This is a genomic window from Caryophanon tenue (assembly GCF_001700315.1).
GTDB classification, from domain to species: Bacteria; Bacillota; Bacilli; order Bacillales_A; family Planococcaceae; genus Caryophanon; species Caryophanon tenue.
The window spans coordinates 288358-346028 of record NZ_MASJ01000039.1 but is presented as its reverse complement, the minus strand read 5'-3'; the positions used below and the strand labels follow the sequence as shown (position 1 = coordinate 346028).

General features: G+C 40.1%; 59 protein-coding genes and 4 tRNA genes (1 of these 63 running past the window's edge). 43 read left to right on the top strand and 20 right to left on the bottom strand.

Annotation, left to right across the window (positions count from 1 at the left end; genetic code table 11):
* Nucleotides 1-17: 17 nt before the first annotated feature.
* The 4 genes from A6M13_RS14865 to A6M13_RS14850 all read left to right on the top strand — a co-directional run bounded on the left by A6M13_RS14865 (nt 18) and on the right by A6M13_RS14850 (nt 340).
* Nucleotides 18-92, top strand: a tRNA-Met gene (locus A6M13_RS14865).
* A gap of 3 nt (nt 93-95) precedes the next feature.
* Nucleotides 96-171, top strand: a tRNA-Asp gene (locus A6M13_RS14860).
* Nucleotides 172-188: 17 nt separating this feature from the next.
* Nucleotides 189-264: transfer RNA gene (locus A6M13_RS14855), tRNA-Asn, on the top strand.
* Between the two features lie 4 nt (nt 265-268).
* Nucleotides 269-340, top strand: a tRNA-Glu gene (locus A6M13_RS14850).
* A gap of 376 nt (nt 341-716) precedes the next feature.
* Here the strand turns inward: A6M13_RS14850 and A6M13_RS14845 are convergent.
* The 3 genes from A6M13_RS14845 to proB all read right to left on the bottom strand — a co-directional run bounded on the left by A6M13_RS14845 (nt 717) and on the right by proB (nt 3699).
* On the bottom strand, nt 717-1262 hold the full coding sequence (locus A6M13_RS14845; protein WP_066548249.1) for a cupin domain-containing protein: 546 nt from the start codon (nt 1260-1262) through the stop codon (nt 717-719).
* Nucleotides 1263-1358: 96 nt separating this feature from the next.
* The gene (locus tag A6M13_RS14840) at nt 1359-2609 is read right to left on the bottom strand and encodes a glutamate-5-semialdehyde dehydrogenase (protein WP_066548247.1); all 1251 of its coding nucleotides are present in this window, start codon (nt 2607-2609) and stop codon (nt 1359-1361) included.
* A 19-nt stretch (nt 2610-2628) separates the two neighbouring features.
* Nucleotides 2629-3699, bottom strand: coding sequence for a glutamate 5-kinase (gene proB / locus A6M13_RS14835; RefSeq protein ID WP_066548246.1), 1071 nt, complete (start codon nt 3697-3699; stop codon nt 2629-2631).
* A gap of 422 nt (nt 3700-4121) precedes the next feature.
* On the opposite strand from proB, the gene A6M13_RS14830 reads away from it, so the two are divergent.
* Both A6M13_RS14830 and A6M13_RS14825 read left to right on the top strand, forming a co-directional pair.
* Nucleotides 4122-4943 carry an MBL fold metallo-hydrolase gene (locus tag A6M13_RS14830; RefSeq protein WP_066548244.1) on the top strand — a complete coding sequence of 274 codons (822 nt, stop codon included), beginning with the start codon at nt 4122-4124 and terminating at the stop codon, nt 4941-4943.
* Nucleotides 4944-5024: 81 nt separating this feature from the next.
* Nucleotides 5025-5357: a hypothetical protein gene (locus A6M13_RS14825; protein WP_066548242.1), complete on the top strand. Its 333-nt coding sequence runs from the start codon at nt 5025-5027 to the stop codon at nt 5355-5357.
* A gap of 188 nt (nt 5358-5545) precedes the next feature.
* Here A6M13_RS14825 and A6M13_RS14820 read toward each other — a convergent pair whose 3' ends face one another.
* The 6 genes from A6M13_RS14820 to gdhA all read right to left on the bottom strand — a co-directional run bounded on the left by A6M13_RS14820 (nt 5546) and on the right by gdhA (nt 15828).
* Nucleotides 5546-6118, bottom strand: a complete 573-nt coding sequence (locus A6M13_RS14820) for a zinc ribbon domain-containing protein (RefSeq protein ID WP_066548240.1) — start codon at nt 6116-6118, stop codon at nt 5546-5548.
* On the bottom strand, nt 6115-6999 hold the full coding sequence (locus tag A6M13_RS14815) for a zinc ribbon domain-containing protein (RefSeq protein WP_066548239.1): 885 nt from the start codon (nt 6997-6999) through the stop codon (nt 6115-6117). The genes A6M13_RS14820 and A6M13_RS14815 overlap by 4 nt, the downstream gene beginning before the upstream one ends.
* Nucleotides 7000-7248: 249 nt before the next feature.
* On the bottom strand, nt 7249-11151 hold the full coding sequence (locus A6M13_RS14810) for an S-layer homology domain-containing protein (protein ID WP_066548238.1): 3903 nt from the start codon (nt 11149-11151) through the stop codon (nt 7249-7251).
* 434 nt (nt 11152-11585) lie between these two features.
* On the bottom strand, nt 11586-13391 hold the full coding sequence (gene pepF / locus A6M13_RS14805; RefSeq protein ID WP_066548236.1) for an oligoendopeptidase F: 1806 nt from the start codon (nt 13389-13391) through the stop codon (nt 11586-11588).
* 202 nt (nt 13392-13593) lie between these two features.
* The gene (locus A6M13_RS14800; RefSeq protein WP_066548233.1) at nt 13594-14280 is read right to left on the bottom strand and encodes a phosphoribosylaminoimidazolesuccinocarboxamide synthase; all 687 of its coding nucleotides are present in this window, start codon (nt 14278-14280) and stop codon (nt 13594-13596) included.
* Nucleotides 14281-14460: 180 nt separating this feature from the next.
* Nucleotides 14461-15828, bottom strand: coding sequence for an NADP-specific glutamate dehydrogenase (gene gdhA, locus A6M13_RS14795; RefSeq protein WP_066548205.1), 1368 nt, complete (start codon nt 15826-15828; stop codon nt 14461-14463).
* Nucleotides 15829-16009: 181 nt separating this feature from the next.
* Between gdhA and A6M13_RS14790 the strand changes: the two genes are divergently transcribed.
* Genes A6M13_RS14790 through A6M13_RS14780 form a run of 3 tightly spaced genes read left to right on the top strand, consistent with a single transcriptional unit; the run spans nt 16010 to nt 18095 of the window.
* The gene (locus tag A6M13_RS14790) at nt 16010-16465 is read left to right on the top strand and encodes a YaiI/YqxD family protein (RefSeq protein ID WP_066548202.1); all 456 of its coding nucleotides are present in this window, start codon (nt 16010-16012) and stop codon (nt 16463-16465) included.
* A 13-nt stretch (nt 16466-16478) separates the two neighbouring features.
* On the top strand, nt 16479-17732 hold the full coding sequence (locus A6M13_RS14785) for a D-serine ammonia-lyase (protein ID WP_066548199.1): 1254 nt from the start codon (nt 16479-16481) through the stop codon (nt 17730-17732).
* A gap of 21 nt (nt 17733-17753) precedes the next feature.
* Entirely contained in the window at nt 17754-18095 is a 342-nt protein-coding gene (locus A6M13_RS14780) for a DUF4181 domain-containing protein (RefSeq protein WP_083998394.1), read from the top strand.
* A 72-nt stretch (nt 18096-18167) separates the two neighbouring features.
* Here the strand turns inward: A6M13_RS14780 and A6M13_RS14775 are convergent, their stop codons facing one another.
* On the bottom strand, nt 18168-18992 hold the full coding sequence (locus A6M13_RS14775) for a squalene/phytoene synthase family protein (protein ID WP_066548194.1): 825 nt from the start codon (nt 18990-18992) through the stop codon (nt 18168-18170).
* 343 nt (nt 18993-19335) lie between these two features.
* Between A6M13_RS14775 and A6M13_RS14770 the strand changes: the two genes are divergently transcribed.
* From A6M13_RS14770 to coaW, 3 genes are all read left to right on the top strand, one after another.
* On the top strand, nt 19336-20247 hold the full coding sequence (locus A6M13_RS14770; protein WP_245669341.1) for a diacylglycerol/lipid kinase family protein: 912 nt from the start codon (nt 19336-19338) through the stop codon (nt 20245-20247).
* Nucleotides 20248-20396: 149 nt separating this feature from the next.
* Complete coding sequence (locus tag A6M13_RS14765; protein ID WP_066548191.1) at nt 20397-21878, top strand: amidohydrolase; 1482 nt, start codon at nt 20397-20399, stop codon at nt 21876-21878.
* Nucleotides 21879-21965: 87 nt separating this feature from the next.
* Complete coding sequence (coaW, locus tag A6M13_RS14760) at nt 21966-22823, top strand: type II pantothenate kinase (protein WP_066548189.1); 858 nt, start codon at nt 21966-21968, stop codon at nt 22821-22823.
* An 85-nt stretch (nt 22824-22908) separates the two neighbouring features.
* Here coaW and A6M13_RS14755 read toward each other — a convergent pair whose 3' ends face one another.
* Nucleotides 22909-23298, bottom strand: coding sequence for a reverse transcriptase-like protein (locus tag A6M13_RS14755; protein ID WP_066548187.1), 390 nt, complete (start codon nt 23296-23298; stop codon nt 22909-22911).
* Nucleotides 23299-23393: 95 nt separating this feature from the next.
* Between A6M13_RS14755 and A6M13_RS14750 the strand changes: the two genes are divergently transcribed.
* The gene (locus tag A6M13_RS14750) at nt 23394-23585 is read left to right on the top strand and encodes a zinc-finger domain-containing protein (protein WP_066548186.1); all 192 of its coding nucleotides are present in this window, start codon (nt 23394-23396) and stop codon (nt 23583-23585) included.
* A gap of 93 nt (nt 23586-23678) precedes the next feature.
* On the opposite strand, the gene A6M13_RS14745 is transcribed toward A6M13_RS14750, so the two are convergent.
* Both A6M13_RS14745 and A6M13_RS14735 read right to left on the bottom strand, forming a co-directional pair.
* On the bottom strand, nt 23679-25367 hold the full coding sequence (locus tag A6M13_RS14745) for a methyl-accepting chemotaxis protein (RefSeq protein ID WP_066548184.1): 1689 nt from the start codon (nt 25365-25367) through the stop codon (nt 23679-23681).
* Between the two features lie 316 nt (nt 25368-25683).
* Nucleotides 25684-26433, bottom strand: a complete 750-nt coding sequence (locus tag A6M13_RS14735) for an alpha/beta hydrolase (protein WP_066548179.1) — start codon at nt 26431-26433, stop codon at nt 25684-25686.
* A 167-nt stretch (nt 26434-26600) separates the two neighbouring features.
* Between A6M13_RS14735 and A6M13_RS14730 the strand changes: the two genes are divergently transcribed.
* Nucleotides 26601-27497, top strand: coding sequence for a LysR family transcriptional regulator (locus A6M13_RS14730; protein WP_066548172.1), 897 nt, complete (start codon nt 26601-26603; stop codon nt 27495-27497).
* A gap of 37 nt (nt 27498-27534) precedes the next feature.
* Here the strand turns inward: A6M13_RS14730 and A6M13_RS14725 are convergent, their stop codons facing one another.
* Both A6M13_RS14725 and A6M13_RS14720 read right to left on the bottom strand, forming a co-directional pair.
* Nucleotides 27535-28518: an SEC-C metal-binding domain-containing protein gene (locus A6M13_RS14725; RefSeq protein ID WP_066548169.1), complete on the bottom strand. Its 984-nt coding sequence runs from the start codon at nt 28516-28518 to the stop codon at nt 27535-27537.
* 183 nt (nt 28519-28701) lie between these two features.
* The gene (locus A6M13_RS14720; RefSeq protein WP_141680974.1) at nt 28702-29619 is read right to left on the bottom strand and encodes a DMT family transporter; all 918 of its coding nucleotides are present in this window, start codon (nt 29617-29619) and stop codon (nt 28702-28704) included.
* A 228-nt stretch (nt 29620-29847) separates the two neighbouring features.
* Between A6M13_RS14720 and A6M13_RS14715 the strand changes: the two genes are divergently transcribed.
* Nucleotides 29848-30729 (top strand): LysR family transcriptional regulator, encoded by an 882-nt coding sequence (locus A6M13_RS14715; RefSeq protein WP_066548165.1) that lies wholly within the window; start codon nt 29848-29850, stop codon nt 30727-30729.
* 176 nt (nt 30730-30905) lie between these two features.
* Entirely contained in the window at nt 30906-31805 is a 900-nt protein-coding gene (epsC, locus tag A6M13_RS14710; protein ID WP_066548163.1) for a serine O-acetyltransferase EpsC, read from the top strand.
* 123 nt (nt 31806-31928) lie between these two features.
* Here epsC and A6M13_RS14705 read toward each other — a convergent pair whose 3' ends face one another.
* Together A6M13_RS14705 and A6M13_RS14700 are read right to left on the bottom strand one after the other, a co-directional pair.
* On the bottom strand, nt 31929-32390 hold the full coding sequence (locus A6M13_RS14705; RefSeq protein WP_066548288.1) for a YusW family protein: 462 nt from the start codon (nt 32388-32390) through the stop codon (nt 31929-31931).
* Nucleotides 32391-32827: 437 nt separating this feature from the next.
* Entirely contained in the window at nt 32828-33028 is a 201-nt protein-coding gene (locus tag A6M13_RS14700; RefSeq protein WP_066548159.1) for a cold-shock protein, read from the bottom strand.
* Between the two features lie 179 nt (nt 33029-33207).
* Here A6M13_RS14700 and A6M13_RS14695 point away from each other — a divergent pair, with 179 nt between their 5' ends.
* The 18 genes from A6M13_RS14695 to A6M13_RS14610 all read left to right on the top strand — a co-directional run bounded on the left by A6M13_RS14695 (nt 33208) and on the right by A6M13_RS14610 (nt 48837).
* The gene (locus A6M13_RS14695) at nt 33208-34887 is read left to right on the top strand and encodes a formate--tetrahydrofolate ligase (RefSeq protein ID WP_066548157.1); all 1680 of its coding nucleotides are present in this window, start codon (nt 33208-33210) and stop codon (nt 34885-34887) included.
* 211 nt (nt 34888-35098) lie between these two features.
* Entirely contained in the window at nt 35099-36082 is a 984-nt protein-coding gene (locus A6M13_RS14690) for a hypothetical protein (protein ID WP_066548154.1), read from the top strand.
* Nucleotides 36083-36141: 59 nt separating this feature from the next.
* A complete protein-coding gene (locus tag A6M13_RS14685; protein ID WP_066548151.1) occupies nt 36142-37257 on the top strand; it encodes a helix-turn-helix domain-containing protein in 1116 nt (371 codons plus the stop codon).
* 26 nt (nt 37258-37283) lie between these two features.
* Nucleotides 37284-38036 (top strand): NADPH-dependent oxidoreductase, encoded by a 753-nt coding sequence (locus A6M13_RS14680; RefSeq protein WP_066548149.1) that lies wholly within the window; start codon nt 37284-37286, stop codon nt 38034-38036.
* A gap of 128 nt (nt 38037-38164) precedes the next feature.
* Nucleotides 38165-38800: an HD domain-containing protein gene (locus A6M13_RS14675; RefSeq protein ID WP_066548147.1), complete on the top strand. Its 636-nt coding sequence runs from the start codon at nt 38165-38167 to the stop codon at nt 38798-38800.
* Nucleotides 38797-40677 carry an ABC-F family ATP-binding cassette domain-containing protein gene (locus A6M13_RS14670; RefSeq protein ID WP_066548144.1) on the top strand — a complete coding sequence of 627 codons (1881 nt, stop codon included), beginning with the start codon at nt 38797-38799 and terminating at the stop codon, nt 40675-40677. Before A6M13_RS14675 ends, A6M13_RS14670 begins: the two co-directional genes overlap by 4 nt.
* 13 nt (nt 40678-40690) lie before the next feature.
* Nucleotides 40691-41815, top strand: a complete 1125-nt coding sequence (locus A6M13_RS14665; protein ID WP_066548142.1) for a conserved virulence factor C family protein — start codon at nt 40691-40693, stop codon at nt 41813-41815.
* Nucleotides 41816-41842: 27 nt separating this feature from the next.
* The gene (locus A6M13_RS14660; RefSeq protein ID WP_066548139.1) at nt 41843-42412 is read left to right on the top strand and encodes a TetR/AcrR family transcriptional regulator; all 570 of its coding nucleotides are present in this window, start codon (nt 41843-41845) and stop codon (nt 42410-42412) included.
* Between the two features lie 79 nt (nt 42413-42491).
* Nucleotides 42492-43688 carry an MFS transporter gene (locus tag A6M13_RS14655; RefSeq protein WP_083998391.1) on the top strand — a complete coding sequence of 399 codons (1197 nt, stop codon included), beginning with the start codon at nt 42492-42494 and terminating at the stop codon, nt 43686-43688.
* 17 nt (nt 43689-43705) lie between these two features.
* Nucleotides 43706-44089 (top strand): potassium channel family protein, encoded by a 384-nt coding sequence (locus A6M13_RS14650; protein ID WP_066548138.1) that lies wholly within the window; start codon nt 43706-43708, stop codon nt 44087-44089.
* Between the two features lie 110 nt (nt 44090-44199).
* Entirely contained in the window at nt 44200-44832 is a 633-nt protein-coding gene (locus A6M13_RS14645) for a precorrin-2 dehydrogenase/sirohydrochlorin ferrochelatase family protein (RefSeq protein ID WP_066548132.1), read from the top strand.
* Nucleotides 44833-44848: 16 nt separating this feature from the next.
* Nucleotides 44849-45445, top strand: coding sequence for a hypothetical protein (locus A6M13_RS14640; protein ID WP_066548129.1), 597 nt, complete (start codon nt 44849-44851; stop codon nt 45443-45445).
* Between the two features lie 106 nt (nt 45446-45551).
* Nucleotides 45552-46115 (top strand): TetR/AcrR family transcriptional regulator, encoded by a 564-nt coding sequence (locus tag A6M13_RS14635; protein ID WP_066548126.1) that lies wholly within the window; start codon nt 45552-45554, stop codon nt 46113-46115.
* Nucleotides 46112-46444 (top strand): DMT family transporter, encoded by a 333-nt coding sequence (locus A6M13_RS14630; RefSeq protein WP_066548123.1) that lies wholly within the window; start codon nt 46112-46114, stop codon nt 46442-46444. The genes A6M13_RS14635 and A6M13_RS14630 overlap by 4 nt, the downstream gene beginning before the upstream one ends.
* Nucleotides 46441-46755: a DMT family transporter gene (locus A6M13_RS14625; RefSeq protein ID WP_066548119.1), complete on the top strand. Its 315-nt coding sequence runs from the start codon at nt 46441-46443 to the stop codon at nt 46753-46755. Before A6M13_RS14630 ends, A6M13_RS14625 begins: the two co-directional genes overlap by 4 nt.
* A 168-nt stretch (nt 46756-46923) precedes the next feature.
* Nucleotides 46924-47193, top strand: coding sequence for a hypothetical protein (locus A6M13_RS14620; protein WP_066548117.1), 270 nt, complete (start codon nt 46924-46926; stop codon nt 47191-47193).
* A 132-nt stretch (nt 47194-47325) separates the two neighbouring features.
* Nucleotides 47326-48357 carry a tetratricopeptide repeat protein gene (locus tag A6M13_RS14615; protein ID WP_066548115.1) on the top strand — a complete coding sequence of 344 codons (1032 nt, stop codon included), beginning with the start codon at nt 47326-47328 and terminating at the stop codon, nt 48355-48357.
* Nucleotides 48358-48645: 288 nt separating this feature from the next.
* Nucleotides 48646-48837, top strand: a complete 192-nt coding sequence (locus A6M13_RS14610) for a hypothetical protein (RefSeq protein WP_066548113.1) — start codon at nt 48646-48648, stop codon at nt 48835-48837.
* 85 nt (nt 48838-48922) lie between these two features.
* Here A6M13_RS14610 and A6M13_RS14605 read toward each other — a convergent pair whose 3' ends face one another.
* Nucleotides 48923-49300 carry a hypothetical protein gene (locus A6M13_RS14605; protein WP_066548111.1) on the bottom strand — a complete coding sequence of 126 codons (378 nt, stop codon included), beginning with the start codon at nt 49298-49300 and terminating at the stop codon, nt 48923-48925.
* 104 nt (nt 49301-49404) lie between these two features.
* On the opposite strand from A6M13_RS14605, the gene A6M13_RS14600 reads away from it, so the two are divergent.
* From A6M13_RS14600 to A6M13_RS14570, 7 genes are all read left to right on the top strand, one after another.
* A complete protein-coding gene (locus tag A6M13_RS14600; protein ID WP_066548108.1) occupies nt 49405-49953 on the top strand; it encodes a DUF1572 family protein in 549 nt (182 codons plus the stop codon).
* A 37-nt stretch (nt 49954-49990) separates the two neighbouring features.
* Nucleotides 49991-50578, top strand: coding sequence for a uridine kinase family protein (locus A6M13_RS14595; protein WP_083998389.1), 588 nt, complete (start codon nt 49991-49993; stop codon nt 50576-50578).
* Between the two features lie 113 nt (nt 50579-50691).
* Complete coding sequence (locus A6M13_RS14590; protein WP_066548103.1) at nt 50692-50928, top strand: hypothetical protein; 237 nt, start codon at nt 50692-50694, stop codon at nt 50926-50928.
* 34 nt (nt 50929-50962) lie between these two features.
* Nucleotides 50963-51439: a GNAT family N-acetyltransferase gene (locus A6M13_RS14585; protein WP_083998388.1), complete on the top strand. Its 477-nt coding sequence runs from the start codon at nt 50963-50965 to the stop codon at nt 51437-51439.
* A 57-nt stretch (nt 51440-51496) separates the two neighbouring features.
* Nucleotides 51497-52231 (top strand): alpha/beta fold hydrolase, encoded by a 735-nt coding sequence (locus tag A6M13_RS14580; protein ID WP_066548101.1) that lies wholly within the window; start codon nt 51497-51499, stop codon nt 52229-52231.
* An 87-nt stretch (nt 52232-52318) separates the two neighbouring features.
* Nucleotides 52319-54397 carry a type IA DNA topoisomerase gene (locus A6M13_RS14575; protein ID WP_066548099.1) on the top strand — a complete coding sequence of 693 codons (2079 nt, stop codon included), beginning with the start codon at nt 52319-52321 and terminating at the stop codon, nt 54395-54397.
* The gene (locus A6M13_RS14570) at nt 54394-54870 is read left to right on the top strand and encodes a nucleoside 2-deoxyribosyltransferase (RefSeq protein ID WP_066548097.1); all 477 of its coding nucleotides are present in this window, start codon (nt 54394-54396) and stop codon (nt 54868-54870) included. Before A6M13_RS14575 ends, A6M13_RS14570 begins: the two co-directional genes overlap by 4 nt.
* A 36-nt stretch (nt 54871-54906) precedes the next feature.
* Here A6M13_RS14570 and A6M13_RS14565 read toward each other — a convergent pair whose 3' ends face one another.
* Nucleotides 54907-55455 (bottom strand): hypothetical protein, encoded by a 549-nt coding sequence (locus A6M13_RS14565; RefSeq protein WP_066548094.1) that lies wholly within the window; start codon nt 55453-55455, stop codon nt 54907-54909.
* Between the two features lie 473 nt (nt 55456-55928).
* Between A6M13_RS14565 and A6M13_RS14560 the strand changes: the two genes are divergently transcribed.
* On the top strand, nt 55929-57287 hold the full coding sequence (locus A6M13_RS14560; RefSeq protein WP_066548091.1) for an aspartate kinase: 1359 nt from the start codon (nt 55929-55931) through the stop codon (nt 57285-57287).
* A 99-nt stretch (nt 57288-57386) separates the two neighbouring features.
* A complete protein-coding gene (locus A6M13_RS14555) occupies nt 57387-57602 on the top strand; it encodes a hypothetical protein (protein ID WP_066548089.1) in 216 nt (71 codons plus the stop codon).
* A 52-nt stretch (nt 57603-57654) separates the two neighbouring features.
* On the opposite strand, the gene A6M13_RS14550 is transcribed toward A6M13_RS14555, so the two are convergent.
* Nucleotides 57655-57671, bottom strand: partial view of a right-handed parallel beta-helix repeat-containing protein gene (locus A6M13_RS14550; protein ID WP_066548087.1) — the 3' portion only. Its footprint extends 1912 nt past the window's final position; the window shows 17 of its 1929 coding nt (coding positions 1913-1929); its start codon lies beyond the right edge, outside the window; it ends in the stop codon at nt 57655-57657.

Sequence of the window (57671 nt, the reverse complement as noted above, 5' to 3'; positions counted from 1 at the left end):
TTAATAATATGTATTGTCGCGGGGTGGAGCAGTGGTAGCTCGTCGGGCTCATAACCCGAAGGTCACAGGTTCAAGTCCTGTCCCCGCAACCAAATGGTCCCGTGGTGTAGCGGTTAACATGCCTGCCTGTCACGCAGGAGATCGCCGGTTCGATCCCGGTCGGGACCGCCATTTATTTCTTTTATTATTCCGAAGTAGCTCAGTTGGTAGAGCATCCGGCTGTTAACCGGCAGGTCGCAGGTTCGAGTCCTGCCTTCGGAGCCATAAAGGCCCGTTGGTCAAGTGGTTAAGACACCGCCCTTTCACGGCGGTAACACGGGTTCGAATCCCGTACGGGTCATACGAAAAAAGCACGTAGCATTCATTGCTACGTGCTTTTTGTATTTTATATTGAAAGAAATGTATAGCAAATAAGGTTGCTCGCGAAAAATATTTCTGTAGGTGACGATATGAGCATAGTAAGTATACGCTGTTACTTTTCAAAGTGTATAGAACATAAAATATAGCTTCAAGCTTGTTTGTAGGCAATTCGCGTATACAAAATATACGTTTTCCTTTTTAGTTGAACTGGAACAGCTAGTAGGTAACGAATAGCAAACATCTCGCTTTAAAATAATGAAGCATATATTTGTTACATGAAACAACATACCTCTATACAGTAGCTTGCTTTTAGCTCATATAAATATGGCTAAAAGCAAGTGGTTATGGATATTGTGTTAAGGCGTCGTATATTTTTTTAATCCTTTATACATACCGAATGCTTTCCCGATTTTAGTAAGGACGCTAAACAGTACACGCTGTGTTTTTAATGATTTGCCTGCAATTAATGTGTTTTGAAGCTTTAAAATATAAAGCAAATGGAAGAGGTTTTTTGGTACACCTTTATCGTCTGTTAAGCCATCTGCCATTAAACCATAATGAATACGAACAGATTGTTCAAATTGTGATGGTGGTGTTAAACGCACTTCAAATGTAACGGGTGTATCATGAGAATTTGTAAATGTATGGGCCGTACCAATTGGCGCGGTAATGGTGTCACCTGCTACGAGCGTGTGTACAGTTGTATCGACAGTGACTGTTAATGTTCCTTCTTTGACGGTAAATACTTCAACAAATTCATCATGGTAGTGAAGTGGTGGTCCATCACCTTGTGGGGGTAACGATACCTCAATACGCAAATATTGGCCGTTTGTGTCAGCTGCGGTTTCTAAAAATGTAATGGCTTCGCTGGTATAGCGATGTGTGACGGTTTGTGCAAGCATAAAAAACCTCCTATGTGTTTTGTCATAGTATTATTATGCTATAAATTGATGCATTTAAAAAGAGCTACTCAAAACTTTAGGAGTAGCTCTTTTCGATTATCCGCGAATTTGTCCGTTACCAATGCCGATATATTTCGTTGATGTTAATGCTGGTAAGCCCATAGGACCGCGTGCATGTAGTTTTTGTGTACTAATACCAATTTCTGCACCGTAACCGTATTCAAAGCCGTCTGTAAAGCGTGTAGAGGCGTTGTGATACACAGCTGCTGCGTCTACATTACGTAAAAATGTTTGGGCGTTTGCTGCATCTTCCGTTAAGATAGCTTCCGAATGGTTTGTGCCGTACGTATTAATATGTGTAATTGCTTCAAATACGTCATCAATGACTTTAACACTTAATTTTAAGTCTAAATATTCATGACCCCAATCGTCATCTGTAGCCGCGGTAGTAGCAGGGAAAGCGGCTTGTACAGCATCGTCACCAATAATTGTAACATTTGCTTGTGCAAGGGCTTCAAATAGTGCTACGCCATGTGTTGCAAACCATGAACGCTCGATTAATAAGCTCTCAATGGCATTACATACAGAAGGGCGCTGTGTTTTCGCATTTAATACGATGCTTTTTGTCATGTCTACATTTGCAGAGGCATCAATAAAGATATGACAGTTTCCTGCGCCTGTTTCAAGTACAGGTACACTTGCTTCACGCACAACTAAATTAATGAGTGCTGCGCCGCCGCGTGGAATTAATACGTCTAAATACTCTGTTAAATGGAATAGTTCAGCTGCAGCTTCACGGCTCGTATCTTCAATTAATTGTACCGCGTCAACTGGGCAGTCTGTTGTAGCAAGTGCTGTGTGAATCGATGCTACAAGTGCCATATTTGAATGTTTAGCAGAAGAAGAGCCACGTAAAATAACGGCGTTTCCTGTTTTTAAACATAGTGTGGCTGCATCAATTGTTACGTTTGGACGTGATTCATAAATCATCCCGACAACACCAAGTGGTACGCGCACTTTTTGAACGTGTAAACCGTTATCCTTGGTGAAATCTTCTAATACTTCGCCAACTGGGTCAGCTAAATCAATTAATAATTCAATGGCATCTGCCATCGCTTGAATGCGGTCGTGTGTTAATAGCATACGATCAATTGTTGAAGCTGGTAATTGTTGTGCCTCGGCTGCTGTAATATCTAAGGCGTTTTGCGCTAAAATGGTATCTGCGTCTACAACAAGCTGTTTAGCAATCGCTTGCAGTGCCTCATTCTTTTGTGCAGTTGTTAAGGTGTTCATTGTGTAGCTTGCGCGTTTGGCAAGCTTGCCTTTTTGTGTAATTTCAGTTGTCATTATACATGCTCCTTGTCGTTTAAATTTGTACCCATTGGTCACGGTGAATTAGTGGTTTATCGGAAGCGCGTTTGCCAATAAGTGGTCGAATTTCATCGCTGCTATAGCTTATTTCGCCGCGTCCTAAATATTCTTTATTGTAATAAACAGCTACAACATCGCCTTTTTGGAAGATGCCATCAATCGCACAAACGCCCACGGGCAATAAGCTACCACCTTGTTCAATGAGCGCTACTTTCGCGCCTTCATCGACAAATAGTTTACCGCTAATTTCAGCAAGAGAAATCCATTGCTTGCTCGTATTGACGATTTTTAATGCGTCATGCTCAATGTACGTTCCGTCACCAAGCCCTGCTAATATTTCCGTTAGTTTATAGGTGCCTTGTCCCGTCCCGATAAATGTTTTTACGCCGAAATTGAGTGCTACACGCGCAGCAAGTAATTTGGATTGCATGCCGCCCGTTCCAACTTTTGAACCTGCGCCATCTGCAAATCCAAGCATGTCATCGGTAATTTCGTGAAGTTGGTCTAAACGTTTTGCGTCTGGATTTTTCATTGGATTGGCATCATATAAGCCGTTAATATCCGTTAAAATAATGAGCTGATCTGCATGTACTAGGCCACTGACAAGGGCAGACAGCATATCGTTATCGCCAAACGTTAACTCACTAATTGAAACGGTATCATTTTCGTTAATAATCGGAATGACGGAGCGGTCCAGTAATTCTGAGAATGTAGCATACGCATTTTTATAGCGCTCTTTTTTCGAAAAGTCATTGCGTGTTAGCAGTACTTGAGCAGCGATAATGCCAAATTGTTCAAAAGCACTCATATATGCTTGAATGAGCACACTTTGTCCAACAGCGGCTGCGGCTTGTTTGCCTTTTAGCGTGACCGGACGAGATGAGTAGCCAAGCTTACGGAAACCTGCTGCGACAGCGCCAGACGACACGAGTAACACTTCATGCCCTTGCTGTTTTAAACGCGCAATTGCACCAATATGGTCATGAAATTTAAAATAATCCAGCTCACCTTTTGCATTTGTCAGTGAGCTACTGCCAATCTTGACAACGATGCGTTTTTTTTCCATCGATAATTCCTCCAATACAAATAAAAAAGCCTTCTCATCCTATTATGAATAGGACGAAAAGGCATATGTTTTCCGTGGTACCACCTAAATTGAGCATTGCTACTCCACTTAAACCTCATAACGCTTGAGACTGCGCCTAGCTTGTACTAGGGATATTTTTATAGAAGGTAGGTTTCGGTAGTGGGCTATGCGAAATCTTGCAGCCGGTGAATTTCGCTCTCTTCATAGCTTGTTGCTACGTACTGGTCTTCTTATCATAAATATATTTAGTTACCTTCAATATAGCTGTACATCCATCATTATGTCAAGTGTAGAAATATGCTTGTCAGAAAAATTAGAAACTTTATTGAAATAATGATTTGAAAAAATCCTACCAGTTGGTCATAATAAACAAGGAAAGAGCAAGAGGAGGTACAGGCAACATGACAACATGGTGCGAGCAACAACAAATTGAAGGTGTTACCTGCACAAAAGGGTTTCATCAACTGGCGCAAGTACGTCAAGTGAGTGTGTATACATATATGACGGAAGGGCTTGTCATTGATGTCGGTGGCAGTAAAATACCACAGTTCCGTGATGTGTTGAAGCAACAGTCACCTGAAGCTGTGTTACTAACACATCATCATGAAGACCATACAGGCAATAGTGCTTGGGTTGAGCAACACTTACAAATTCCACAATACATTCACCGTTCATCGGTAAAAGATATGACGCAAAAAGCCAATAATCCTTTGTATCGGCAGCAAGTGTGGGGAACACGTGAAGCGTTTACCGCATTGCCACTAAGCGATACATTTACAGCGAAGTCTATATGGGATGTGATCGAGACACCGGGTCATGCAAGTGACCATGTCGCTTTTTATAACCGTAGCACAGGGCATTTATTTGCGGGAGATTTATTTGTCGCACCAAAATTAAAAATTATGCTAGAGGGAGAATCATATAGTACACTACTGCATTCGCTCCAAAACATACAAGCGATTGATTATAGCGGTGTGTTTTGTCACCACGCAGGATTCTTAACAGATGCGCGTTCATTAATCGACCGTAAAATTACGTATATGCAGGAGTTTGCAGAGCAAGTAGTACGTTTACATGATCGTGGTATGCCTACGACGCAAATTGTTGCCGAGTTACTGCCACATACACATGTGATGGAAGCGGTATCGGATGGTGAGTGGAGTCGCCACTATTTAGTGAATACGATTGTTCAAGAGCGTGACGCGATTTTTATGACCGTATAACGGACGTCGCTTTGTGTAACGGTGTAAGTTAGTATATAATTTTTAACAGATAAGTACATTTGAAGGAAAGTAGGCGACAGTATGCGAGCAAATTGCGGCTGTAAAGAAGGAACGACGACTAATATTACAATAGAAGGTGAATTTGGCGCAGATGCATTATGGTGTACAAAATGTACGTATAATTTAGATGTTGAAGAGTTACCTGTATCAGATAGTATAAAAGATGCGTTATTAGATTGGGCAGCACAATACGGTGTATGGATTGATTTAGAGACAAACCGTTTAGTAGAGGATGCCGAACAACTAGAAAAAACACATAATGCAGCGGGGCAAGTGTTAGCAGACAAGTTGAAAGCGGAACTAGGCATTGCTTATACGATTCAATTTACACCATCTGTTATGAGTGCATCATAGTAGAGATATCGCTCACGAAGGGTCAAAAGTTTTTTCGCGAAAAGCGTGGCTCAAAACGGAGCCAACTCGACGATATATAAATAAAACAAAGCTCTGGCGAATATGGCATTCGTCAGAGCTTTGTTCAATTCAGAGGAGAGTGCCTCAGTTCATTTTTCATTTATCAAGTAGCGTCCTCGACATCAAGCCTACTTTAAACGGCGTCTGACGCTCTGTAATAAGGCAATGCTATAAAAGATAGCCAAAACGATAAACGTTGCAAATACGAGTGGATATATGCTTTCTAGCTGTTCTACTGGAATATGTGCACGTAGTTCATCTGAGAACGCTGTATGCCCTTGTACAATTTCATAAACGGCAAAAGCTTGATAGCTACTCATGATTAAACCAACAATCGCCATCATGAACGTAACAATCCGCCCGTACACAATCACGCGACGACGAGCAAAATGCTTCAGTAAAAATGCCATCATACCGATGTAGCAGACGAAACAAATGATCAGTGCGAGCAAAAAGCGATAATCTGTGTTGCCACTGACTACATTGTACATATGAAATGCCCAATGTGTGTGCGTAAATGCAATCGACAAGCTGACCATGCCGCCAAGTAATAGCACGAACAGTCCATAAATGGGTAGCCACCATGTAAATGTGTATTTTTCAATAAACTGGCCAATATCATCTAATTTTTGACCGCAATTGCCACAAAACTTCGCTGTTATTGGATGGATGCGGTCACATGTTGCACAATAACGTTTCACTGTTCGTCACCTACTGGGAAATCAGCTGTGTATGTACCTGCTGCTTGAAGCGTAATCGGTACAGTAGCAGTACGGTTTTTATGGCTAAGGGTCATATCATATGTACCTGGTACTGCGTAAATGTTAAAAATCTCTTTAGCATAAATACTAAATAGCTCGGTATCACCAATAACAATCGTTTCGTATTGAAGCGGTGCAATGAGTGTAATGTCGACCGGTAAATAGCGTAGCGACATATTCGATAAGCCATACGTAGATGTGATATTCATTTCGACAATATCTTCACCAGCTGCATTTTGCAGAACGGCAAACTCCTTTTCCTCATCAATGGCTGCTTGAAGTTGTAACGATAGCAGTGGCCATTCATCAACAAATGTCTCAAAGAAATGTTCCGGTGTTGCAATCATTGGTGATGGCTTTATAAACGCATCATAAAACGTTTGATGATTTTGTTGTTCAAATGCGCTATTGATAGAATCGAGCGTTTTTTGCGGTGACGGTAACGCGCTCCAGAGCAATGTGAAGATGCCAACGATGCTCACCAGTAATACGGTAATGAGCGTATACGACAACACAAGTGCGATTGGGAGCGGCTTGCGTTGCTTTTTCTTTTCCTCTTTTGGCGGTACACTTGGTGTTTCTGCTATTTGCGTTGTTTCAGGCGCACTCGCTGGAGGGAAAATGGTTTCAATTGCTTCATTTGTCTTTACGGGTGTTGGTGGCATTGATGCCGCAGCAATAATTTCGTCAATGTCTAAATTTTGCGTCTCAACTGTCGCTTCGCTAGTCGGTGGTGGTAATGTAATGCGTGAACCACATGCTTCGCAATATGCCATCGTGTCGTCAATTGGTTGCTGGCAGTTCGTACAACGTAAATCCATGAGCACACCTTCTTTCTGTATATACATAGAATATGTTGATTATATCAAAAGAATTAGGTCTATACTCATTCTTTTTTTAGGTAATTTTGTCTGTTTTCAAAAGAAATGATAATAAAAGAAAACATAACGCGACCCGTAACATGGCAGAAGGGAATTTGCTGTAAAGTAGGTGCTTTTATAAATGAAAAGATACCGCTATCCAAGATGAATGCTCATTTCGGATAGCGGTATCGCGTTAAAAGAAGTAGATTATAAAGATTTTACGATTTTTAATGTGCTGTTTAATAATTTCGCCATTTGTAAACGCGTTAAGTGTTCAGCTGGTTTTGCTGCACCGGCATCACCTGTTAAAATTTGCAGCTGTTGTAATGTTGCAAAGGCAGGTTTTGCATAGTCAGAAATTTTCGCTGCATCTGTAAAGTCTGGCGTTGTAGCTGTGGCTTTATAGCCTTTATATTCAAGTACACGGAATAAAATGGCCGCTGCTTGTTGACGTGTTAATGTTGCACCAGGCTCAAATGTTGAGTCACTTGTTCCCGTTAAAATGCCTGCTTCATATAATGCTTGTACAGATGATTCGTACCATTTGCCATCAACGTCTGTAAATACGGTATTCGTTGATGAAGATAACTCTAACGCACGGGTAACCATAACCGCAAATTGTGCGCGTGTCATATTTGCTTGTGGTGAATATGTTGTAGCTGTTGTTCCTGTTGTAATACCTGCTGCGAATAAGTCGTGAATATCTTGTTCAGCGTAAAGACCGGCAATATCTGTGAACGGTGCAACTACTGGAGCAGGTGCCGGTGTTTCTCCGTCTGTTTCACCATTGTCTGTATCTGTATCGCCTTCGTCAGGTGTTTCCGTACCAGGTTGTTCTTCACCATCTGTATTTCCTTCACCAGGAGCAGGTGGTGGCTCAGTTGTAGAGCCATCCGGTGTTGTCGGTGGTGGTGTTACAGGAAGTACGCTGCCATCTTGGTCTGAAGCAGTAGGGAATTGTGTGTCATTGTTTACTTTGTCACCTAATGTTAACGTTACGGCTACGTTTGTATATGTGTGCTCATAGCCAACAGCCGGTACGGATACAGACATTGTTGCTGTAATGTTATTTAATGATGTCGTTGTAAATTCATACACACCTTTTGCGACTTGTGTAGAGTTGCCAATCGATAAGCTTTGAATTGTATCACTGCTCTTCACATAGACACGTACTTTATACACATCGCCTTCACGAATAACGCTTGCAGTAGGGCTTAAGAAGCTATCCCCAGTTGAACCAAATGAGATGGATGCGTTATACGTACCATTTGGTGTTTGCACTTGCTCATTACCACCAGTTGAGCCGCCGCCAGTCGAACCACCGCCAGTCGAACCACCGCCAGTCGAACCACCAGGTGTAGTCGTCGGTGGTGTCGGTGTAACAGGATCTGTTGTTGGTGGTGTAACAGGCGTTTCAGGTGTCGGTGTAACATCTACTGCTGGTACGTCCTCTAGTTGTGTAATGGTCTCAGCAATTGTAATAACCGCTGCTACAGCATGTTCTTCGTTATCATACGTAAATGTTAAGTCATCTAACGTTGGTGCTGTAAACGTAATTTTTTCGAATGCTGAATCGTTAGAAGGTGTACGTGCTGCTTCGTAATAGGTTTCTGTGCCAGCAGCAATTTTAGTGATCGCACCTTTTTTAGCTGTTACAGTCATTTCAATGCCATCTGCTACACGTTCAACTGTCGCACGTTTTACAGGGTTTTCAGCGTTATTAGCAAAAATAATCGCTGCTTGTGTAGGTGCTTGTAGCTCTGTTTCTGGTGTTACAGCTGTTACGCCATCCGTATAGGTAAATGCTGTTGCTTCTGATGCTTGAATGTTTTGCAGTACTAATTGTAAGTCTGTATAAACATGCTCATATACACCAGGAATGCTTACCGATAAATAAACGGATAATGCTTGCTCTACATTTGTAACAGGCACAAGATACACATTGTACGTTGTGTCGTCAATTGTTACTTCTTTTTGTGGTGTTTGTGCAACATCGTTAATCGCAATTGAGCTGATACCTGCATTTTTGACAGCTAATTGTACGTAAGCTTTGCCATCGACAACGAATAATTGTGATTGTTGGTATAAGAAGCTATCGCCAGTTGTACTGTTGAATGTTAAGAATGTATCGTAGAAGCCTGTTCCAAGTGCAAGTGCTGTTGATTCTTCGTCTGGTGTTTCAACAGGTGCGTCAATTTGAATCGTAAAGTTTGTCATAGTTGTTGGCGCAAATTTGACAGCTGCTTTTACAGCAATCGCATCTGTTAAGTTCGCTACATCAAATGACACTACTTTTGTATTCGATGTTTCTTCTTCTTTTACAGTTGTTACAGCAGTAGCATTCACTGTAAATGTTGAGACGATATCCGCTGATGCCATTTCCACAAATACGGTATAGCCTGTAGCTGTTTTTTCAGCGTACATATTTTTTAGCATGCTTGCAAAACGTTGCCCAGCCGCGTCAATGATATAGGTTACTTGTTCACCTGTGCCGTCATATGTCGCATCTGCAGGTGGTGTATACGTATATTCGCCTGGTGTGAAGTCAAGTTCATAATCATGGCCCATTTGTGTTGTACCGGCGTTGTAGCCAATCGATGCTGCTTTCACGCTATCAATATTGTCAAAGTTAAATAATACATTTGTATACGTTACTTTTGCTGGATTACCGAAGCGGTCTGTGCCATCTTCTTCAAATGTACCAAGTACTTCACCTGATTGGCCGTCAATTTCGAACTTTGTGAAAATCTCGTAATTGCTAACAGCTAATGTTACATCATATGTGCCATCTTCTTTCACGACAACTTTTGCTGGTTTACTATTAATCGCAGTGAAGTGAGATGAGTTTGTTTCACCTTTGTAATACGTTTCAAATGGTGCAATTGTTGGATCGTACTCGCCAGGCGTGAAGTCTAGTGCAAAGTCATGTCCCATTTCTACAGGTCCAGCGTTGTAAGCGATGGCTGCTTGCTTGACGTTTTTAATATCATCAAATAGGAATTCAACGTTTGAATACGTAATTTTTGTTGGATTGCCTTGACGGTCCGTGCCATCTTCTTCAAATGTGCTAATGACTGTCCCTTGTTTACCATCAATTTCAAATTTCGTGAAAATATTATAGCCACTTACAGCTAATGTCACAGCGTATTGACCGTCTTTTTTCACAATTTTTGCTGGCTTCGTATTTAACGAAGAGAAATGCGTACTGTTTGTTTGGAATTTATAGTACGTATCGAATGCTTGTTCATATGAGCCATCGTATTCACCAGGTGTGAAGTCAATGTTGAAGGCATGGCTCATTTCACCAATAGGTCCTGCATTATAGGCGATAAGTGCATCTTTTACATCATCTAAATCATCAAATGTAAAGGCCACTTTCGTAAACTTCACCATCGTTGGGTTGCCTTGGCGGTCCGTGCCTTCTTCCTCATATGTTTCGCCAGGCACACCTTGTTGCCCACCGATTTCAAATTTTGTAAAGATATCATAGCCACTTACATCAAGTGTCACCGTATATTGACGATTTGCATAGCTAACATGAGCAGGTTTACTTACTAAAGAAGAGAAGTGCGACGAATTTATTTCTCCTTTGTAGTATGTTTCTGGTGCAACGTATGAAGGATCATATTCACCAGGTGTGAAGTCAAGCTCAAAATCATGGCTCATGCTGAAGCCAGCTGCGCTATATGCAACAGTCGCGTGTTTCACATCATCAATTGAGTCGAATGTGAAGTGTACTTTCGTATACGTTACCGTTGTTGGATTTCCTTGACGGTCTGTACCTGGCTCGTCAAACGTTTCACCAGCGATACCTTGCTGTCCATCGATTTCAAACTTTGTAAAAATATCATAGCCAGAAACTTGTACGGTTACTTTATATGTATCGTCCGTTTTCTCAATGATCGCTGGCTTTGTATTGAGCATGGCAAAGCTTGAGCTATTTGTTGTAAATTTATAATATGTTTCGAATGAGCTTTCTGATACAGATTGCTCGGCTGCCGCAACGGAAGTCGTTACAGAAGGAATGATAGGGGTAATGGCGATCGATGCTGCTAAACCTACAATAAATTTATTACGTAGGCGGAAATTGTTACGAAATAGTTTTGACACGGAAAATCCTCCTCTAAATATGTAAATGATTATCATTATCAATTGATACTTAGTATAGCTTTTTTGGCAGATGTGTCAAATTTCAAAGGAGGCCGTTTTTTTATAAAATTTCGGCAAAAAAGATGGTCGTTTGAATGTGAAATGTCTAGATCATTTAAAATGATCAGAAAAGAAATGGCAAAAAGACATAAAACTATTTTTTAGCAGGAGGAAAAAAAGTAGGTGAAGTTTCCTGTTGATGTGATGCGGTTTGGAGGGCGAACACTCGTAGATAGAACGTGATGAACAAAGAGTCGTACCTCAATGAAAAGAGTAGCGTGTGTGTTGTGAAAAATTGTGATGTTGCCGAGTGAAGTGGCTCGTCATACACACATAAAACAACCTACTAAAATACCAACTGAATGTGGCATATAGTAGGTTGTTTATAGGCACTCTTATTGGTTATCTAGCTCGTTTGTTAACGTTTCTAGCTCGTCAATTAATGAGCCGATATAAGCAATTGTATCGCGTAAAGGTTGTTCGGTTGTAACATCAACACCTGCCATTTTTGCAAGCTCTGCAGGCGATTTTGTGCCACCAGCTTGTAAAACAGCTAACCAGTCATCAACAGCAGGCTGACCTTCACGTAAAATACGCTGCGATACTTGTGTTGAAATTGTTAAGCCAGCACTGTATGTGTATGGATATAATCCCATATAGTAGTGTGGTTGGCGCATCCATGTTAATTCAGCACCGTCGTTTAATGTAACGGTATCTCCCCAGAATTCTTCAAGAACAGCGCGTTTTAACTCATTTAATAGCGGTGCATGTAAGCTTTTTCCTGCATCAATAAGCTCATACACTTTACGTTGGTACGCAGCTTCTAATAAATGCGTGACAAAGTTATGGTAGTACGTACGTGCCACAATTGATGAAATCACCCAACGTTTAAAGCGAGCATCATCTGAGTTTTTCAATAAATGATTAGCCATTAACATTTCATTCATTGTTGATGGTGCTTCAATGAAGTAAAGAGAAGGGCGAGCATCAAAAATATTTTGGTGTTTTTGTGCTTCATAGAAATGTCCAGCATGTCCAAGTTCGTGTGCTAATACAAACACTTCATTCATACGGCTCGTCCATGAAATGAGCACATACGGATGTACACCGTACGGGCTTGAACAAAACGCGCCTGTTGATTTACCTTCATTGTTCGCGAAATCAATCCAGCGTTCATCAAATGCACGGTCTAGCATTGCTTGATAATCATCACCCATAATGCCTAACGCATCTTGCATATATTGACGTGATTCCTCGACTGTAATCGTTGGTTCATAACCAGGGTCTAACGGTATTTTTAAATCTGCAAATGTCATGTTGTCTAAGTTATGCACGCGTTGTAACAGTTTTGCGTATTTGCGCATGTGTGGCGCAAGCTCTGTCATAATCACGTCGATTTGACGGTTATACATATCGCGGTCTACCTCTTGCGGGAACAATAAGAAATCGAGTACTGAATCGTAACCCCGTAAGTCCGCTTCTGTTTTTTCTTGCTTCACATGTGTTTCATATGTTTTAGCCGTTGTATGTTGGTAATCACGTAATTTTGCCGAGAATGCATCAAAGGCAGCGCGGCGTATGTCTGTATTGGTTTCAAGCTCCCAATCACCTTCAAATAAATTATAGCTCATCGGGTAATCTTTGCCTTCCACTGTGAAGTCTGGGAACTTCATATCAACCAGTTTTGTCGTATTATATAGTGCGTACGGTGCGTTCCATGTTCCGCTAAATGCCGCTAATGCCTTTTCTACTTCAGGGTGTAGTGTGTACGGCTTTTCACGTAAAATCGCTGCTAAAAAGTTTTTGTATTGCGGTGCTTGCTGCATCGTTTCATCTAAAAGCGCAGCTGGTAATTGTAATAGGTCACTTTGTAAAAATGCCGTTTGTGCCGCAATTTTAGCAAATGCTGTTCCGACTGCACCGGCACGCATTTGATGCTCCGTATTCGTTTGGTCGACACTATGATGCAAGTTTGCATATGTACCGATACGTGTCATCACAAGACGAAGTTGTTCCAGCGCTTCTAGCGCCTTAATAATCGTTGTGCTATCTTGTAAATTTCCTGCAAACTGTGCTTCAAAATCTGTTGCTTGTTGCTGCACCTGTTGTAGTGCTTCTTCAAACTGTTGTTCAGTTGTATAAAAATGTGTTAAATCCCATGTTTCTTCGACAGCTACCGCTGCGCGTGATGGAAATGCCATAAAAATCGCTCCTTTTTATTACGGTTTACGAAATAAATGTATCATATTTTTGAATTGTTTGAAATAAAAAAGTATAGGCCAAATGAGTAGGGAAGAGAACTGTTCGTAAAAGTAGATGGAATTCATCTCAAACGGTTATATATAATAGAAGAAAAAAACTGTAGGAGACGTTTTTGTCTCCTACAGTTTTTAGTGAGTGTGCTTATTTCGCTAGCATAATTTGTTCAAGTTGTAATGGCTCGATATACGTATCACCTTTATATGCGCGCATATTACCGCCAGAAATTTCATCGATTAATAAAATTTCATTTGTTTTTGCATCACGGCCGAACTCTAATTTAATATCGTAAAGTGTTAAGCCTTTTTTCTCTAGTTCCGCTGCTACAAACTTTGAAATTTCAATTGTACGATGTTTTAAAATCGCATATTCTTCAAGTGTTAAAAGACCAAGCATATCAAGTGCGTCCGCAGAAATTGGAGGATCTAAGCGCTCGTCATCTTTAATTGTTACTTCAACGAATGAATCAAGGTCTTGTCCTTCTTGTACGTAAGCACCATAGCGACGTAAAAAGCTACCAACTGCTTTGAAGCGGCAAATTACTTCTAACCCTTTACCGAATACTGTTGCAGGCTTTACAGTCATTGTAGCATCGTCAAAGTTTGCATCTACGTAGTGTGTTGGTACACCTTGCTCATTTAGTTTTGAATAAAAGAATGATGTTAAACGTAAGCCAGCTAAACCAGCGCCATCAATTGTTAGACCAACTGTGTTAGCACCTGGGTCAAATACGCCGTTTTCACCTGTTACATCATCTTTAAACTTTAATAAATAATGACCATCTTCTAATGCAAATACATCTTTTGTTTTACCAGTATATAATAATTCCACAAAAAACCCTCCAATATTGAATATGTTCATATTATAAACGAACATTATTAGCTATTCTACAATAAATTGTTCGTTTATTATAAGACGGATGTCTGACGAGTGTGTCATTTTGTCATCAAGAAAAGAGCTGGTGCTATGGAGCGACCAGCTCTTTCAAAAGCCGAACGAATAAAGATATAATTAATATACGCCTTCAGAAACTAAGCCGTTTGCTACTTTTACAAAGCCAGCGATGTTTGAGCCGATAACTAAATTGCCAGCGAAACCATATTTTTCAGCAGCTTCTTTTGACTCTGTATAAATTGAGTGCATAATTTCTTGTAATTTGCCATCAACTTCTGCGAATGACCAAGATGTACGGCCAGAGTTTTGAGACATTTCAAGTGCAGATGTTGCTACACCACCAGCGTTTGCAGCTTTTGCTGGACCGAAGTATACATCATTGTCTAAGAATAGGTTGATTGCTTCTAAGTCAGAAGGCATGTTTGCACCTTCTGCAACAAATTTCACACCGTTGTCGATTAATGTACGTGCCGCATCGCCGTTAATTTCATTTTGTGTTGCACATGGCAACGCGATGTCACATGGAATTGACCAGATAGCGTCACATCCTGGTGTAAATGTTGCATTAGGGCGGTAGTTTAAGTACGTTGAAATACGCTCACCTTTTACTTCTTTAATATCTTTTAATGCGTGTAAATCAATACCTTCTGGGTCATAAATATAACCAGAAGAATCAGAGGCAGCGACTACTTTTGCACCGTAGTGTTGTGCTTTTTCAATCGCGTAAATCGCAACATTTCCTGAGCCAGATACAACAACTGTTTTATCTAGGAATGACTCGCTTTTTTCGCGTAACATTTCTGCAACGAAGTATACTAAGCCGTAGCCCGTTGCTTCTTTACGTGCTAATGAACCACCGTAACCAGGTGTTTTACCTGTTAATACGCCTGCTTCATATGCGCCGCGAATACGTTTGTATTGTCCCCATAAATAACCGATTTCACGACCACCAACACCGATATCACCAGCTGGTACATCGACATCTGGTCCAATGTGACGGTATAATTCTGTCATAAAGGCTTGGCAGAAGCGCATGATTTCAGCATCTGATTTGCCTTTCGGGTTAAAGTCAGAACCGCCTTTACCACCACCGATTGGTAAACCTGTTAATGCATTTTTGAAAATTTGTTCGAACGCTAAAAACTTCATAATTGATTCATTTACAGAAGGGTGGAAACGAAGTCCGCCTTTGTATGGTCCAATTACGTTATTGAATTGTACACGGTAACCGCGGTTAACATGAACGTTATTATTATCATCTTGCCATGTTACACGGAATGAAATAATACGGTCTGGTTCAACGATACGGCTTAAAACATTATGAGTAATATATTCCGGATGTTGTTCAAAAACGGGTGTTAAAGAAAGTAAAATTTCTTCAGCAGCTTGAAGGAATTCAGGCTGATGTGCATTTTTTTCTTTTAACTGTGTGAACACCTCATCGATATATTGTTGTGCTGCTGTGTAGTTTAATTCTGTCGTCATTGTGTTACCCCCAAATTTCTTAATAGGTGTATGTTACACTGAATTATATTGTGTGAGCAATAAAAATATTCAGATAACTAACACAGTTACGTCATGCACCTCACAAAAAATGTGAGGAAATAATTATGTTGAAATAATTTAAAGTCGAAATTCATATCAAAAAGAGAAAGGTTGTGACTTTGTGAAATTACGCTTACTAATAGACGCAGATGCTTGTCCTGTATTGGATTTAGCGCTCTCTATATCATCACAATATGAGATAGAAACTATCTTGTTTTGCGATACATCGCATTCGATAAATAGGGAGGGAGCAAAAACAATTATGGTAGATAAAGGGGCTGACTCGGTTGATTTTAAGCTATTGAGTGCGCTTTCAAAAGGGGATATTGTTGTGACACAAGATTATGGGCTTGGCGCAATGGCACTTGCGAAAGGCGGATATGTTGTGAATCAAAATGGGCTAGAGATGACATCAGACAACATTGATGGATTATTAGCGCAACGACATATTAGTGCAAAAATTCGTCGTGCAGGTGGACGTACAAAAGGACCGAAAAAACGCACAGAAGAAAATAATTTGGCGTTTGAAATGAAATTTCGACAAATTTGTGAACGTGCGGTTTTAGCCAGAAAATAGGAGGGATTTATAAATGGATACACAAAAAATACAGCAATTAATCGAGGACTATCCATTATTACGGCAAATTGTTGCGACACAAGAGGTAATTTGGGAAAATTATCGAACGCAACAAGCGCATGATGAAACATTTACGGTTACTGATATGTTGGAAGCACAGGCACGTTTAGCGCGCTTTGCACCGTATTTACAAACGGTCTTTCCAGCACTTCGTGAACATAACGGTATCATTGAATCACCGTTACGTGCAGTGCCACAACTACAATCGACTATTGAGGGATTTGCAGGCCAACTGTATATCAAATGTGACCATGAGCTACCAATTTCCGGCTCAATTAAAGCGCGTGGTGGTATTTATGAAGTGTTAAAATTTGCCGAAACCATCGCATTAGAACAGCAGTTACTTTCAATAGAAGATACTTACGATATATTGGCGTTACCACAATGTAAAGAGGTGTTTCAACGTTATAAAATTGCGGTAGGCTCGACAGGGAATTTAGGATTAAGTATCGGTTTAATGGGCGCTACTTTAGGTTTTCAAGTCACGGTACATATGTCTGCGGATGCGAAGCAATGGAAAAAAGACTTATTGCGTTCGCGTGGCGTTGAAGTTATTGAATATGCGGCAGATTATAGCGTAGCCGTTGAGCACGGAAGACAAGAAGCGGCGCAAGACCCATACTGTCATTTTGTCGATGATGAAAATTCACGCGATTTATTTGCTGGTTATAGTGTGGCGGCATTACGTGTAGCACAGCAGTTGAAAGATGCGGCAATTGAAGTTTCCGCAGAGCAACCATTACATATATATATCCCTTGTGGGGTCGGTGGTGGACCAGGTGGCGTTGCGTTCGGCTTACATGAGCTATTTGGCGAACATGTTCACGTTTATTTTGCAGAACCGACACATGCGCCGTGCATGACGATTGGTATGATCACAAAATTGTATGATGCTGTAAGCGTGCAAGATTTTGGCATTGATGGGATAACGGAAGCGGATGGTTTAGCTGTGGGACGAGCGTCTGGTTTTGTAGGGCAAATGATGGAGTCTCGTATTGCAGGCTGTTATACTGTAGAGGATAATTTTTTATTTGAGAGTATGAAGCAAGTGTTGGAGACGGAGCAGATGTTTTTAGAACCTTCTGCACACGCAGCTGTAAAAGGCGCGTACTTATTCCGAGAGCGTCCAGGAACACATATTATTTGGGCAACTGGAGGAAGTATGGTACCAGCAGAGCAACGCGCACTTTATGCACAAAAAATGTAATATGGAGGAACACGTGCGTTTATGATAATTTTAGTGGGGGCATTTCTTGCCGCAGTTATATTGGAGGTCATGATTCGAAAACGCATCACCGTTGCGAAAAATGAACGTTATCAAGACCAATATATAAATAAAAAGCATATGTTTGCCGAAATTTTATTACTGGTTATGTATTTAACAATTTTAAGTAGTGCTACATTTAATGAAAAGACATTATATGCGTTCTTATTTTTATTTTTAGCAATTATGTTTATTATTCGTGCGTTTTTAGATTTTGTTTATCGTAATGCACATAACCGTCATTATATTTCAGCGATGTATGTTGTTATTTGTTTAGTCGGCGCAGCGTTTGCGCTTGTTTTTTAAAAATGGGTTAGACGATTTGAAAAAGCACGTCCGAAAACAATTTTCGGACGTGCTTTTTTGTTCAGCAAACGATTATGCTTGTTGTTTAATTTCTTCAACCGTTTCTTCAACTTCTTGACGGGACATTTTTTCACGTCCGTCTTTAATCGCTTTGAGTGATTTATGCGCTAAAGCGAGCGGTAGCTTACAGAACATTAAAATACGTTTGTCATGAAGCGTTGTCATATACTCATCGGCAGCGGCTAAGTTTTCATCGGCATATGCGAATAAATCTGCTTGCGTCCAGCCATCTGGTACAAAGCTTACACCACGCTCATCCATATCTTCTTTTTCATTGCGGATGATATTGACAGCTTGTAACCCACGCCCGTAACCAATTGCTAACTCACGGTTTACCGTTTCTCCGTCATGCCATTCAAATAGATTTGATAGCATCACACCAACTAAACCAGCAACATAATATGTGTAGTCATCTAAATCTTCACGTGTTTGAACATTAAAGTCTAATTTCGCCCATTTTGCCATACCGCCAGCCATTTCGCTCGATGCAGCTGTAACGATATCATATGCTCCTGCTGGTGTTAACGATAACCAATCGTTCATACGCATCGTTACTTCTGGTAGTAAATGTTTGTAAGGTGCTAATAATGCTAAATAATCTTCATTTGGGAAAGGTTTGATTAACAGCATTTTTTCGACTTCTTTTAATAGATCATATTTAATTTCTTTTGCTAACACATCGTCGTCTTCGATTTCATCCAGTGCGCGCATTACTAAATAAGACATCGCAACGGCGTCCTTTAATTCTTTCTTTAAAAAGGTAATCGGTATATAAAATGTACGGCTTGTTTCTTTTAATACTCTGAAAGCTTCTTTATGTAATTGTTTTGTCGTCATGCCACTTTGCCTCCGTTCAATCATGTAACTACTGTTATCCTATCGTACTTTTGAAAAAAGATAAACTAATCACTAATCTTTTTCCTCATTTATGGGGAAATTTTTTTGTTTTCACTAAAAAAAGTTGGAAATGATTTCAGTTTTCTGAATGTATATCTATCAGTAGGGATTGTACAGTTTAATGACAAATCGCTATTAGTGGATGAGTGTGTACGGACGAATGAAGCGTTATGATCATTATCCAAAGATTTGTAACGTATAAAGTCGCACTGCAGCCGATGTACTTCCGGTATGCAGTGCTTTTTTTTAGAAAGGTTTGCTTCGCTGAAAAGGGTGGTAAATAATGGGGGAAACTGACGAGAAATGGGGATTGTATATGAAAGCAATGGTTATTATGAATCCAACATCAGGCAAGGAACAAGCAGGAACATATAAGGAGAACATTGTTGAACAATTATCTTCTACGTATGAAGTTATTGTAAAAGAAACACAAAAAGAACATGATGCCACTTTATTTGCACGTGAAGCGTGTGACGAAAAATATGAAGTCGTTGTGTTAGTCGGCGGAGATGGCACCGTACATGAAGGGATTGAAGGCATTGCAGAACAGGCACATCGACCGATTGTAGGGGTTGTGCCACTAGGAACGGTAAATGATTTTGCGCGTGCACTACGTTTACCGTTAGAGCCTGAAGAAGCGATTGCGTATTTAGGGAAACAAACAAAAGCGGTTGATATCGGGAAAGTGAATGAGCAATATTTTGTGAATTTACTAGCAGTTGGTTCGTTACCGGATGCAGTAGGGGATGTATCGATTGAACAAAAAACAGCGCTGGGAGCATTTGCCTATTTCTTTGAAGGCGCAAAGGCGGCGATTGCGAATGAAACGTATACACTGACACTACAGTATGATGACCAGCAAGAGGAGATGGAGGCGATGTTATTTTTAGTGGCGCTGACAGATTCTGTTGCGAGTTTCCGTAATATTGCAACGGATGCAGAAGTCGATGATGGACTATTGCATTGTTACGTCATTAAGGCAGGTTCTTTACTTGATACAACACGTGTAATGACAACATTATTTTCTGGTGATTTTAGTGATGATACATCTGTGCATTATTTTACAACGAACTGTGTGAACATTGCGTCATCGGAACCGTATGCGTTAAATGTCGATGGCGATATGATGGGGCAATTACCTGCACGAATTGAAGTGTTAAAGCAGCACATTCATGTGTTTCATGGACAAGTGTAAGCTGACATCGCGAGGCTATGTTCTAAATAATACGTAAACATGTCGTTCATCCGTTGTTTTATGTCGCTAATGCTTTTCTTCTAGTAGTTTATGCTACAATATTACTCTAAAGCAATGTGCACAGGTCATATTAGCTAGGGGGACATATTGTGAAACGATTATATACAGATGGAACGATTTACACAATGACACCACATCAGCCTGTTGTTGAGGCGGTACTTGTTTCGAATGGTCAAATAATAGAAACAGGCACGAAGGAGCGCTTGCAAGCTCAGGCTGATGTGGTGATTTCATTACATGGTGCAACGATGTATCCAGGATTTGTTGATAGTCATAGTCATGTCACACGTTATGCACGTCAATTACAGGCATATCATGTCGACCATTACAACACGGTAGAGCAAGTGTTAGAAGCGATTCAAGCATACATACAACAAAATGATGCGTTGGATACGTATTACGTAACCGGTTACACATTATCGGAAACATTGCATAAATCGCAGCTAGATAATTTGACAACGAAACCGATTATTGTGTATACAACACATCAACAAATTGCCTATGTAAATAGCGAAGCATTACGTGTCGCTCATATTAGTGATGACACAAAAGGCGCGAAGAAAGATGCGCACGGCTTTACCGGTGTAATTGTGGAAGAAGCGGTGACAAAGGCAACCAAGTATTTATTTCACGACACATTGTCACAGTTAACGACCCAGCTTATCGAAACATTTGAGCAGATGGTTGCTTATGGCTACACTGGTGCGCATACAGGCGACTTAGCAGATTTTCACGACTACACAGTGCCAATCCGTGCATTTGAACAGGCGACATATCATATGCCATTTAGACTTCATTTATTACGACACCATCGCGTCTTCGAACAGATGATTGTAGATGGTGTGAAATATGATGACACATGGTTAGAGATGGGCGCGATGACCATTTGTTTAGATGGACCATTTACAACGTACGATGCACAAGTAACGCAGGGCTATTTCGACGAGCCACATATGTCGGGGCAACAAAAGTATGACGATAAAGATGTTGAACGTTTGTTGTTTTTAGCACGTGCTTATCATGAAGCAGTTGCATTCCAAGTGAACGGCGATGGTGCAGCTGAACAAGCGATGCGCATTTTACGGAAGTTCCCGGCAGTACCATTAAAGCCTGACCGTTTTGTTTACAATACATTGTTAAATGAAGTGTTATTAAAAGAATTGAAGCATTTGTATGTTGGCTTTGATTTGCAATTAATTGATGCTGCCTATATTTTAAATGAACGCTTAGGCACGGTGCGAGAAAGCTACATACAGCCAATTGGGAAATTAGTTGAACAGGGCTATGTATGTGCAGGTGGTTCAAATAGCCGTGCGAAAGATTTAAATCCTTTCCTTAAAATTGCGAAAGCATCTGAGCATATTCCACGTACCGATGCGATTAAGTTGTATACAACGAATGCAGCAATGTTTATTGGACGCAGTCATGAACGAGGAATGATTGCGCCTGGATATGTAGCTGATTTTACAGTCGTTGATACGGATATTTCTACATGTGCATTAGCGTGTATTGCTCGTGCACAAGCAGTGATGACTATTATCGGCGGGCAAATTGTTTACAATCGCTTGTAAATTTTGGACAAATTACAGAATATATTTGCATTCATACAAGTGGAAATGTAAAGTGGACGTAAGGGACGTTAAAAAGGAGTTAAATTTATGCCAAAGTATATTGGAATTGACACAGGGGGGACACTGACAAAAATCGCGTTTTTATCAGCGACAAATGAATTGCAGTTACTTGCATTTCCGTCGAACGATTTACAATCAGTGAAAGAATGGATTCTACAGCATGCATCAATTGCCGCAATCGGTGCTACAGGAGGCCGAACGGAACAATTACGTGAGGTTGTAAAAGATATTCGTTCAATGCATTATATTGTTGAGTTTGAAGCAACGTTAAAAGGTGTACGCTATTTATTGCAGACAGAAAAGGTTGATATTCAAGATGCCATTATTACAAATGTCGGAACTGGTACATCAATTCATTATATGTCGGAAGAAACACATGTACGTGTTGGTGGTACAGGTGTTGGCGGAGGTACATTAATTGGCTTAGCAGGTTTAACGACAGGTGTAACAGATTACGAACAAATCAATATGTTAGCAAATCGCGGTACACGTCATGGCATTGATTTACTCGTAAAAGATATTTATCAAGGTATGGACACGCCGATTTCTGGAGACTTAACGGCAAGTAACTTTGGGAAAGTCGGCATTATAGGACGTACGGATTTTGCGCAAGAAGATATTTTAGCAACGGTACAAGGGCTTGTTGGTGAAGTCATTAGTACGTTGAGCATTCAATATGCAGAACAAAATAAAACAAAGCATATTGTGTATATTGGTTCTACATTAAGCGATAATGACCATTTAAAGTATGTCATGGCGCATTATACGGAGCTAAAGAAGCATACGGCGATTTTCTTGCCAGATCATGGATATGCCGGGGCAGTAGGGGCACTTCTAAATATTATGGAAGAACATGAAGAAGCAATCGAAAATGTCTCGATTTAAGGAAGCGTCGATGTGAATAGAATGTGGTAGAAGAAATGTCATTATTTCTTCTACCATTTTTTGTTGCTGCACGTACCTTCACGATTTATGATGAACGTTTGATGGCTTGTCGTGCGAGTACATCGGCTGCTTTATTTTGGTCGTCAGGAATCCATTTAATAAAAAACAAATCGAAGCGGTCGATAATCGCAAGTGCTGCGTCTAGATGTGGCTTAAATTGCTCACTTTTTACATAACGTTTTTCAATGGAAGCGACGACAATTTTGGAATCTGAGCGCATCGAAATAAGAGATGATTGGAGTTTCTCTGCTTCCTCTAATCCGCGCACGAGTGCGACAAATTCTGCTTCATGATTTGTCATTACACCAATCGGCTCACTAATTTTAAGGTGATGACCTTCACCTTTTATAAAAATACCAATACCGCTTTCACCAGGATTACCAGCTGTTGCGGCATCCACATAGATTTCTAACATATTGATTCTCCTTTAGTCGTTTGCAATTAGTTATATAAACAGTGTACAATAAAAAAATGTTAAACGAGACGTTCTTTTTTTAAGGGGGCGAAAACATGGATAAAATATCAGTGATGCAAGATATCGATGAGTTGACAGATACGTATTGCGAAGGTTGTCTTGTACGCCAAGAGTTACGAAAGCAACGAGGGAAGTCCGGTGCACATCGTTTTTGTATTGAACATTGCTCAGTTGGGCAACAATTGCAGTTTTTAGGACAGGAACTTATGAAAATATATACGCCATAAAAAACACCGTCTTATTAGACGGTGTTTTTTGTATGATGTGACTGTTGGATGCATGTGCTATTCGGTATAAACGGTGGATAGCGAGTGATGTCCTTACACTTTAAATTTATGAATTTCATCTTGTAATTGTGCTGCACTTTCTGCAACGCGCATGGCAACTTCTGTTAGTTGGTTCATCGCAGCTGCTTGTTCGTGCATATTTTCGGATAGCTCATCCGTATGGGCAAATGTCTCAGTAGTCCCCGTTGAAATCGCACTCACCGATGAAGCAACTTGTTCAGCATTGGCAGATAATTGCTCTGAAGTGGCAGAAATTTCTTGAATCTGTGTCGTCATTTGATCGACTGCTGTTGTAATGGTTGTAAACGATTGCCCAGCATGTTGGATAATTGACACACCATCTTCTACGGACGCTAATGAATTGGCTAATGCTTGTTCAACATTGGATGTATCGGTTTGGATAGCACGTGTCAGTGTTGTAATTGCATTAGCCGATTGACGTGATTGCTCGGCTAATTTTCGGACTTCGTCAGCAACGACTGCAAAACCTTTACCTGCTTCACCGGCCCGTGCGGCTTCAATCGCTGCATTCAGTGCCAGTAAATTCGTCTGGTCGGTAATATCGGTAATCGTTTTTGTCATTACATGAATTTCTTCAGATTGTTGTGTGAGTTTAAGTACAAGTCCATTAAGTGTTTGTGTAGAAACATTAATCGTCTCAATTTGTTGCTGCGCTTGTTCAATCGCAACGAGACCGTTTGTGGCAGCTTCAGATGTATCACTTGATGTATAGGCTAATTGCTGCGTTGCTTGTGCAATTCTGCGGACACCGTAAGCTGTTTCGTCGACCGCACGTGAACTTTCAGCCGCTGCATCTGCAGATAAGCGTGCATTTGTCGTTGTCGCGGCAACTTGCTCAGTTGCATATTCCGCTGACGCACTCATTTCCTCGGTGCTTGCTGATAATTGTTGTGCCGCCGCATTTAAATTTTCCGTTGAGTTTTGCACATGGAAAATAAGATTTTGTAAATTAGATTTCATCATATTAAAAGCTGTCGAGAGTTGACCAATTTCATCGTCGGTGGATTTCACGGGTAAATCCGGTAACGATAAATCGCCTTGAGCAATGACTTCTGTGCGACGTACGATATGTTGTAGCGGTGTTGTAATCGCACGGCGCACGTACATGATTGTGACGATAATAATAATTGTCGCAATGATGAAGATAATAACAGCCGATAGCAACGAATTATAAATCGCTGCATCTGCCTCTTGTTGGATATTTTTTAGTTGTGTATCTTGAAATGCAAGTGCTTCATCTGTTGCAAGCAATAATGCATCATTTGTTTCTTCAAGCGCGCCTGTTACGTATTCTTCAGCACGAGCCATTTGCTTGTGCGAAACGACACGCTGGTATTCATCCGCATGTCCACTAAAGGATGCATTCGCTGTTGATAGTTGTTGATAAATGTTTTTCATTTCCTTGGATTGTTCAAGTTGACCAAATTGTTCGATAGTTGTTGATAGTTGTTCACGATGTTCTTTAAAACTATTAATATTATGCTGTGATGGATCTAAAATCGTTGCGCGTGAATACATACCTTGTCCCATCGCATGATAACGGATTTCGTGTAAAACATTAATTTGTGCAACGCGTACATCCATTGCTTCATCCATTTTTTCACGGATATTCGCAATATTTGCGTAGCTTAAACTTACTGTAACAATAAGCAAGCAGGACAACATGAGGAACACCATGTTGAGTTTTTTACTAATATTCATAATCGTCCTCCTTTTAGAAATATAGACTATATTAAGTGTACTACATATTTAGGATAAAAGGACCTATAATCTAATTTTTATGAATATTTAGTAACGAGAAGTTTTGTGTCAAAGACATGAGAAAAGAGCTGTTTGCAAAAGGTGGGAAGAAATTGGATTGTTATAGCATAAAAAATGAGCGTAGAGTAAACGAAAGTGATTGGGTCGCAAGAAATGGCATACATAAACAAAACAAAGCTCCGACGAATGATGTATTCGCCGGAGCTTTGTTCAATTCAGAGGAAGATTTTGTCCCGCCTCTTTTTCGTCGTTTGGATTAAGACCAGTCTAAACCGTCTAAAAAGTATTGTACTTCTTTGTAGACAAGGTCACGTTCTTCGCCAAGCGTCATAATATGTCCAGTATTGATAAAACTTTTGACTGATTTAATACGTGATTTTACACCGCTATAAATAATATCTGCTGATTCACAGTAGTATTCATCATCTTTCATACCACGTAAAATATGAACAGGAGATTTAATCGATGCTAATTTTTCACTTGTATCGTTAATAATCGTTTGTAAACGAGATAATTCAGGCATATCATACTCTTCTTGTAATAACGCAATATCGTCGGCAATTGGGTTGTACGTGCCTTGTAGCTTTTTAAAGTTAATTGCGTAATCGACAATACGGCGGTTTAAGCTATCACGTGTTTTGGCAATCGCCGGAGCAGACATTGTTAAGACACCTGTTGTTTCAAATTCTTCTGCTAAGCGTAATGAGAATGCGCCACCTAATGACACACCACCCACTGCGATTTTTTCATAGCCTAAGCTGCGTAAATATTCATAGCCTTCAATTGCAGATTGCCACCATTCTTCTGGTGCAGTATGAAGTAATGTTTCTGGGTCAACACCGTGCCCTTTATAAAGCGGTGCATGTACTGTATAGCCTTGTTGATTTAAATAGCGACCTAAACGTTTAACATCATTTGTATTGCCTGTAAAACCGTGTAATAAAAGTACAGCGCGATTACTATCAGGCGCTTCAAATGTGAATGGTTGTGGTGCTTTAATAATCATAGTGGTAAGACTCCCTTTTCGACGTAATATATTGGTGAAATAAGTTTTATGATAAATGGTTTATATTTATTGTGTTAAGGCTTATTATAGAGGGGGTAAACGATAAGTACAATTCATTGTTTCTATCAAATTGATTACTTTAAGTTATGAAGAAAAGAGGCTTTTCAATGGAGCTACAGCAATTAGAATATTTCCGCGTCGTTGCGAATTTACAGCATATGACTCGTGCGGCTGAAACATTAAACATTTCACAGCCAGCACTTAGTAAATCTATCGCACATTTAGAACAGGAAGTGGGCGCGCCACTGTTTGATCGTCAAGGTCGTTCAATTGTATTAAATCGCTATGGTCAAATGATGCTAAAGCATGCCGAGCACATGTTACAAGAGTGGGAGAAGGCAAAGCAAGAAATACAAGATTTAGTGTCGCCGGGTCATGGAGAAGTAACGTTAGGGTTTATTCATACATTGGGGATGTCGATTGTACCAGAGTTAATGGCAGAAGTGCGCAAAGTATTTCCGCATTTGAATTTTACATTTTCACAAAGTACATCGCTTCGCTTATTGCGTCAATTAGAAGCAGGGGAAGTTGATATGTGTTTAACACAGCCAATTCAATCGACGACCGTGCAAGTGAAGTGGCGTAAATTATGGAGCGAGGAGCTATTTGTCATTGTGCCGAAAAACCATCGCTTAGCCGCACGCGCTAGCATTGCGTTACATGAAATTGCAGGAGAGCCGTTTATTTCTATCCGTAAAGGGAACTCATTGCGCAAAATTATTGATCACTTTTTACAAAAAGCGGGTGTTACTCCAAATGTCATTTTCTCGGGTGAGGAAGTGCATACGGTTGCAGGATTTGTAGGGGCAGGGCATGGTGTTAGCTTAGTGCCAAAAATTAAAGGCATTGATCAATATCATTTAGCGACGATTCCCGTACATGATATGAAATGCGAGCGGGATATTGGACTAGCTGTTGTAGAAGGACGTTATTTGTCACCGACGACAGACCGTTTTGTTGATTTTATTGAAAGCTATTTGCAAGCAAAGTATAATAAAAAATAAAAAAAACGACCTGCGCAAAACTGCACAGGTCGTTTTTTTATGCTTGTTTCTCTGCGTAATACGCAGCTAACTCTTGGGCATATTTATTTAATGATGAAGCAGAGATTTCGAAGTGCTCAGAAATTTCTTTAATCGTAAATGATTGTCCACCGAAGAAATCATGCTCTTGTGCAAAACGCACAGCACCTGCAGAAATCGCTTCTGTTTTACGTGCTTTCGGTTGCTTTTCCACTAAGAAATCTTCAACAAGTTCTACTAACTTTTCAGCTTGTAAGTTTTGTTTCGTTAAGAAAGCTTGTAAGTCGTTGACAACTGACGCTTCTTTTTCGGTAAATTCTTCACCGTTATAACCAGCAGCGACAAGTTTTTGCCATAGCGCTAAGTGGTTTTTCGCAAAGAACGCGAATACATCTTCACCATCAAAATCTTTTGCATAAGCTTTAAATACTTTTGCATAAGCATCAGAAATAAAGATTAATGTTGAAATCGCTAAGAAGTGGTTTTCTTCTAACGTGCGGTCTGGTAATAAGAAAGCAAATACGAACATATCCACTGGAATAGGCTTGTCTGTTTCACGACGAATAAAGACAGTTGCCCCTGTTAAAATATGCTTTGCTTCGATAAATGTTTCGTGAACGGCTACTACTTGTCCAACGAACATTTCAGGCTGACGCCAAGTAGCTAATACTTTTAATGTAGCAGGGCGTACAAAGTTTTTCATCATTTTATCTAAGTGACCTAACCAAATATCTTGGCGTTGGTGGAAGAAGAAATCATCAATTGAAATCGCTTCTACTAATTCACGTGATAATGATTCATGTAGTGTTGGAATCCAACCTTGGAAATGTTCGATTAACGCGCGGTGATCTTGGCGTTCTGGGTAGTTTGCGAACATTGTATCTAATACTTGCTCTAGTTCTTCTTCAAATAATACAGTTGTTGTGACAGCCTCATTGTTTGCGCAGCATTTTTTATATTTTTTACCGCTTCCACATGGGCAAGGGTCGTTACGTCCGATCATAGTGACACTTCCTTCTAAATTGTTTCAGTAAATTAAAGTCCACCTTATATAATAACGTGAAACAGTATATTTTGAAAGAGATAGTATTTTCAGAAAATAGCGAGTGATGTTCGTTTTATCAACATATAAAAAAGCATGATCCGAAGCGAATACGTTCGGGATCATGCTATATAAAGGAAGAAGTTAAATAGCCTTTTCAACAGAAGAGTCGAGCGCTGTTGCTTTTTTGAGTGTTCGGAACTGTGTGAACTGCTCCGCTTGTGCCACTAAATTACCAAGTAAAATGAATGTCCCACCGATAAGCAGTTTTGCTGTAATGGCATCCCCTAAGAAAATCGTCGCAAACATCGCTGCAAAAATCGGCTCTAATGAGAAGATTAAGCCGGTATGTGTCGCGGTTGTATATTGTTGTGCAACCGTTTGTCCAATGAAGCAAAACGCTGTACAAATTAAGCCTAAACCGAGTACGCCAATCCATGCATTTGTTGTCGTAGGTAATGTGAATGTTTCGAATGCAAAGGCACCGATAAAGCCAAATAGACTGGCAAACCCAAGCTGGTACACACTAAACGAAATTGAATCGATGGAATCCTTTCGTACAATTTTACTGTTAAGCATAATGTAGCAAGCGTAAGCAATTGCGACAAAGGCCATAATGATATCACCTTGTTGGAAAGCGAAGTTTGGTTGAATCGTTAGCACTGAAATACCGACTAATGTCGCAACAATCGCGATAGCAACTGGGCGAGATGGTAGTTTGCGGTCAAGAATCGCTGTGAAAAGAGGCACGAGTACGACCGTTAAGCTTAAAATAAAGCCAGCATTTGCAGCCGATGTCGTTTTTAAACCGATTAAGCTGCCTGCAAAGATAAAGAATAATAAGAAGCCTTGAATGGCTGAGAAGCTAAGTGATTGTACTGACACACGCTTCATTTTTGTATAAAAGATAGCACCTGCAACGGCAAAGCCAACCGCACATCGTAATGCAACGATTGAATACACTTCCATCGAATCCAGTCCGAGAACCATAAATGTATAGGATAATCCCCAAAACATCGTCACGATTATTAATAAAATATTTGCTTTCCCTTGTTTACCCAATTGTGTCACCGCATTTCTATTGATTTTCGACTGGATTCAAATAAATGTCATTTACTGTCTGTGTACTATAACATGTTTTTTTTAGAATCTAGTATAACTATAAAGTGTGTATTGTTATTAGTAAAACGAATGTTTATAATGAGGTTTATGAAAAAAATTCATGTAATCCGTTACAGAAAGACAGAAGTGTTTTGAAGACGTACAAAATGGCAAAGAAAGGTGGTTTTCATGAGTTTAGTCAAATATCAAATTTTAAGTAAAGTTGGGCAATTAGGATCGTTTACAAAGGCTGCAGATGTGCTTGGTCTAACACAGTCTGCAGTCAGTCATGCCATCTCAAGTTTAGAAAAAGAATTTGGCTTTCCGTTAATTCATCGGGGGCGTGGCGGCATTAAATTGACTGGTGACGGAGAGATTATGCTTGTAGAAATTCGCAAAGTATTAGCAGCGCAAGAGAGCGTCGAGCAGGAAGCGGCAAACGTGTTAGGTTTTGCGCGTGGTAAAGTTCGCATCGGTGTCATTTCAAGTATTTCATCGAATTGGATGCCGAGTATTGTGCAAATGATGGATGAAAGTTACCCGAACATTATCGTTGAGCTGATGGAAGGGGATTATTACGAGATTGAACAATGGTTATATAGTGGTCAAATTGATTGTGGCTTCTTAAACGGTATGCAAAATGAGCAGTATCGTTTCCATCCACTATTAAAAGACCAGCTATTATGTTTAGTTTCTGAAAAAAGTCCATTATTTTATGAAGAAGTTGCACGAATTGAAGACATCGCGCATCAACCTTTTATTATGCCATCTTATAATGGTACACATGATATTAAGCAGTTGTTTGAACAGGCGAATATGAAGCCTAATATCCGCTTTGAACTATCGGAGGAGATGGGGATTTTATCGATGATTTCTCACCATATCGGTATTACCATTTTGCCGCAGCTCGCGACGCAAAATAACATTCCGAGTAATGTAAAAGCCATTCCATTAGAAAATAATAGCTACCGTACAATAGGACTTGCGACAAAGCAAAATATATCGCCAGCGACAACGAAATTTATGGAAGTATTACAAGCATGGTTAGGCACACATCCGTACCGACTATAAACGTACTTGACCGCCTTCGTAAAAATAGCATAGAATGTTTATATTTAAGAAAATTCAGTTTGTTTTATCAAACTAGTGAAAGAGACAAATGTTTTCGATTTTTTAATGCATTTATGTTACGCTAGTGGGCAGAATAAGAAGTCAAACATATATCGTTGAGGGGGCTACGGCAAGCAATGAACTTAAATGAATGGTTAAACAATGAAGTGCCAACAATTGCGAAAAATTTAGAAACAATTCATGGGACACATTTTCAAGTAGAAAACACAATTGGTTTTGCAGGGGCAGAGAAGATTTATCGTATTTTACGCGATTTTCGTTTTGCGCTCTTTCCATGTGTATGTGAGTCGGTGTCTGGTGATGAAGTTCGTTTAAATGTAATGATTGGCAATAAATTGCGTACAAGTGCACTAGATTTACGTGATTTAATTGAAAAAGTGTATATTTCTGAAGATAAACAACTAACGGCGGACGTTGCTCAGCAAAAGGCCAACGATGTCGTAATGACACTGGTGAATCAGTTCCCGACAATTCGTGAAATGTTACAAACAGATGTACAAGCAGCGTATAACGGAGACCCTGCAACAACATCACATGAAGAAATTTTATTAAGCTATCCGTCGATTGAAGCAATTACGATTCATCGTATTTCACATGAATTATATAAAGCTGGTGTACCGGTCATTCCGCGTATTATGTCTGAATATGCACATCAATTAACAGGCATTGATATTCACCCAGGGGCAACGATTGGCGAATATTTCTTCATTGACCACGGGACAGGTGTTGTTATTGGTGAAACATGTACGATTGGCTCGCATGTTAAAATTTATCAAGGGGTAACGCTTGGTGCGAAAAACTTCCCACTTGATGAAAATGGCAATCCAATTAAAGGGATTAAACGTCATCCGAATATTGAAGATAATGTTGTTATTTATGCGGGGGCAACGATTTTAGGGGGTAAAACGACAATCGGTGCGAACTCGACGATTGGTGGTAATGTATGGTTAACACATTCAGTGCCAGCGGATTCGAAAGTATACAATGCACCGCCAACACCAAATATTGCAAAGTAAAAGCGAAGCGCTTAGGAGATAAGTTGTTTCTAAATGAAATAAAGCCACAGCGAATTGAATGATCGCTGTGGCTTTATTTTGTTTTAGGGAATGCTCTTTACGGACATATCCCAGTACTATGTTTTAAGGTGTGTGTGTATATTCACGCTCACTGCCATCATCGAATGTAATATCGATTTCCAACTGTGTATAGTTTGTTTCTAAATTGAACGCTTGGACGATTTCATCAACGACTTCATCATTGCCAGTGGAACTGTCGAATGTGAAGTTTTCAAAAATCGGCTCTAAATAAGCAAATGCATCATCGCCATTTAATCGTTCGCCTGTTTTATCGTTTTCATAAGATGCTTCGACGCCGGACGATTCATTTGAATAGTCTGCTTCAATGTTTTCGGTTGCGCTATATTCAGCATCGAATGAGAATTTAGCGAAGGCATAAGGCGCATCAGTAGATGTTGTCACTTCGTCATTATTGGTATCTTGTTCTGTCGGTGCATTATCTGGTGCGGTTGTGACCTCTTCATCATCACCACAAGCAGCAAGTGCAAGTGCCACTATTGGTAGTAAGAATAGCTTTTTAGACATTGTATACGTCATCCTTTCTTCTTCTACGATAGTAATTCTATTCCCGCTAAGTGGTAAACGTAATCATATTTTTGTAGAAATAATTATAAGACATGTGAGGATGCGAACCAAAACGAGGTGATGACAATGAAAATCGTGTGTAGGATATAACGTAAATATTAAACCTATAAAGCTGTTTCAGTACTCTGCCAACGACTATTTTTTACAAAAAAATATCCTTCAGCCGTTGTCGTTGCTGAAGGATATTTCTTTTTGTTCTAATCTTTGTTTTTTATTTTATGTCGTTGATGCGATATTGAAGAAGATGCCTACGATTTCCTATAGCAAAAAATTGAAGCCATTCTTATAAAAGAAGCCGCTGTTCGTGTCGGAATACATCATCAAATACGCATGATTAAAATATTGTGATTTGGGGTGTGAAAAAGAATGCTCGTCTTTTACACGATTGTAACATTGACAGCTTGTGGGCCGCGATTACCTTCTGAAATGTCAAACTCAACTTGTTGCGATTCTTCTAATGTTCGGAAACCTTCTCCATTAATTCCTGTGAAGTGAACAAATACATCTTCGCCGTTATCACACTCGATAAAGCCGTAACCTTTCTCGCCATTGAACCATTTTACTTTGCCGCGGTGCATACAATACCCCTCCAGTCAATGTGAATAAATTTAAAAAATGTACAAAAGTACAACATATAATATATAACAAATAACGAACAATTGTCAATAATTCTATATAAAATGTGCATGTTTATAGCTTTCTTTTTTCTGAATTCATTTCTATAATGGACGTAATAACATTGAAAGTAGGGTATTTCATGACAACAAAATCAACGCCATTAACAGATTTAGAAATTGCTGCTCAAGCAACGATGCAACCAATCGCGCAAATTGCACAAGCAGCAGGAATTGATGAAGATGCTTTAGAGCCGTATGGACGATATAAAGCGAAAATTGATCCAGCAAAACTTTCAGCACCTGCCAAGAACGGTAAGGTTGTACTTGTAACAGCAATTAGTCCAACGCCAGCAGGGGAAGGAAAATCAACAGTAACAGTTGGTTTAGCAGATGCTTTTCATCAATTGAATCAAAATGTAATGGTGGCACTTCGCGAACCATCATTAGGACCAGTAATGGGTGTTAAAGGTGGCGCAACAGGTGGCGGTTATGCACAAGTATTGCCAATGGAAGATATTAATTTACATTTTACAGGTGATTTACATGCCATTACGTCAGCGAATAATGCATTATCAGCTTTCATTGATAATCATATCCATCAAGGGAATACATTAAACATTGACCCACGTCGCATTATTTGGAAACGCGTACTGGACTTAAATGACCGTGCGTTACGTAAAGTTGTTGTTGGTTTAGGTGGCCCTGTACAAGGAATGCCACGCGAAGATGGTTTTGATATTACGGTTGCATCAGAAATTATGGCAATTTTCTGTTTAGCGACAAGCTTAGAAGATTTACAAACACGTATTGCCAATATTGTATTTGGCTATACATTTGACCGCCAACCGTTATTCGTTAAAGATTTAGGTGTAGAAGGTGCCTTAACATTATTATTAAAAGATGCGTTCAAACCAAACTTAGTGCAAACGATTGAAGGTACACCAGCGATTATTCACGGTGGTCCATTTGCCAATATTGCGCACGGCTGTAACTCGATTGTGGCGACACAAACTGCGCGTCATTTAGCTGACATTGTTGTGACAGAAGCCGGCTTTGGTTCAGATTTAGGTGCGGAGAAATTTATGAACATTAAAGCGCGTCAAGGCAACTTCAAGCCAGATGCAGTTGTTATCGTAGCGACTGTGCGCGCATTAAAAATGCATGGTGGTGTAGCAAAAACGGAACTTCAACAAGAAAACGTCGAAGCATTACGCGCAGGTATTGAAAACTTAGCGAAGCACGTTGATACGGTACGTCAATTTGGCGCGGAGCCAGTTGTTGCGTTAAATCGTTTTATTACCGACACAGAAGAGGAGCTTGCAACGATTTTAGCGTGGTGTGACGAGCACAATGTTCGTATTGCACGTACAAATGTATGGGAGCAAGGCGGTAAAGGTGGCATTGAGCTAGCAGAGAAAGTGCTTGAAGTCATTGAAGCGGGCAATGATTTCCACCATCTATATGACGTTGAGCAGTCAATTGCACAGAAGGTTACAACAATTGTGCAAAAAGTATACGGTGGAGACGGCGTCCACTTTACCGATGCGGCGAAAAAGCAAATAGCACAAATCGAAAAATTCGGCTGGGATGTGTTGCCGATTTGTATGGCGAAATCACAGTATTCATTAACCGATAATCCATCATTACTTGGTCGTCCAACAGGATTTACGATTACAGTGCGTGAAGTAATTCCAAAACTAGGTGCAGGTTTCTTAGTATGTTTAACGGGAGATATTATGACAATGCCTGGCTTGCCGAAGCAACCCGCTGCACTGCGCATGGGTGTCGATGAACACGGTCATGCTATTGGTCTGTTTTAATCATCTAGCTTGCTCTTTTGTAAAAATTACTCACATGTATAATGATAGATAGAATCGTACAACCCCATTTGGCACTGAAAATGTCAAATGGGGTTGTTTTTTTTTAGGTTAAAGTTTTCGTAGCGTGTGAATTTAATTGAAAAGAAATGCAAGAAAATTGAAACAATCTGGGGAGTTCTCTCGTATACATTCATATAAGGAGGGACGGACTATGACGACAGTAGCGTTATTTCAAGATAATGTACGAACAATTAATGAGTATACAGGTTGGCGTATGCACGGGAATGTTGTGGACTTAGCGATGCGTCTAAGCGTTAAAAATCGACGTTTTGACCCTCTCGTATACGAAGGTGTGAGAGAACATATTAAGCGACATACACATTTGCTTTCGAAAGCACGTTACGATAAAGTAATTCGCCATGCTTTATTTTCACGTGCGCACTGTGAGCAACACGTTGAAACGTTCATTGCCGACGTCTTCCAAAATGTACGGAAGCTACGTGATATGAATTTGGCTCATCGCGCGCCTCTTTATCATGCAGCCATTTACTTTGAGCGCCATCATCGAATTGACCAGACGCGACTTTTAGAAGTGTTAGCCATTTTGCAACGCGTCACACCGAAAAATGTAGAGCCATCTTCATATCACGCGGTTGTGCTAGCGAAATTACCGCATGCAACGTCACAAATCGACACGCAGTTGACGCAAATTCTTGCGCTCATTCAACAGAAGGGCTTTGACCAACAATATGCACATATAACAGCGACAATGACCTACATACGGGAGGTCGATATGGAAGAATGTGCTACCACAGCATTAGCATTACAGGCGCATTTGGCAAAAGAGGTGCTATTGCGTCCAGTATATGACAGCTATTTATGGCTGATTAGTACAAAATATGACGCTTGGAGTGCGTGGAAACGATTGCAAGAGTTCAAGCAGGCGCTAGAGCAATTAACCCCTACATTGCCACCAAAAACCGATATAACGCTTTTAGCACTGCAATTATTAAGTGCTGACGTATTGGATTGTAGTGATACGCGTTATGATGATGATTGCTTTCAAGATATGTTTTATGATTTTACGACAGCGTGTGATGACAGCGGTCGTGTAGATACAGCATGTGATGATGCCTCTGGTGGGAGCGATAGTGCCGATGGGGGAGATAGTGGTGGAGGCGGCGGTGGAGATTAATTCACCGCTTTTTTGCTATGATAAAATAATGCATTGAGGGGGAAATGGAGGGATCGCATATGTTACAGTTTGCAACCGTTTTGCACACATTACGAAAACAGATGGGCATTACACAAGAGCAAATTGCGCAACAAGTAGGTGTGTCCAAAGCAGCTGTATCGAAATGGGAAACAGGGTTAAGTTATCCAGACATTTTACTGTTGCCGAAAATCGCCACGTATTTGAATGTGTCGATTGATACGTTACTAGGTTATCAACCACAAATGACGCCAGCACAAATTAAAGAAACGTATCAGCGTCTTGCCCAACAATTTGCAACGCAACCGTTTGCCGATGTATTTGCAGAGATTGAGCAATTGATCGAAGAATACTATGCGTGTTTTCCGCTGTTAAATGAACTGAATCTTTTATTGATGAATTATTTACAACAGGCACCAGAGCCACAACGTGTGATGCAGCAAATGATGGTGATTTGTGATCGGATTCAAGAACAAAGTGAAGATTTAGAAATGATGCAGCAAGCGCGTGTTGTAAAAGCAGTACTTTATTTACAAACACACAAACCGGAAAAAGTGTTACAACTTCTCGGCAAAGATGCGGAGCTTCGTTTAGGGACGGATCAAATCATTGCAAATGCGTATGCACAAATGCAAAATATGCGCGCAGCAGAAGAGGTGATGCAAGTCTCACTGTATCAACAAGTATGTGAAATGATGTCGAATATAACGTCGATGCTACAGCTTATTATTGCACAGCAAGTCCAGTATGATGAGACCGTTAAACGAGGGCATGAATTAATTGAAACCTTTCAGTTACGACATATTAATATTCATCACCCGTTAGCTTTTTATTTAATTGCAGCACAAGGCTATATGCAACAAGGGAGACCGCAAGAAGCGATGCGACAATTAACACATTATGTGCAGACATGTCAGTATGTATCCTTCCCATTAAGGCAGCAAGGTGATGCTTATTTTACGTTAATTGAACAGTGGTTTACACGACGAATGATGCTTGGTGGCAGTGCGCCACGAGATGATGCGTCCATTACAGAAGATATATATAAGCATATTGCCGACAATCCACATTTCGTATCGCTACAACCGCTACCACAATATCGTCAGTTACTGCATCAGCTACAACATTATTTGCAACAAGCGACAAAACGTTGTTAACATCATAAAAAAGGGGAGATTTTTAGATGAATGAAACAATTCAAAAGTTAGTAGGACATACATCCATTCGACGCTATTTACAAAAAGAAGTACCGCAAAATATGATTGATGCGATTTTGCAAGCTGTGCAACAAGCGCCGTCGTGGATTAATGGGCAACAACTATCGATTATTCGTGTGACAGATGCTGACAAACGTCAGCAATTGCAACAATTAGCTGGCGACCAAGTATATGTTGGACAAGCACCTGAATTTTGGGTATTTTGTTTAGACTTTTATCGTGTATCTAAAGCGTTAGCACTTGAAGGAAAAACATTTCAAGCGGCTGACAATCCAGATTTAATCATTGTCGGTGCAAGCGATGTTGGCATTTCACTTGGCACAGCCGTTGCTGCAGCAGAAAGTTTAGGCTTAGGCACAGTCGCAATCGGCGGCGTTCGACGTGACCCGCAAGCAGTCATTGATGTGTTAGAGCTACCAGCGTATGTCTATCCGATTTCTGGTTTATGCATCGGCTTCCCTGATGAAGCGCCTGACGTAAAACCGCGTTTGCCACGCCAAGCAATCGTCTTTGAGAATACATATAATACCGAGGTTGACGAGATGCTTGAAGCATATAATGAGACAATCTCAGCTTATATGCACAAGCGTACAGACGGTCAAGCGAAGACGAATTGGTCAAGTGGTGTAGCATCCTTTTATAGCGAGCCATTTTATCGTGGTAATAGTTATGCAAATGCAACGCCGATTTTAAAGAAGCAAGGATTTTTAAAGAAGTAAACAAAAAGAGTTGCTGACGCTTTTGGCGAAAGTAACTCTTTTTCGTTGCTACATAGGCAAAGGACGTCCAAAACACAGCCTTTCATGTTACACTAAAAAGAATGAGGCAACTGCCGATTTAAAGGAGTATGCGAATGCCAAAACGACAACAATGTAAGGCACTTGTAGAAGCGATTTACATACAATTTGATGCAAGTCACGATTTTGAGCATGTGTTACGGGTTGAGCAAAACGCACTTGCGATTGCAGCCAGTTATGAAGATGTTGATATCGAAACATTACAGCTTGCTGTTTATTTACATGATGTCAGTGATAAAAAATATGCAGCTGATACAGCAGCGCTAGAGCAAATACTCAAAACGCTACAGCTACCCGTGATGCAAGAGCAACATGTACGTCATATTATCGAAGCGATTTCATTTCGTGGTGGTAACGAAATAGAGACACAAACACTTGAAGCGCAAATTGCGCGTGATGCAGACCGCTTAGACGCACTTGGCGCGATTGGGATTGCTCGTGCATTTGCATTCGGTGGTGCAAAAGGGCGCAAGTTGTATGATGATGCAGAAGCGGCACGTACAGAGATGACCGAAGATGCGTATTACGGTAAGCCAACCGCAACCGTTACACATTTTTATGAAAAATTACTGACGTTACAACAACATATGTGTACGGAAAAGGGACGTGCGCTTGCAAAAGAACGACACGCCTTTATGAAACAATTTTTAACGCAACTAGCAAAAGAAAGAGAAGGATTATTATGAGCCATTTAATCGTATCGAATGTTACAAAAACAGTTGGCGACAAAACGCTATTTCAAAACTTAGAATTTACTATTTATGAAGGGGAGCGCGCTGGATTAATCGGCATTAATGGGACAGGGAAGTCGACATTGCTTTCGATTTTAGCGGACCAGTTAGAAGCGGATGTCTATGATTTTGAGCGTCCAAATAAGTATAATATTGCGTATTTACCGCAAGACCCTGTATTCCCAGAAGGTGAAACAGTATTACAAGCTGTATTCGCGGGGGAGTCGCCATTATTAAAGCTGAACCGTCAGTATGAAATGGCACTTCAAGTAATGATGGCACAGCCTGAAAGTGAACAAGCACAGCAGGAGCTTTTCCGTATTCAACAGCAAATGGATGAGCAAGAAGCATGGGATATTAACGCGTTAGCCAAAACCGCATTAACAAAGCTAGGCATTACAGATTATGACAAGGTCGTCACAACGATGTCAGGTGGCCAACAAAAGCGTGTAGCACTCGCTAAAACATTAATTGAGCCGGCGGACTTATATTTATTAGATGAGCCGACGAACCATTTAGACGTGGAATCGACACAATGGCTACAAGAGATGGTTGGCCGTCTAAAAGGAGCGGTTATTTTTATTACCCATGACCGTTACTTTTTAGATGAAATGGCGACGCATATTTATGAGCTTGCCGACCAAACATTATATCGTCATGTTGGGAACTATGGTGACTACTTAGAAGCGCGTGCTATTCGCGAAGAAATGAATGCAGCGACACAAGCAAAAATGCGCAACCGTTACCGTTCAGAGCTAAAATGGATTCGACGTGGGGCAAAAGCACGTACAACGAAGCAAAAGGCACGTATTCAGCGTTTCGATGAACTCGATAGCCAAATCGAGCGCGGCGGGAAAGAAGAAGCATTTGAGATGAATTTAGCAACGACACGTTTAGGACGTAAAGTATTAGAGTCTGATGGAATTTCAAAGCGTTTTGGTGACCGCAATATCGTAGAGAATTTTAGCTTTTTATTACAGCAAGGAGACCGCATTGGTATTGTTGGTGCAAATGGCTACGGAAAATCGACGTTACTGAATATGCTGGCAGGTGACTTAGCGCCAGATACAGGCGAGGTTATTGTTGGCACAACGGTTAATCGTGTACATTTCAAACAGCAGTTACCGGCGATGAACGAAAATGCGCGCATGATTGAATATATTCGCGAAGCCTCAAACGATATTACCGATGCAGCAGGCGAACGCTTTAGTGCTGCACAAATGCTGGAGCGTTTCTTATTCCCGTTACACACACATGGTACACCGATTAGTAAGCTTTCCGGTGGTGAGCGTAAACGTCTTCATTTATTACGCCTTTTAATGGAGCAGCCGAACGTATTGCTACTAGATGAGCCGACGAATGATTTAGATATTGAAACATTAGGGGTATTAGAAGATTTTATTGAAAGCTTCCCAGGTGTTGTTATTACGATTTCCCATGACCGTTTCTTCTTAGACCGTATTGCGAAAAAACTATGGGTATTAGACGGTCAAGGTGGCGTTGATGAAACACTGGATATTTACTCAGATTATTTAGAGAAGAAAAAGATTGCACAAACACCGAAAGAGACGAAGCCAGAACCGGTAAAACGTGAAAAACCAAAGTCTGAGAAAAAGCGCCTTAGCTTCAAGGAACAAAAAGAGTGGGAAACAATTGCGACTGACATTGAAAAAACAGAGCAAGCAATTGAGCAAACTGAAGCCGAAATTGCAACATGTGGTGCAGACTTTACGCGCTTACAACAATTAACAGCGCAACTAGATGAGCTGAATGCACAATATGAGCATTATATTGAGCGTTGGAGCTATTTAGAAGATATTGTAAACAGTTAGGAGTAGATAAAACATGAATATTTTAACAATTGAACCAACACCAAGTCCGAATACAATGAAAGTGGTGATTGACCAAGAGTTAGCATTTGGTACAGCCCATAATTATACGAAGCAAAATGCACAAGGTGCACCACAAGAAATTCAAAACATTTTACAAATTGATGGTGTCAAAGGTGTTTATCATGTAGCGGACTTTTTAGCAGTAGAACGTATTGCGAAGTTTGATTGGGAAGGTATTTTAGCGCAAGTGCGTGTCGCGTTAGGGGAAGATGCACAAGCGGTTGAAGAAGCGGCTAACCGTCCAACCGATTCATATGGTGAAGTGTATGTCCATGTGCAAATGTTTAAAGGCATTCCACTTCAAGTAAAAGTATTTGATTCAGCGAGTGAGCATCGTATCGCGTTACCAAAACATTTTGTCGATAGCTTTAATGAAGCGATTGCGTCAGAGGAAGATGATAACTATATTTTCTTACGTAAATGGGTCGATTACGGTGTACGTTACGGGGAAAAAGAAGAAATCGCCGATGAAATTGCTAAAGAAATTGAAGCGACATATCCGCAAGAACGTCTAGCACAGCTTGTAGAAGATGCGACAACAGAACGACCTGCGCTTGAACGCCAAAGCAAAAAGGTAACGTTAGACCAGTTTAAAGTCCCAGAATGGCAACAACGCTTCCAACTATTAGACCAAATGACATCTGCAGATATTGACGATTTGCCACTTTTAGCAGTAGCATTACAAGATGAGCAAACCGCAATTCGTCGTTTAGCTGTTGTGTACTTAGGCATGATTGAAGATGAAGCGGTTATTCCGTATTTAGTACAAGGCTTACAAGATAAAAGTGCTGCAGTGCGTCGTACAGCAGGAGACTGTATGAGTGATTTAGGATTTGAAGGTTTCGAGCCTGCAATGATTGAAGCGCTCGGTGATAAAAATAAATTAGTCCGTTGGCGCGCGGCAATGTATTTATTTGAAACTGGTACGGAACAAGCATTAGAGGCATTACATGCAGCAGAAAACGACGCTGAGTTTGAAGTGAAGCTACAAGTAAAAATGGCAATTGCGCGTATCGAGCAAGGGGAAGAAGCACAAGGGTCTGTGTGGAAACAAATGACAGAATCGCGCTCAAAATAATGAACGAAACGATGGTGTGAAAACGACATGGGGCGTAAAGCGGTTTATACGGAAACGGAATTACTCGATGCGACAGAGAAGTTATTACTGACGTATGGGTATGACGGTTTTCATTTGAAATTGTTATCAGAGCATGTGAATGGTGCTCGTAGTACAATTTATCAATATTATGCGAATAAAGAAGAAGTCATTGCTGCCTGTTTGCGCCGTGCAATGCATCGCATTATGAAAAAAATCGAAGTAATCGATGAAACAGATAGTAGGCAAGCTATTTTTGATACATTACGAGCATATATTGAAGAGTCAAAGCTACATCAAATTTTAAGTGCATCCAATAAGGTGGACACGACACAATCTGATCATGCGCTAGCAGATATGACGTTTGTTAAAGAAGGTCATACGATTTTAAAAGAGCAGTTAATGCGTATTATGCTTCAAGCACAGCAACAAGGCATTTTACGAAGCGATGTCGATAGTTTGGCAGTGGCTAGTGTATTTTTCACGTTTGTTAATGCACCGAATATGCTCGGTGTAACAAATGAAGAGTGGACGCATATATTATTTAATATGTGGCTACACGGTGTTGGACAACAGTAAGGAGGTTTTGCTAAAAACAATGGTTTTTAGCGCCTCTTTTTATTTTTTAAATATTATTTAACAGAAAGAAGATGACAAGTTGGAACAAAAGTTGTGGACAAAGGCATTTATTGTATATTTCCTGTCGACATTATTTATGACATTGACCTTTTATACACTCATGACAACGATGGCAATGTATGCGATGGAACAATTCGCGGCGAACGAAAGTAGCGGCGGACTAGCTGCGAGTTTATTCGTAGTAGGTGCATTATTAGCACGTTTAATTGCCGGACAATCCGTTGAAAAAATCGGGCGTAAAAAAATGATGTATAGTGGATTAATTGTGTTCTTCTTAGCTACGATTGCTTATTTTATCGTTGAAAGTTTAATTGTGTTATTTATTGTCCGACTGATACAAGGGGTGGCGTTCGGCTTTGCAAATACAGCGATGACAACAACGGTGATGGCAGCTATTCCACAAGACCGCCGCGGAGAAGGGACAGGCTACTATTCATTAGCACCGACAATTGCAACAGCGATTGGACCGTTTTTAGGCATTTTCTTAATTGTGAATTACAGTTTTGATGCGATTTTAATAACAACATCGATTTGTGCGTTTTTATCGATGATTTTAGTGTTCTTCATTCAAATTGAAGAAGCGCCGCTCACAGCTGAGGAGCGTAAAAATATTCATATCGGCATAAAGCCATCGAATTTCTTTCAAAAAGAGGCGTTACCGATTGCGTTAATTACATTGTTTATTGGCGTGTCGTATTCAAGTGTAATGTCGTTTATTAATTTATATGCGATTGAAATTGATTTAGTAGATGCTGCGAGTTACTTCTTTTTAGTGTACGCTATTGTACTCTTTATTGCGCGTCCAGTTGCAGGGCGATTGCTCGATAAAAAAGGCGACAACTTTATTATGTATCCGTCAATTGTATTATTTGGTATTTTCTTATTAATTTTAAGCCAAACGACAACGAGCGTTATGTTGCTCGCATCGGCTGTTATTTTAGCACTCGGCTATGGTACGTATATGTCATCAGCGCAAGCAATTGCTGCAAAAGTATCACCACCGAAAAAGATTGGTTTAGCAATGTCGACATATTTTATTGGACTTGATTTTGGGATTGGTATCGGTCCGTTCGTGTTAGGCTTTGTGATTCAAGCGACAAGCTATAAAACGATGTATGTCGCATTAGGTATTATGACATTACTGTTAGTGTTTGTTTATTATATTGTGCATGGTCGTCAAGCACGTGCAGCATTTCATAATGCCCATTCGTCATAACGAAAGGAGCAATAACGATGGTTTCCTTTTTATTAACAGCTGTACGGTTGCTACGTGCATTAGGCGTAGCGATTAAAGAAAAGGTGTTTTTATCCCTTTTGACAACATTACTGCTTATCAATATGTCAGGTGTGTTATTTTATACGAGTGTCGAAGGATGGAGCTATGTAGATGCGATATATTTTTCCTGGATAAGTTTAATTCCAACAAGTATTGACATTGGCTATGCGCCGGTAACGACATTTGGCAAAATCTTTACGATGATGTATTTAGTCGTCGGTGTTGGGCTGATGATTTCATTGCTCGCGATGATTGCGAAGGCGGTATTGCGTTTTGATGACGATGAAACAGGGCGCACATCGATCAAGCAGCGCTTAGACGATCGTCGCAAAGTGAAATAAATATTTGAGAGTCTTCGGCATTTATGTCGGGGCTTTTTTATATGTATAGTGAAGGCATCTTGAAAAAAAGAATAGGTTTTGTAACAATAAGCTACAAGGAGGCGAAGTACGTGTATTATCCAATCGCATTAAATATTGCACAGAAGAAAGTTGTCATTATTGGTGGAGGCGTTATTGCGACACAAAAACTGCGCACATTACGTGGGTACGATGCAGCAGTAACGGTTATAGCACCGACATTAACAGAAGAAGGCCAAACATTGTTAGCACAATTAAATGGTCAGTGGCTACAGCGCTCGTTTGAAGAAACGGATGTCGTAGGCGCGTTTATCGTCTTTATTGCGACGAATTGTCTTGAGGTTAACGAAGCAGTGAGTGCGGCTGTATCGCCACAGCAAATTGTGCTACGTGTAGACGATGTATCAAAAGGCAATATGTTGAACCAAGCTGTTGTACGTCGTGGACCGTTATCGATTGCTGTTTGTACGGACGGAGCAAGCCCTAGCTTAACGCGAAAATTAAAACGTCAGTTAGATGAGCAGTTTCCACCACATTATGATACATACGTGCACTTTTTAGCACAGGCACGTCAAGAAATTTTAGCGACTGTACCCGCAGCCAATCGTCGTACCCTATTACAGCAGTTAGTAGATGAAGAGCTTGAGCAACTTGTATTAACACAACAACAAGAGCAAGCATGGGCGCTTGTACGTACTTGGATACAGCAAGCAATGAAAGCGTAAAAGAGGAGAGATGAAGATGCGTGTAGCACAATTTCAATTTATACAGCAACAGCACCAAAAATATGTACAGTCTCAAACACAGTCAAATGACCGACATGTCAAAAATGCGGTGCGTGACATGATTGACGAAGCAATCACCCCGTATTTAACGGTTGCACAGCGTCAAATGTTTTTTGATTTGACTGAACGTGATGCCGCAAAGACATGGTTTGCGCAATTAAAGGAGCAGCACGTCGAAGCCATCGTCATACCAACTGAACGTGAGTTACAACAATTGTTTAAAAAAGAAAAAAAGCTAAAGTTACCGAAGCAATTATTACAGCCATATGTTGTGTTCTTTAGTTGGGATGACCCGACGCAAATGAAGCGCTTTATGGTCCATGAAAAGAAAGGTATTGTGGGTGTATTAAGTAAACAAGTCGTCAAAGGTATTTGTACGATTTGTCATCGTCATAATGATACGGTGTTATTTACAGTGAAGACAAAAAGTAGTGGTGATGGAATGTATACGAAAAATAGTCAGTATATTTGTGTGGATTCCTACCAGTGTAATCAGCTCGTTGTTGATGAGCAGCGTGTACAGGATTTTATCGCAACATTACAAGCAATATAAATGCGCACAGTTTTTTTACAATGAAAAGGAGTTAGTGGCCTTTGTAAAAAAGCTGTGCTATATTTAAATCATCTTAACTGACGAACGTTCGTAAGGGGGATGCGCAATGTCAAAATTACAAATTCAAACGGAAGCGATGCAGTTATTTGCCCAACACGGTTATGAAGGTACGTCGATGCAATTCGTCGCAGAAGCGGTGGGCATTAAAAAGCAATCAATTTATACGCATTATAAAAATAAAGATGCGCTCTTTTTAGGCGCATGTGAAAAAGCAATGGAAGAAGAGTTAGCAGAAGCGAAACAGGTGTTAGCGAAAATCGGAAAAATATCCGACTTACAGCACTATTTGCATTTTATGGTGATGCAATATGAAACGTCTGCACGGGCACAGTTTTGGGCACGGATGTCGATTTATCCACCTGTGCATTTACAGGAGCAAGTGATGGCGAGTGTTTATATTTATTTGGATGCTTTGGAGCAAGAGGTCGCGCACATATTAGCTCAAAACGTAGCGCAATTAAATCCACTTGTGAGCGTAGCATCAGCAACCTCTGCATTTTTAGGTGTAGTGGATGCTTGTTTACTTGAATTATTATACGGAGGACCACAGCGCGTCGAAAAACGGCTGCAGGCAAGCTGGGAAATTTACGAACGAGGTGTATTAGTATGACGAAATATTGGGTGTATATTTTAGTCGCAGGTTTAATGGAAATTGTATGGGCAACAGGCTTGAAGTATTCCGAAACGACGTGGCAATGGACAGGGACATTTATTTGTATTGCGTTATCGTTCGCGTTCATTATGAAAGCAACGGAGAAGATTCCTGTTGCTACAGCCTATGCCATCTTTACCGGCATTGGCGCAGTTGGTACAGTACTCATTGATATTTTTGTATTTGATGCACCAACGAGTCTGTTGAAGATAATCTTCCTTATCGGTTTAATTGGCGGTATTTTAGGTTTGAAATTAGTGACGCCAGAAAGTGAGGCTACATCATGAGCTGGGTATATTTAATTTTAGCAGGGTTGTTTGAAGTTGTTGGTGTTATCGGTATGAACCGTTTTGCACAAGGTAAAAAGACATCGGGTATTATCGTACTCATTCTTGGTTTTGCAGCGAGCTTCTCATTATTAGCAAAAGCAATGGAAGTGTTGCCACTTGGTATGTCTTACGCAATTTGGACAGGGATTGGCACGGTTGGTGGTACATTGGTCGGCATGTTTGTATACGGAGAGTCGCGTGATTGGAAGCGTATCTTCTTTATTGCGCTTATCATTTGTAGCGTTGTCGGTTTAAAATTATTTGCATAAGGGAAAAGTTGTTCACACAGGTAATATTTAGTGTTGAACAACTTTTTTGTTTTCTAAAAAAATTTTTTTGAGAAAAAAAGTGCCAATTTGTTGCTAAAATTACCGTTTATACGCTAAAATAGTATTATTCAGAAAATTAAGTAATCTAATGGGGAAGGGTGCGATAGTATGAAGCAACAAAAATTTTGGAAAGTTATTTTACGATATGGCCATGTCGGTCAATTTAATGAAGTTAGTGTTGCTCGCTATTTAGCATTTCCGGCACATTTTTCAATTATGGATGTGTACGACCATGCAAAAGAGATGCCTGGTGTGAAAGAAAAGGGCGTTATGGGGGCAAAGCAAGTATCGTTTGCCGAATTTAAAAGTGGTCGTCGTGAAGAAGATGAAGATTTTTATTTACGTAAATTAAAAACATTTAATCCGCGAACAGCCTAGTTGAAACAAAACTCAAGACAAATATCACGAAGTTTACTATAATGAATACGTTATGAATGAAGGGTCCGTCACTATAGATGGGCCTATTCTTTTGTGCGTGATAGTTTGTTAAGAGGAGATGGCAATTGATTTATGTTAAATCAGTTATTAGGCATTGCAGAAAAATTATTACAGCGCGGCGAACGCGAGCAAGTGTATCAACTTATTTCCGCAAGCCAATATGTTGTATATAAACCGAATTATTCCCTTCAAAAATCAATCGAAGTATTCCATACATTTTTAAATACGATGTACCCGAGTAATGAAATGCATAGCACGCCGACAATGTTGCAAGACGTAGCATTTATGGGGCAGTTTGATGAAGCATTTCAAACGTTGCTTTATAAATTTGATGCGCATACAAAATCAACTGTAGAGCGTCCGATTGAGCTTGTTGAAGCAGGGCGTGCGGTGGAATTATTATTACCGATTTACATGTATTATTTTGAAACGATGTGTGAAGAAGAAATTGAACCAACACAATTAGAGCGCATTAGTGAAGCGCTTATTGACGTTTATTATGATGTTGAAGCCAATCGTGGCGATGCTAAAGCATCCTTTGAAATTGCATTGAATCATTTAAATGGACCACTAGAGCTCTATGATGTAGAGAAGGCGCTTGATAGGTTGCACAAATCTGCGAATGAGGGGCATTTTTATGCCAATACGATTATCGGCATTATGTATTTAGACGGCGAGCATGTTGAAAAAGATGAAGAAAAAGCGGTGGCCTATTTGAAACTAGCAGCAGAGAGTGGCGAAGATGAAGCGTGTGAGCAATTAGGTTTATTTTTTTATGAAAAGCAAGATTATCGTGCCGCGTATTATTGGTTGAAGAAGACAAAGAGCCCACTTGCATCAGAGGGATGGACGAAGCTCGCGGAAATGTATTTACATGGACATTTTGTAAAGCAAGATTATGATAAAGCATTCGCATTTTTAACACGTGCGGTGGCGCTACACGAGCCGGAAGCACAATATTATTTAGGCTTTTTATATGAAAACGGCTTTGGGGTTATGCGTGACATTCAAACAGCCTATGAATACTATATGTTAGCGGCAGATCAGCAATATGAACCAGCGATTAATATGTTAGCATTATTAAATGAGAGTATATTTGTCTAAAAAATATCTTTAGTTTTGATAAAAATGTCATGATAAAAAACAGCGAAAGGTAATCCTTTCTGCTGTTTTTTTGCGTATTGAAAGAAAAGTGACGTTTTTTTGGAATGACAAGGTATTTATTATCAATTGGTTGAAAAATAAATGGGTATTATGGTGTGTATTTATGGCATATGAAAATAATAATATTCAGTAAATATGTTTTTTTTATCGATGTGCGGGTAAAAAAGAAGTAAAGAAAAATAATGCTCACATACACAAATGAACATTACTTTACAAGGAGGAGCCGCCATGGAGAAGTTGATTCAACCAGAGCACCGCTATTTGCACATGATGACACGCATGGAGCGCTTATTAGAAAAGCGCAATCGATATATGGAACAAAATAAAGTGGAGCATGTGCTAATGGAAAAAGAGCTACAGCGCTTAGAAAAGCAACTTAGTCATTTAGAGCAAGAAATTGTCAGCAGTCTATCGTCATAAATGGCTAAGGAGGTGAATGTCATCGGCGCAGTAGATGAAATATAAAAGGTTTGTCCAGAGCATGGTAGCCTCGGACAAACCTTTTTTAGTTCATAAAGCTTTGTAACGTTGCATCACGTTTTGTCTCTTCAACTTTTTCCTTCGCAATTAACATCGCACCAACGGAATAGTTTTGAATCTGTTCATCAATTAAAAATTGTAAGTTAACAGGCTGTTCTTCCGTGTCAATGATACATTCCCCTTTAAATTCAACAACGTCTTGTCCACGGTTTGTTTGGAAGTACACCCAGTTTTGTTCGGAACAATTACTTGCCATTAGTTGTTCATATGTTGTTTGTTCATAAGCGCTTTCTTTAATGTAATCAATATACGCATTATCGGTAATTTCCTCTTGCGGCCAATAATATACAACGATACAGCATAAAATGCCAATAGGAATTAACCAAAAGATAGTTCGTTTCATTACACATACCCCCTTGTTGTTATTTTATCAATAAATGAGCGTTTTTGCTATTTAATTCATGATATTTTCTATATAATTAAAGAAAGTTGTTAGGAGGTGTTTTTGTGGATATTGGTATGCATTATATTAATAGTGTACAAAAACGTTTTGAAGAAATGAAAAGTTTAGGTGACCGCACGTTACAACAAATTTCGGAGCAACAATTACATGACAGAGTGAATGAGCAATCCAACAGCATTGCGATTATTATTCAACATTTACATGGAAATATGATTTCGCGCTTTAGTGATTTTTTAACGACGGATGGTGAAAAGCCTTCACGTGACCGCGACCGTGAATTTATCGAAAAAAAGCAGTCATTAGGCGCTGTTTCATCGTTATGGGAGCAAGGATGGGAGACGGTTTTTCAAGCATTGCGTCAACTGACACCCGACCATTTAACGGAGCAGGTGACGATACGCGGCGAGCAGCATAGCGTATTTGATGCGATTAATCGTCAGTTATCACATTACAGTTATCATGTAGGGCAAATAGTTTATATTGCTAAAGCGTTGCGTGGAGAAGAATGGGTATCGTTAAGCATTCCATTAGGGCAGTCCGAAGCTTATACGGAGGAAATGCAACAACGGTTTTCATCTAAAGACTCGTATTGAGGTATAATGAGGAAAAAACGAGTGGGAAGGAGGCGCGATGATGGACCTTTTACAGCGATTAGCGGCATGTAAAGATGAACAGCAACACGCACTGATCATTGGCATTGATGGTGGAAGTGGCGCTGGTAAAACGACGCTTGCTGAGCAGATTGAACAAGCGCTTCCGAACGTGACCGTCATCTCTACAAATGATTTTATCATGCCATTATCTCAGCAGCAGGACCGCTCTCAACAAATTGGCCAAGAAATGGATTGGCAACGTTTAAAAAAGCAAGTATTAATACCACTTGCGCATCATAAGCAAGCGAAATATTGGTGTTATGACGTTACAGAGCCGATGCAGCAACGTTGGAATGTTGTAGAACCGTATGGCATTGTCATTGTTGGAGGAATATATAGCACACGATTAGAGCTAGCACCGTATTATGACATTAAAATATGGGTGTCCACGCCTGCACATATTCGTTTAGCGCGTAATATCGAAAAAGATGGTGAGCATTTGCGCACGTTTTGGGAACAGGAACAGCTTCCTGCTGAGCAACGATATATCGAGGAGCATTTGCCACATAAATATGCAGAGATGATTTTAGATGGTCAAACAGGTGCCGTCACGTCACGTATTTAAGAAAAGGATGTTCCTGCCTGTTTGGCAGAACATCCTTTTTACATGTGCAAAATGATGTGTTTACAACGTAAATGGCTTATACTAACACCAGACACAACTTGAAGGAGGACACTATGTTTTTAGCCTTATTAGCACTTTATAGCGTTGCCATTATTGCATTGCTATTTGGTGGTTATTTATATCCGATTGTATTTGTTGGGCTCACAATTTTAGTCGCGATTACAATTCGTAAAGCGCCGAAGCCGAAAGAGAAAGGCAATATTTTATTATTTTTGCGTGATTTGCTAGGCATTGCTTGTATTATTCTTGCGTATATTATTGTTTTTGCAAATCATGAGCTGATGCCGTAATAACTGTTAAAACATAAAGGGGTGGAACAGCACAATGATTGAAAAAATGACGATACAACATATTCAAGCTGTACAACATGTTGCAGCGATTAGTTGGCATGCAACCTATGAAGGCATTATTCCAAAAGATGTGCAAAAAGCTTTTTTACAGCGAGCGTATTCAACGCAACACTTGATGCATCGTATCGAACATTCACATATGTATGTAGCAGTAGAAAAAGGTGACATTATCGGCTTTGCAAACTTTTTGCCAGTACGTGCAGATAAGAAAGTAGAGCTAGCTGCTCTTTATATGTTACCGAGTAAGCAAGGGCAAAAAATCGGCACGAAATTGTTGGAATTTGGTATTCAGCAATTGAAACCCGATGCGATTTTTGCTCATGTGGAGCGTGAAAATTTAATTGGTCGTCAATTTTACATAGCAAAAGGCTTTCAAATGACTGCGGAGTTTACCGAAGATTTTGCCGGTCATTCCTTACAATCGATTACATACGAAAAGCGTTTAGTATAATGTTTTTAATTTGAGGAAATGGGATAAAGATAATGACAGACGAAAGGGGATTTGTATATGTTACATTATGTAAGAGAAGGACAAGGTCAACCGCTTGTACTTGTACATGGCTTTTTAGGGGGGCAACATGTATTCCAAGATGTCGTGGATGCCTTAAAGGAACGCTATGATGTGATTCGTGTCGAATTACCTGGACACGGTGAAAGTGCTGTCGAAAAGGACGCGTATTCGGTTTATGATTACGCAGATGCAGTGATAGATGTATTAAAGGCAGAAGGAATTACAGAAGTAAACTGGCTTGGTCATTCCTTAGGTGGTTATATTACACTGGCGGCGCTTGAAACGAAGCGTTTCCCAATAAAAAAAGCCATCTTAGCGTACTCGTCAGCTTCACCAGATGATGATGCCGCGATTGAAAAGCGTACGAAGCAAGCGAAAGCGATTCAAGAAAATGGCGTTAAGCAATTTGTGGATGAAGTAATTGCCGCGTTTTTTGCTGAAGATGCGTCACCAGAAGCGATTGATAAAGGACGTCAAGAAGGCTATCGTGCAACGGAGCAAGGTTTAGTGGTTGCGTTAGAGGCAATGAAGGCACGTCCAGACCAACGTGAATTTATTGAGACACTTGATGTGCCGACACTTGTGTTAGAAGGTGCATTTGACGGCGCGGTGAAGCCGATTCAAACGAATAATGCGGTGATTCAAAAAGTGGTAACGCAAACTGGACATTTAGGCATGCTTGAAGACCCACAAGGATTTATTAATGCAGTTATTGAATTTTTAGATGAATAATACGGAAACGAACTTGCTATAAGCGCTACGCTTTAGCAAGTTTTTTTATGCCGCCGTGCGGTATAATAGACATCGAGGTGAAGAACTGTGCGGGCATTATTAATTGCAGAAAAACCGTCACTTATGCGTGACATTCAAAAAGTATATAAAAAAATGAATTTAGATATCGACATTGAGTTTACATCATTTGTTGGACATGTTGTCGAACTAAAAGAGCCACACGAGTATGATGCCGCGTGGAAAAAATGGGATTTAGCGTTATTGCCGATGGTGCCACAACGCTTTGAGTTTCGTGTGAAAAAAACAGCTGCGAAAGTATATAAAGAGATTGAACAAACATTGAAAAATGGGCAATATGATTTTTTAATTAATGCGTGTGATGCGGGGATGGAAGGCGAAAATATTTTTTATTCGTTTTATAAAAAGGTTGGGACGAATTTACCGGTGAAGCGGTTTTGGACGTCACAAACGACTGAGCCTGCGATTCGTGCATCGCTGCAAAATTTAATTGACGAGCATGACCCACTGATTCGTAATTTACGCAATGCAGCGATGTATCGTATGGTATTTGATTGGCTTGTTGGCTTAAACTGTACGCGTGCTGCGACTGTTAAAGGCGGGCGAACGATTAAAGTAGGACGTGTGATGACTCCGACGTTAGCGATTGTTGCACAGCGCGAAGAAGAAATTCAGCGTTTTGTACCGCAGCCATATTTTCAAGTACAAATGGACTGTGGTGCATTTCAAGCACTTTGGTTTAAAGAAAAGGTGAATCGTGTTGCAACAAACGAAGAAGCAGAGGCCATTATTGCGCGTGTCACAAACGAAGCGCAGGTGGTCAGCTTAGAAACAGAGCGTAAAACCATTCCAGCAGCACAGCTCCATTCTTTACTCGAGCTACAAAAGGAAGCGAATAAATTTTACGGTTTTACATCGAGCGATACATTAAAAATTGCGCAAAGCTTATACGAAAAAAAGCTGATTACGTATCCGCGTACAGAATCGAAGCATTTGCCGACAAACTTTGCGAAGCATATTGAGAAGAATGTTGCTGCGATACAAGGTGTGCCGCAACTTGCGCAGTATGCGACTGCCCTTGATGTCCAGCATATGCAGCACGTCATGCGTTCAAAGCGTTATGTGGATGACCAAAAGCTAACAGACCATCATGCCATTACAGTGACCGAAGTAACACCGAAATTTGCGTCGCTTAGCATGCAGGAGCAACGCATTTATGAATTGATTGCGAAGCGTTTAGTAGCGATTTTTATGCCAGCGTATGTACTTGATAAAACAACCGTTATTTTACAAAGCGGTACCGAAACGTTTAAAACGACTGGCAATATGGTGGTTGAGCAAGGCTTTACGGTGTTGTATACATCGCATAAGAAAAAAGAAGAAGTGCCATTGCCGTTTATGCAAGAGGGGCAAGTGTGGCCTGTACAAGCATTTACTATTTTAAGTAAAATGACCGAGCCACCACCGCGCTACACGGATAGCTCTCTTTTAGATGCGATGTTTCATGCAGGGCGCTTTGTTGATGATCCGCAATTACGTGCTATTTTAAAGGACGCAGAAGGTATTGGGACATCGGCGACGCGCGCAGAAATTATCGAGAAGCTACTTGCGATTGGCATGATTACCCGCGATAAAAAATCGTTTCAAGCAACAGCGTTTGGGCGAGAAGTGATTCAAAGTTTAGCAGGGCATGATGTAGTGTCGCCTGAATTGACGGCTGTGTGGAGTAAAAAGCTGAAAGATATTGTCGATGGTACACTTAGCTCACGTGATTTTTATCGTGATATGCTGGCGTTTGTTCATGAAACGACAGAAAAAATGAAAGTACTTGAAATGACAGTAGCTGAAAAAGAAGAAGTCATTGTTGGCGAGTGTTTGCAGTGCGGCGAACGTGTGACCGAAACGTTTAAAGGCTATAGCTGTGCCAATAAAGCATGTGATTTCTTCTTAACGAAAGTGATGCTAAAAGCAAAAATTACGCCAACTGATGCGAAAAAGCTATTGGCATATAAAGAAACACGCGATATTTTATTTACATGGAAGTCCGGGAAAAAAAGTAAAGCAAAGCTGAAGTTTAATGGCACGAAGCTCGAATTTATTTTCCCACAGTTTACAGAAACAACGAAAAAGGGGAACAAGACGACATGAAAGTATATGTAGCGAATGGGTTATTTTCAATCGGAGACCGCTACGTGAATGCGGCGATAGCGACCGCATTACGTGAGGCAATTGATGGTATTACATTATACGTACCGCAGGAAAATGATGCGATTAATGATAAGGAAGCATATGCGAGCAGTGCGGATATTGCACGTGCCGATCTCGAGGCATTAAAAGAAAGTGATGTACTCGTAGCAGTGATTGATGGTGTTGAAATTGATTCGGGCGTTGCAGCTGAAATTGGTGCGTTTAGCATGCTCGGTCGTCCAATTATTGCGTTATTTAGTGATGTGCGTCAGCAAGGGACACAGAATACGAAAAAAATTGAAGCATTGCAACAACATGCGGTAGAAAATCAATTTGTGTACCGTAATTTATTCGTTGTCGGCTTAATTAAACAGCGAGGCGTCATTGTATCAACGATTGAAGAAATTGTTGAAGCGGTAAAACAATACAACTAAAAAAGAGTGTGTAGACAAAATGTCTGCGCACTCTTTTTATACGATCGATAATTTTTGATAAGTCGGCGGTAAATAGTGACGAAGTGCGCCTTCATAAATTAATTTTGTATACGGCAAATAAGCGAAATCATTTGGACGCACAAAAAATGGTTCTTCATGTGGCAATGACAATTGAAGCTCTTTCAATAGCGTTGCAATAAACTGTGAGCAGAAATAGCTATTTTCGCGTTCCCACTTATAGCCACACCAAACGGCAAATAGACCTAAAAAATGATATTGATAGTCTGTTGCGTGTTCATTCATCGTGCGCAAACGATTGCGAAGTGTCTCGTATTGTGTATTTGTTAATTTACAAGCGTAAATGGCACAAAAGGCTTCTTGGAAAATCGGCGTCGAGCATTTTTCTTGTGTGAAGCCCCCATCAAATGGGTTGTTATACTTACGACGTCCGAAACTGTACATTTCACATAAAAAAGGATCTAAAGCAATCGACACATGATTATAGCGGTCACGTGTAACGAATTGAATTGTACGTGATAACCATGTTTTCGTTGCTGTTAAGACGAGGTAAATGGACCGAGTCATCGAAGACCTCCTTTGTGATATTTTACTTACTAGCATATCATGGAATTCTGAAGAAAAATGAAATATAAAAATGAAGAATTTCTTAAGAAATTAAAATGTGACGTAGCAAAGAAGTTTTAGGATGTATTGCACAAAAAAATGCAATTAAATAGGGGGAGCGTGTTCTTTTTTTGTTCTTTGCGCATTATTCATGTTAGAATGGTAGGTATTTTTTAAAAGCTCTAAAAAATGCTTGTAATTCCGTATAAATTCGATAAAATTCAATGGAATCATTCATTTTTCTCATAATAGCAGAGTGTAGTTGTGACAGTTGTTGAAATAGATGTCACAATTATGTGAAAATACGGAGATTCGTGTAAATTTTCAGAATTAAATCTTGACGTAGGAAGTGACAATTTGTACACTGTAAACATTCAAGTGTTTTTATGGAAAGTACAATATCAAATATATTATAGTAAGGATATGATGGTGAAATGATCGTATGTAAATTTGGCGGTACTTCTGTCGCAAGCGCTACACAAATTCAAAAGGTAGCCAATATCGTAAAGGACAACACAGCTCGACGTATCGTCGTGGTGTCAGCTCCTGGTAAACGTTCAAGCGAAGATATTAAAGTAACAGACTTATTAATTGATTTAGCAGATACAGCATTAGCAAATGCAGATGTTGCAGCGAAAATTCAAACTGTAGTAAATCGTTATGAAGATATTACAGCTGAATTAGGTTTAGGGAAAGATATTTCAGAGGTAATCGCACAAGATTTACGTGATCGTGTCGCTGGCGACCGTTCAAATAAAGAGTTATTTGTTGATAGTATTAAAGCGAGTGGCGAAGATAATAATGCAAAAGTAATTGCCGCATACTTTAATACTATTGGTGTACCAGCGCGCTATGTTAGCCCGAAAGATTTATTAATTGTGAACGACTTACCAGAGCGTACATTTGCCGTAGCAGAAGCGTACGAACGTTTAGCAGTGCTTGCACAATCAGAGGAAGTCATTGTCTTCCCAGGCTTCTTCGGCTATACAAAAGACGGTATTTTACGTACATTTGACCGTGGTGGTTCTGACATTACAGGATCAATTTTAGCGGCGGCAGTTGGTGCAGAGCTGTATGAAAACTTTACAGATGTAGACTGTGTATTCTCAGCTAATCCAAAAGTAGTCAACAATCCGGCAGAAATTAAAGAAATTACGTACCGCGAAATGCGTGAGCTATCCTATGCAGGCTTCTCTGTATTCCATGATGAAGCATTAATGCCGGTATTTAAAAAGGATATTCCGGTTAATATTAAAAATACAAATAATCCATCAGCACCAGGAACGCGTGTTGTGCCGACACGCGAGTTAACAGGTCGCCCGGTAACAGGGATTTCGGTGGATAGCGGCTTCTCAACATTATATGTTTCAAAATATTTAATGAACCGTGAAATTGGTTTTGGTCGTAAATTATTACAAATTCTTGAAGATGAAGGCATTTCATATGAACATACGCCATCAGGGCTTGACGATATTTCCATTATTATGCGTTCAAATCAATTAAACTTAGAAAAAGAAGAACGCATTGTAAAACGTGTGCAACAAGAATTACAAGTGGATAATGTATACTTCCGTCACGGCTTCTCAATGGTCGTACTTGTAGGGGAAGGTATGCGTAACAGTACGGGCTTAGCAGGTCGTGCAGCACTAGCGATTTCAAAACTGGGCGTGAACATTGAAATGATTAACCAAGGCTCTTCAGAAGTAAGTTTAGTATTTGGTGTGCAGCAAAACTATGAAGATATTATTTTAAAGGCATTGTATGAGGAATTTTTTTCAGCAGTACCTGTCTAAATGATGACAAATTATGTGCGATTGTTTCGGCATCTCTAGACGAGTAGTTGCATTTTAGCACTACAGTGCGATAAAATGTGCGCATAAGAGGTGACGACAATGAGTATTGCATTAGCAGGAATGTTAGTGATGTTTTCAGGGATTTTTGTTGTAATGATGGTCATTTTAGAAGTGTTACCATGGTTGAATGACACGACAAAGGTTGCGTTTATCGTGATTGGTTTAACATTTGTTGTAGCAGGCGCTGTTATTCGCTTTAAAGCACTAAAAAGTGAAATGAAGCAACAAAAAGAGCTAGAACATAGACGTAAATAATAAAAACGTACGACTTGGCATATGTATGCTAGGTCGTACGTTTTTTCGTATACTAATGTTCCTCGACAT

Excerpts from the sequence above, each read along its gene's own strand:
- A6M13_RS14845 (WP_066548249.1), bottom strand. The coding sequence starts at position 1,262 with ATGCTTGCACAAACCGTCACACATCGCTATACCAGCGAAGCCATTACA.
- A6M13_RS14840 (WP_066548247.1), bottom strand. The coding sequence starts at position 2,609 with ATGACAACTGAAATTACACAAAAAGGCAAGCTTGCCAAACGCGCAAGC.
- proB (WP_066548246.1), bottom strand. The coding sequence starts at position 3,699 with ATGGAAAAAAAACGCATCGTTGTCAAGATTGGCAGTAGCTCACTGACA.
- A6M13_RS14830 (WP_066548244.1), top strand. The coding sequence starts at position 4,122 with ATGACAACATGGTGCGAGCAACAACAAATTGAAGGTGTTACCTGCACA.
- A6M13_RS14825 (WP_066548242.1), top strand. The coding sequence starts at position 5,025 with ATGCGAGCAAATTGCGGCTGTAAAGAAGGAACGACGACTAATATTACA.
- A6M13_RS14815 (WP_066548239.1), bottom strand. The coding sequence starts at position 6,999 with ATGGATTTACGTTGTACGAACTGCCAGCAACCAATTGACGACACGATG.
- pepF (WP_066548236.1), bottom strand. The coding sequence starts at position 13,391 with ATGGCATTTCCATCACGCGCAGCGGTAGCTGTCGAAGAAACATGGGAT.
- gdhA (WP_066548205.1), bottom strand. The coding sequence starts at position 15,828 with ATGACGACAGAATTAAACTACACAGCAGCACAACAATATATCGATGAG.
- A6M13_RS14785 (WP_066548199.1), top strand. The coding sequence starts at position 16,479 with ATGGATACACAAAAAATACAGCAATTAATCGAGGACTATCCATTATTA.
- A6M13_RS14780 (WP_083998394.1), top strand. The coding sequence starts at position 17,754 with ATGATAATTTTAGTGGGGGCATTTCTTGCCGCAGTTATATTGGAGGTC.
- A6M13_RS14775 (WP_066548194.1), bottom strand. The coding sequence starts at position 18,992 with ATGACGACAAAACAATTACATAAAGAAGCTTTCAGAGTATTAAAAGAA.
- A6M13_RS14770 (WP_245669341.1), top strand. The coding sequence starts at position 19,336 with ATGGGGGAAACTGACGAGAAATGGGGATTGTATATGAAAGCAATGGTT.
- coaW (WP_066548189.1), top strand. The coding sequence starts at position 21,966 with ATGCCAAAGTATATTGGAATTGACACAGGGGGGACACTGACAAAAATC.
- A6M13_RS14755 (WP_066548187.1), bottom strand. The coding sequence starts at position 23,298 with ATGTTAGAAATCTATGTGGATGCCGCAACAGCTGGTAATCCTGGTGAA.
- A6M13_RS14750 (WP_066548186.1), top strand. The coding sequence starts at position 23,394 with ATGGATAAAATATCAGTGATGCAAGATATCGATGAGTTGACAGATACG.
- A6M13_RS14745 (WP_066548184.1), bottom strand. The coding sequence starts at position 25,367 with ATGAATATTAGTAAAAAACTCAACATGGTGTTCCTCATGTTGTCCTGC.
- A6M13_RS14735 (WP_066548179.1), bottom strand. The coding sequence starts at position 26,433 with ATGATTATTAAAGCACCACAACCATTCACATTTGAAGCGCCTGATAGT.
- A6M13_RS14730 (WP_066548172.1), top strand. The coding sequence starts at position 26,601 with ATGGAGCTACAGCAATTAGAATATTTCCGCGTCGTTGCGAATTTACAG.
- A6M13_RS14725 (WP_066548169.1), bottom strand. The coding sequence starts at position 28,518 with ATGATCGGACGTAACGACCCTTGCCCATGTGGAAGCGGTAAAAAATAT.
- A6M13_RS14715 (WP_066548165.1), top strand. The coding sequence starts at position 29,848 with ATGAGTTTAGTCAAATATCAAATTTTAAGTAAAGTTGGGCAATTAGGA.
- epsC (WP_066548163.1), top strand. The coding sequence starts at position 30,906 with ATGAACTTAAATGAATGGTTAAACAATGAAGTGCCAACAATTGCGAAA.
- A6M13_RS14705 (WP_066548288.1), bottom strand. The coding sequence starts at position 32,390 with ATGTCTAAAAAGCTATTCTTACTACCAATAGTGGCACTTGCACTTGCT.
- A6M13_RS14700 (WP_066548159.1), bottom strand. The coding sequence starts at position 33,028 with ATGCACCGCGGCAAAGTAAAATGGTTCAATGGCGAGAAAGGTTACGGC.
- A6M13_RS14695 (WP_066548157.1), top strand. The coding sequence starts at position 33,208 with ATGACAACAAAATCAACGCCATTAACAGATTTAGAAATTGCTGCTCAA.
- A6M13_RS14690 (WP_066548154.1), top strand. The coding sequence starts at position 35,099 with ATGACGACAGTAGCGTTATTTCAAGATAATGTACGAACAATTAATGAG.
- A6M13_RS14685 (WP_066548151.1), top strand. The coding sequence starts at position 36,142 with ATGTTACAGTTTGCAACCGTTTTGCACACATTACGAAAACAGATGGGC.
- A6M13_RS14680 (WP_066548149.1), top strand. The coding sequence starts at position 37,284 with ATGAATGAAACAATTCAAAAGTTAGTAGGACATACATCCATTCGACGC.
- A6M13_RS14675 (WP_066548147.1), top strand. The coding sequence starts at position 38,165 with ATGCGAATGCCAAAACGACAACAATGTAAGGCACTTGTAGAAGCGATT.
- A6M13_RS14670 (WP_066548144.1), top strand. The coding sequence starts at position 38,797 with ATGAGCCATTTAATCGTATCGAATGTTACAAAAACAGTTGGCGACAAA.
- A6M13_RS14665 (WP_066548142.1), top strand. The coding sequence starts at position 40,691 with ATGAATATTTTAACAATTGAACCAACACCAAGTCCGAATACAATGAAA.
- A6M13_RS14660 (WP_066548139.1), top strand. The coding sequence starts at position 41,843 with ATGGGGCGTAAAGCGGTTTATACGGAAACGGAATTACTCGATGCGACA.
- A6M13_RS14650 (WP_066548138.1), top strand. The coding sequence starts at position 43,706 with ATGGTTTCCTTTTTATTAACAGCTGTACGGTTGCTACGTGCATTAGGC.
- A6M13_RS14640 (WP_066548129.1), top strand. The coding sequence starts at position 44,849 with ATGCGTGTAGCACAATTTCAATTTATACAGCAACAGCACCAAAAATAT.
- A6M13_RS14635 (WP_066548126.1), top strand. The coding sequence starts at position 45,552 with ATGTCAAAATTACAAATTCAAACGGAAGCGATGCAGTTATTTGCCCAA.
- A6M13_RS14630 (WP_066548123.1), top strand. The coding sequence starts at position 46,112 with ATGACGAAATATTGGGTGTATATTTTAGTCGCAGGTTTAATGGAAATT.
- A6M13_RS14625 (WP_066548119.1), top strand. The coding sequence starts at position 46,441 with ATGAGCTGGGTATATTTAATTTTAGCAGGGTTGTTTGAAGTTGTTGGT.
- A6M13_RS14620 (WP_066548117.1), top strand. The coding sequence starts at position 46,924 with ATGAAGCAACAAAAATTTTGGAAAGTTATTTTACGATATGGCCATGTC.
- A6M13_RS14615 (WP_066548115.1), top strand. The coding sequence starts at position 47,326 with ATGTTAAATCAGTTATTAGGCATTGCAGAAAAATTATTACAGCGCGGC.
- A6M13_RS14610 (WP_066548113.1), top strand. The coding sequence starts at position 48,646 with ATGGAGAAGTTGATTCAACCAGAGCACCGCTATTTGCACATGATGACA.
- A6M13_RS14605 (WP_066548111.1), bottom strand. The coding sequence starts at position 49,300 with ATGAAACGAACTATCTTTTGGTTAATTCCTATTGGCATTTTATGCTGT.
- A6M13_RS14595 (WP_083998389.1), top strand. The coding sequence starts at position 49,991 with ATGATGGACCTTTTACAGCGATTAGCGGCATGTAAAGATGAACAGCAA.
- A6M13_RS14590 (WP_066548103.1), top strand. The coding sequence starts at position 50,692 with ATGTTTTTAGCCTTATTAGCACTTTATAGCGTTGCCATTATTGCATTG.
- A6M13_RS14585 (WP_083998388.1), top strand. The coding sequence starts at position 50,963 with ATGATTGAAAAAATGACGATACAACATATTCAAGCTGTACAACATGTT.
- A6M13_RS14580 (WP_066548101.1), top strand. The coding sequence starts at position 51,497 with ATGTTACATTATGTAAGAGAAGGACAAGGTCAACCGCTTGTACTTGTA.
- A6M13_RS14570 (WP_066548097.1), top strand. The coding sequence starts at position 54,394 with ATGAAAGTATATGTAGCGAATGGGTTATTTTCAATCGGAGACCGCTAC.
- A6M13_RS14565 (WP_066548094.1), bottom strand. The coding sequence starts at position 55,455 with ATGACTCGGTCCATTTACCTCGTCTTAACAGCAACGAAAACATGGTTA.
- A6M13_RS14560 (WP_066548091.1), top strand. The coding sequence starts at position 55,929 with ATGATCGTATGTAAATTTGGCGGTACTTCTGTCGCAAGCGCTACACAA.
- A6M13_RS14555 (WP_066548089.1), top strand. The coding sequence starts at position 57,387 with ATGAGTATTGCATTAGCAGGAATGTTAGTGATGTTTTCAGGGATTTTT.